Annotated in this window: 40 protein-coding genes, 1 tRNA gene, 2 pseudogenes and 1 riboswitch; of the genes and pseudogenes, 28 read left to right on the plus strand and 15 right to left on the minus strand. The window is 69.4% G+C overall.

Going from position 1 to position 47,618, the window contains the following annotated elements:
- A pseudogene (locus tag JHN45_RS53075) lies at positions 1–232 on the minus strand (hypothetical protein); the annotation flags it as partial.
- 191 nt (positions 233–423) lie between these two features.
- Between JHN45_RS53075 and JHN45_RS21465 the strand changes: the two are divergent.
- A complete protein-coding gene (locus JHN45_RS21465; protein WP_201050086.1) occupies positions 424–852 on the plus strand; it encodes a DUF3592 domain-containing protein in 429 nt (142 codons plus the stop codon).
- Here the strand turns inward: JHN45_RS21465 and JHN45_RS21470 are convergent.
- Positions 839–2,410 (minus strand): MFS transporter, encoded by a 1,572-nt coding sequence (locus JHN45_RS21470; RefSeq protein WP_201050087.1) that lies wholly within the window; start codon positions 2,408–2,410, stop codon positions 839–841. The two genes, JHN45_RS21465 and JHN45_RS21470, sit on opposite strands and share 14 nt — an antisense overlap.
- 401 nt (positions 2,411–2,811) lie before the next feature.
- Here JHN45_RS21470 and JHN45_RS21475 point away from each other — a divergent pair, with 401 nt between their 5' ends.
- From JHN45_RS21475 to mfd, 3 genes are all read left to right on the plus strand, one after another.
- The gene (locus tag JHN45_RS21475; RefSeq protein ID WP_200716925.1) at positions 2,812–3,600 is read left to right on the plus strand and encodes an ABC transporter ATP-binding protein; all 789 of its coding nucleotides are present in this window, start codon (positions 2,812–2,814) and stop codon (positions 3,598–3,600) included.
- The gene (locus JHN45_RS21480; protein WP_201050088.1) at positions 3,597–6,170 is read left to right on the plus strand and encodes an ABC transporter permease; all 2,574 of its coding nucleotides are present in this window, start codon (positions 3,597–3,599) and stop codon (positions 6,168–6,170) included. Before JHN45_RS21475 ends, JHN45_RS21480 begins: the two co-directional genes overlap by 4 nt.
- Positions 6,171–6,443: 273 nt before the next feature.
- Positions 6,444–9,974, plus strand: a complete 3,531-nt coding sequence (gene mfd, locus JHN45_RS21485) for a transcription-repair coupling factor (protein ID WP_200716923.1) — start codon at positions 6,444–6,446, stop codon at positions 9,972–9,974.
- A gap of 213 nt (positions 9,975–10,187) precedes the next feature.
- On the opposite strand, the gene JHN45_RS21490 is transcribed toward mfd, so the two are convergent.
- Entirely contained in the window at positions 10,188–10,772 is a 585-nt protein-coding gene (locus JHN45_RS21490; protein WP_201050089.1) for a TetR/AcrR family transcriptional regulator, read from the minus strand.
- 106 nt (positions 10,773–10,878) lie between these two features.
- Here JHN45_RS21490 and JHN45_RS21495 point away from each other — a divergent pair, with 106 nt between their 5' ends.
- The gene (locus tag JHN45_RS21495; RefSeq protein ID WP_201050090.1) at positions 10,879–11,787 is read left to right on the plus strand and encodes a hypothetical protein; all 909 of its coding nucleotides are present in this window, start codon (positions 10,879–10,881) and stop codon (positions 11,785–11,787) included.
- 205 nt (positions 11,788–11,992) lie between these two features.
- A complete protein-coding gene (locus JHN45_RS21500; protein ID WP_200716867.1) occupies positions 11,993–12,748 on the plus strand; it encodes an HNH endonuclease family protein in 756 nt (251 codons plus the stop codon).
- 618 nt (positions 12,749–13,366) lie between these two features.
- Here JHN45_RS21500 and JHN45_RS21505 read toward each other — a convergent pair.
- From JHN45_RS21505 to JHN45_RS21515, 3 genes are all read right to left on the minus strand, one after another.
- Entirely contained in the window at positions 13,367–14,122 is a 756-nt protein-coding gene (locus tag JHN45_RS21505) for a hypothetical protein (protein WP_200716868.1), read from the minus strand.
- 192 nt (positions 14,123–14,314) lie between these two features.
- Positions 14,315–14,893: a suppressor of fused domain protein gene (locus tag JHN45_RS21510; RefSeq protein ID WP_200716869.1), complete on the minus strand. Its 579-nt coding sequence runs from the start codon at positions 14,891–14,893 to the stop codon at positions 14,315–14,317.
- 190 nt (positions 14,894–15,083) lie between these two features.
- Positions 15,084–15,485 carry a DUF6193 family natural product biosynthesis protein gene (locus JHN45_RS21515; RefSeq protein WP_236583912.1) on the minus strand — a complete coding sequence of 134 codons (402 nt, stop codon included), beginning with the start codon at positions 15,483–15,485 and terminating at the stop codon, positions 15,084–15,086.
- A 215-nt stretch (positions 15,486–15,700) separates the two neighbouring features.
- On the opposite strand from JHN45_RS21515, the gene JHN45_RS21520 reads away from it, so the two are divergent.
- Positions 15,701–16,237, plus strand: a complete 537-nt coding sequence (locus JHN45_RS21520) for an SUKH-4 family immunity protein (protein ID WP_201050091.1) — start codon at positions 15,701–15,703, stop codon at positions 16,235–16,237.
- Between the two features lie 95 nt (positions 16,238–16,332).
- Here the strand turns inward: JHN45_RS21520 and JHN45_RS21525 are convergent, their stop codons facing one another.
- Together JHN45_RS21525 and JHN45_RS21530 are read right to left on the minus strand one after the other, a co-directional pair.
- The gene (locus tag JHN45_RS21525) at positions 16,333–16,776 is read right to left on the minus strand and encodes a hypothetical protein (protein ID WP_201050092.1); all 444 of its coding nucleotides are present in this window, start codon (positions 16,774–16,776) and stop codon (positions 16,333–16,335) included.
- A gap of 269 nt (positions 16,777–17,045) precedes the next feature.
- Positions 17,046–18,290 carry an IS110 family transposase gene (locus JHN45_RS21530; RefSeq protein WP_201050093.1) on the minus strand — a complete coding sequence of 415 codons (1,245 nt, stop codon included), beginning with the start codon at positions 18,288–18,290 and terminating at the stop codon, positions 17,046–17,048.
- 351 nt (positions 18,291–18,641) lie between these two features.
- Here JHN45_RS21530 and JHN45_RS21535 point away from each other — a divergent pair, with 351 nt between their 5' ends.
- Together JHN45_RS21535 and JHN45_RS21540 are read left to right on the plus strand one after the other, a co-directional pair.
- Complete coding sequence (locus JHN45_RS21535) at positions 18,642–19,598, plus strand: hypothetical protein (protein ID WP_200716873.1); 957 nt, start codon at positions 18,642–18,644, stop codon at positions 19,596–19,598.
- The gene (locus JHN45_RS21540; protein ID WP_201050094.1) at positions 19,595–21,358 is read left to right on the plus strand and encodes an insulinase family protein; all 1,764 of its coding nucleotides are present in this window, start codon (positions 19,595–19,597) and stop codon (positions 21,356–21,358) included. Before JHN45_RS21535 ends, JHN45_RS21540 begins: the two co-directional genes overlap by 4 nt.
- Before the next feature lie 36 nt (positions 21,359–21,394).
- On the opposite strand, the gene JHN45_RS21545 is transcribed toward JHN45_RS21540, so the two are convergent.
- Positions 21,395–21,751 (minus strand): hypothetical protein, encoded by a 357-nt coding sequence (locus tag JHN45_RS21545; RefSeq protein WP_234469877.1) that lies wholly within the window; start codon positions 21,749–21,751, stop codon positions 21,395–21,397.
- Between the two features lie 433 nt (positions 21,752–22,184).
- Between JHN45_RS21545 and JHN45_RS21550 the strand changes: the two genes are divergently transcribed.
- Positions 22,185–23,009, plus strand: coding sequence for a glycoside hydrolase domain-containing protein (locus tag JHN45_RS21550; protein WP_201050095.1), 825 nt, complete (start codon positions 22,185–22,187; stop codon positions 23,007–23,009).
- On the opposite strand, the gene JHN45_RS53080 is transcribed toward JHN45_RS21550, so the two are convergent.
- Entirely contained in the window at positions 22,999–23,376 is a 378-nt protein-coding gene (locus JHN45_RS53080) for a hypothetical protein (protein ID WP_236583909.1), read from the minus strand. The genes JHN45_RS21550 and JHN45_RS53080 overlap by 11 nt on opposite strands.
- A 63-nt stretch (positions 23,377–23,439) precedes the next feature.
- On the opposite strand from JHN45_RS53080, the gene JHN45_RS53085 reads away from it, so the two are divergent.
- From JHN45_RS53085 to JHN45_RS21610, 13 genes and pseudogenes are all read left to right on the plus strand, one after another.
- Positions 23,440–23,601 (plus strand): hypothetical protein, encoded by a 162-nt coding sequence (locus JHN45_RS53085; protein WP_236583911.1) that lies wholly within the window; start codon positions 23,440–23,442, stop codon positions 23,599–23,601.
- Positions 23,602–23,746: 145 nt separating this feature from the next.
- Complete coding sequence (locus tag JHN45_RS21560; RefSeq protein WP_201050096.1) at positions 23,747–24,394, plus strand: SurA N-terminal domain-containing protein; 648 nt, start codon at positions 23,747–23,749, stop codon at positions 24,392–24,394.
- An 88-nt stretch (positions 24,395–24,482) separates the two neighbouring features.
- Complete coding sequence (locus tag JHN45_RS21565; RefSeq protein ID WP_201050097.1) at positions 24,483–25,499, plus strand: nucleoside triphosphate pyrophosphohydrolase; 1,017 nt, start codon at positions 24,483–24,485, stop codon at positions 25,497–25,499.
- A gap of 89 nt (positions 25,500–25,588) precedes the next feature.
- Positions 25,589–26,890, plus strand: coding sequence for a cytochrome P450 (locus JHN45_RS21570; RefSeq protein WP_200712253.1), 1,302 nt, complete (start codon positions 25,589–25,591; stop codon positions 26,888–26,890).
- Between the two features lie 189 nt (positions 26,891–27,079).
- Positions 27,080–28,060 (plus strand): transglycosylase family protein, encoded by a 981-nt coding sequence (locus tag JHN45_RS21575; RefSeq protein ID WP_201050098.1) that lies wholly within the window; start codon positions 27,080–27,082, stop codon positions 28,058–28,060.
- 193 nt (positions 28,061–28,253) lie between these two features.
- Positions 28,254–28,427, plus strand: a riboswitch (cyclic di-AMP (ydaO/yuaA leader).
- 9 nt (positions 28,428–28,436) lie between these two features.
- Positions 28,437–29,126, plus strand: a complete 690-nt coding sequence (locus tag JHN45_RS21580) for a transglycosylase family protein (RefSeq protein ID WP_200712251.1) — start codon at positions 28,437–28,439, stop codon at positions 29,124–29,126.
- Positions 29,127–29,451: 325 nt separating this feature from the next.
- A complete protein-coding gene (gene eno, locus JHN45_RS21585) occupies positions 29,452–30,738 on the plus strand; it encodes a phosphopyruvate hydratase (protein ID WP_200712250.1) in 1,287 nt (428 codons plus the stop codon).
- 216 nt (positions 30,739–30,954) lie between these two features.
- Entirely contained in the window at positions 30,955–31,425 is a 471-nt protein-coding gene (locus tag JHN45_RS21590) for a septum formation initiator family protein (RefSeq protein WP_307783156.1), read from the plus strand.
- A gap of 35 nt (positions 31,426–31,460) precedes the next feature.
- Positions 31,461–31,865 (plus strand): annotated as a pseudogene (locus JHN45_RS53090) (DUF501 domain-containing protein); the annotation flags it as partial.
- A gap of 201 nt (positions 31,866–32,066) precedes the next feature.
- Positions 32,067–33,053: a Ppx/GppA phosphatase family protein gene (locus JHN45_RS53095; protein WP_236583915.1), complete on the plus strand. Its 987-nt coding sequence runs from the start codon at positions 32,067–32,069 to the stop codon at positions 33,051–33,053.
- A 173-nt stretch (positions 33,054–33,226) separates the two neighbouring features.
- Positions 33,227–33,502 (plus strand): hypothetical protein, encoded by a 276-nt coding sequence (locus JHN45_RS21600; protein ID WP_201050100.1) that lies wholly within the window; start codon positions 33,227–33,229, stop codon positions 33,500–33,502.
- 457 nt (positions 33,503–33,959) lie between these two features.
- On the plus strand, positions 33,960–35,345 hold the full coding sequence (locus tag JHN45_RS21605) for an NAD(P)/FAD-dependent oxidoreductase (protein ID WP_200712246.1): 1,386 nt from the start codon (positions 33,960–33,962) through the stop codon (positions 35,343–35,345).
- Between the two features lie 243 nt (positions 35,346–35,588).
- Positions 35,589–36,881: a cyclopropane-fatty-acyl-phospholipid synthase family protein gene (locus tag JHN45_RS21610; RefSeq protein ID WP_200712245.1), complete on the plus strand. Its 1,293-nt coding sequence runs from the start codon at positions 35,589–35,591 to the stop codon at positions 36,879–36,881.
- A gap of 66 nt (positions 36,882–36,947) precedes the next feature.
- On the opposite strand, the gene JHN45_RS21615 is transcribed toward JHN45_RS21610, so the two are convergent.
- Positions 36,948–39,476, minus strand: coding sequence for an ABC transporter permease (locus JHN45_RS21615; protein ID WP_201050101.1), 2,529 nt, complete (start codon positions 39,474–39,476; stop codon positions 36,948–36,950).
- 128 nt (positions 39,477–39,604) lie between these two features.
- Positions 39,605–40,375, minus strand: coding sequence for an ABC transporter ATP-binding protein (locus JHN45_RS21620; protein ID WP_200712243.1), 771 nt, complete (start codon positions 40,373–40,375; stop codon positions 39,605–39,607).
- Between the two features lie 403 nt (positions 40,376–40,778).
- On the opposite strand from JHN45_RS21620, the gene JHN45_RS21625 reads away from it, so the two are divergent.
- The 4 genes from JHN45_RS21625 to JHN45_RS21640 all read left to right on the plus strand — a co-directional run bounded on the left by JHN45_RS21625 (position 40,779) and on the right by JHN45_RS21640 (position 44,219).
- Positions 40,779–40,862, plus strand: a tRNA-Leu gene (locus JHN45_RS21625).
- Positions 40,863–40,906: 44 nt separating this feature from the next.
- Entirely contained in the window at positions 40,907–41,830 is a 924-nt protein-coding gene (locus JHN45_RS21630; protein ID WP_201050102.1) for a class I SAM-dependent methyltransferase, read from the plus strand.
- A 127-nt stretch (positions 41,831–41,957) separates the two neighbouring features.
- Positions 41,958–43,160, plus strand: coding sequence for a 4-hydroxybenzoate 3-monooxygenase (locus tag JHN45_RS21635; RefSeq protein ID WP_201050103.1), 1,203 nt, complete (start codon positions 41,958–41,960; stop codon positions 43,158–43,160).
- A 171-nt stretch (positions 43,161–43,331) separates the two neighbouring features.
- The gene (locus tag JHN45_RS21640; RefSeq protein WP_200712240.1) at positions 43,332–44,219 is read left to right on the plus strand and encodes a Bax inhibitor-1/YccA family protein; all 888 of its coding nucleotides are present in this window, start codon (positions 43,332–43,334) and stop codon (positions 44,217–44,219) included.
- 95 nt (positions 44,220–44,314) lie between these two features.
- Here the strand turns inward: JHN45_RS21640 and JHN45_RS21645 are convergent, their stop codons facing one another.
- Complete coding sequence (locus JHN45_RS21645; RefSeq protein ID WP_026151524.1) at positions 44,315–44,545, minus strand: DUF4287 domain-containing protein; 231 nt, start codon at positions 44,543–44,545, stop codon at positions 44,315–44,317.
- Positions 44,546–44,647: 102 nt separating this feature from the next.
- On the opposite strand from JHN45_RS21645, the gene JHN45_RS21650 reads away from it, so the two are divergent.
- Positions 44,648–44,959 (plus strand): hypothetical protein, encoded by a 312-nt coding sequence (locus JHN45_RS21650; protein WP_201050104.1) that lies wholly within the window; start codon positions 44,648–44,650, stop codon positions 44,957–44,959.
- 187 nt (positions 44,960–45,146) lie between these two features.
- On the opposite strand, the gene JHN45_RS21655 is transcribed toward JHN45_RS21650, so the two are convergent.
- Together JHN45_RS21655 and JHN45_RS21660 are read right to left on the minus strand one after the other, a co-directional pair.
- Positions 45,147–45,926 carry a hypothetical protein gene (locus JHN45_RS21655; protein WP_200712255.1) on the minus strand — a complete coding sequence of 260 codons (780 nt, stop codon included), beginning with the start codon at positions 45,924–45,926 and terminating at the stop codon, positions 45,147–45,149.
- Between the two features lie 283 nt (positions 45,927–46,209).
- On the minus strand, positions 46,210–47,430 hold the full coding sequence (locus JHN45_RS21660) for an acetyl-CoA C-acetyltransferase (RefSeq protein WP_201050105.1): 1,221 nt from the start codon (positions 47,428–47,430) through the stop codon (positions 46,210–46,212).
- Between the last annotated feature and the right edge of the window lie 188 nt (positions 47,431–47,618).

Below are 47,618 nucleotides of genomic sequence, written 5' to 3' on the forward strand. Positions count from 1 at the left end.
GGGGTGGCTGCCAGGGGTAGGTCAGGTGAGGCGTGGACGGGGTGTGCGGGGCACGCCGGTCGTACGGGTACGGGGCGTGCGGACCATGCGGCGGGTAGGGGTCGTACGGGGACGGGGTGTGCGAACCGTGCGGGAGGTCAGGGTCGTACGGGTACGGGCCGTGCGAGTCATGCGGGTTGTACGGGTCGTGCGGGGCGGATGAATCATGCGGAGGGTACGGGTCGTAGGACATCCCGTGCTCCTTGCGTGGCTCGGGTCCGTGGCGGCGGACCGCAGGGAGTTGGGCGGAGCGGGTCACGCATGTTACTCGCCGGTTGGGTGGTGTGGGTGCTTTTCGGTGAAGTGGGCGGTTGGTATGCGCTTGCCTCGTCAATGCCTGCTGACCACCGGTGTTACCCGAGTTGACTGGGTAGGCTCCGGTGCATGTGGTGGGAGTGGGGGCTCTGTGGCGTCTTCGTGCTTCTCCTGGTGGCGATCGGCATCGGGGAGGGCCATGACGCGTGGCGGAAGTTCCGGCTGAGCACGCGGGGGGAGTGGATCGAGGCGGACGTCGTCGGGGTGCGGGAGGACGACGACGGGGAGGGCGGGGCGCGCTTCTATCCGGTCGTGGCCTTCACCCCGCCCGGCAGCGACCGGGTCGTCGCCGAGTCACCGCACTACAAGACGTATCCGCCGGGGCCGGGAGCCTTCCCCGACGACAGGGTCAGGGTGCTCTACGACCCCCTCGAGCCCGAGCGGATCGAACTCCACGGGTACCGGGGCGACGGCTTGGTCAAGACAGGCGTCACCGTGCTCCTGCTGTTCGGCTGCGCCGTGTTCGTTCTCGTCGCGAAGGTCTTCACTGCTCCTTGAGCACCGGAAACCGCCGGGGCGCCAGGAACAGCAGCACCAGGAAGGCCACCGCGGCGGCGCACCCCGCGCCGATGTACACCGCGTGCACCGCGTCCGCGATCGCCCGCCGCGTCGCCTCCGGCACCGCACCCCCGTCCAACCCCCGTGTCACCGAGTCCAGATCGCTCGCCCCGCCCAGCCGGGACGCGAGCACTCCGTTGGCGACGGCCCCGAAGACCGACGCCCCGATCGTCTGGCCGGTCTGGCGGCAGAAGAGGACGGACGCGGTCGTCACGCCCCGCTCCTCCCAGCCCACCGTCGACTGCACCCCGACGATCAGCGGGAGTTGGAAGAGGCCGAGGGCCGCGCCGAGGAGCAGCATCAGGAGCATCGGCTGCCAGGCCGCGCCCGGGTACGGCAGGAACGGGAACGCGAACAGGATCAGCGTGGCCGTTCCGATCCCGAGCATCGCCGTGTTGCGGAAACCGATCCGCCGGTACACGTGCTGGCTGAGCGCCGCCGACACCGGCCAGCTCAACGTCCATACGGAGAGCACGAATCCGGCCGCCACCGGGGCCAGGCCGAGCACCGACTGCGCGTACGTCGGCAGGAACACGCTCGGTGCCACCATCAGCAACCCCAGTGCGCCCAAAGCCAAGTTGACGGCCGCGATCGTACGGCGGCGCCACACCCACCCGGGGATGATCGGCTCCGCCGCCCGGCGCTCGATCACCACGACGACTCCGGCCAGCACAAGTCCCGTACCGAACAAGGCGATTGAGGGTGCCGACAGCCAGGGCCAGGCCACTCCGCCCTGCACGAGGGCCGTGATCAGGACGCCTCCGCACGCGAACACGGCCAGTGCGCCCGCCCAGTCGACGCGCGGGCGGGAGTCGCGGGTGCGTCGTGGTTCGTGGAGGTGTCGGACGATCAGCCACAACGCCACTGCTCCGACAGGGAGGTTGACGAGGAAGATCCAGCGCCAGCCGGCGTATGCCGCGAGCAGGCCGCCCACCCCCGGGCCCGCGACCGCCGACACCGCCCACACCGTGGACAACTTCGACTGGATCTTGGGGCGTTCGCTGAGCGGGTACAGGTCGGCGGCCAGCGTCTGGACCGTGCCCTGCAACGCCCCGCCGCCCAGGCCCTGGACGACGCGGAACGCGATCAGCGCGCCCATGCTCCAGGCCACCGAGCACAGCAGCGAACCGGCGAGGAAGACCGCCGCGCCCGTGATCAGCACCGGCTTGCGGCCGAAGGTGTCGGAGAGCTTGCCGTAGACGGGGAGGGTGACCGTCACCGCGAGCAGGTAGCCGGAGAAGAGCCAGGAGAAGACGGAGAAGCCGCCGAGGTCGCCGACGATCTGCGGTACGGCCGTGGAGACGATGGTGGAGTCGAGGGCGGCCAGCGCCATCGCGAGCATGAGGGCCGCTACGACGGCTCCGCGGCGCCGGTCGGGAGGGGTCGGCGCGGGCTGCTCGGCCGCCTCGGTCCGTATCTCGGTGTCGCTGTCGCTGTCGCTGTCTGTGTCTGTGTCTGTGTCGCCGTCGGTCTCGGTGTCCCTGTCCCCCTGGTCCACAGGATTCCTTTCCCCTTGCACCTATCTGCCGCGCACCAGCTTCCCACTTGAGCCTCACGTAGCGGCAGGGTGGAAGCTGAGCGGGCCGGTGGGTGGACCGGACCCCGAGATCGACTCCACCCGGCGGTGGAGAGCCCCTAGGGGTGCCTCCCCACTACGGCCCGGGGACGGTTCGTCCCGGCGGAGGAGGAGATGGACCCGGGGTCGTCCTTAACCTGGCTTTATGCCGCTGGGGGGCGGCAGACCGAACCGCCGGGGGTGGGGTTTTCCCCCGGGAAAGACTGCGCTGAGCACCAGCGCGCCGGACCCCCTCCCGCCGCCAGACTCATCGTCGTAACCACTTGAACCGCATCGACCGGACACCGGCACGCTCGTCTGCCGACCGACTTAGGAGACATACCGTGACATCGGCTGTGACCATTCCCAGGCACGGGGGCACTGGAGGGCGTACGGCCGTTGCCGCGCGAGCGCGGCAGGTCGTCAAGGCGTACGGGGCCGGGGAGACCCGCGTCGTCGCCCTCGACCATGTCGACGTGGACATCGCCCGCGGCCAGTTCACCGCGATCATGGGCCCCTCGGGATCCGGCAAGTCCACGCTCATGCACTGCCTCGCCGGGCTCGACACCGTGACCTCCGGGCAGATCTACCTCGACGAGACCGAGATCACCGGCCTCAAGGACAAGAAGCTCACGCAGCTGCGCCGGGACCGGATCGGGTTCATCTTCCAGGCGTACAACCTGCTGCCGACGCTGAACGCGCTGGAGAACATCACCCTCCCGATGGACATAGCCGGCCGCAAGCCCGACAAGGGGTGGCTGGCGCAGGTCGTGGAGACGGTCGGGCTGGCCGGCCGGCTCAAGCACCGGCCCAACCAGCTCTCCGGCGGTCAGCAGCAACGCGTCGCCGTGGCAAGGGCGTTGGCGGCCCGGCCCGAGATCATCTTCGGTGACGAGCCGACCGGGAACCTCGACTCCCGTGCGGGAGCAGAGGTGTTGGGCTTCCTGCGCCGGTCCGTCGACGACCTCGGCCAGACCATCGTGATCGTCACCCACGACCCGGTGGCCGCGTCGTACTCGGACCGCGTCCTCTATCTCGCGGACGGCCGGATCGTCGACGAGATGTTCAAGCCGACCGCCGACGCCGTCCTCGACCGTATGAAGGACTTCGACGCGCGGGGGCGTACGTCATGACCGTCCTCAAGACCTCGATGCGCAACTTCTTCGCCCACAAAGGGCGGATGGCGCTCTCGGCGATAGCCGTGCTGCTGTCGGTGGCGTTCGTGTGCGGCACGCTGGTGTTCACCGACACGATGAACACGACCTTCGACAAGCTCTTCGCGGCCACCGCCTCCGACGTGACGGTCCTGCCGAAGGCGGCCAAGGCCGACGGCAGCACCCCGCAGAACGGTCTGCCCGAGTCGCTGCCGGCCTCCGTGCTCGCGCAGACGGCGAAGGCCTCGGGCGTCAAGTCCGTCGAGGGCGGCGTCAGTTCGATGAACGTGACCGTCGTCGACAGCGCCAACAAGAACATGGGGTCCTCGACCGGCGCGCCCACCATCGCGGGCAACTGGACGAAGAACGACCTGCGTTCGATGGAGATCACCTCCGGACACGCCCCGCGCGGCCCGACCGAGACCATGGTCGACGCCGACACCGCCGACAAGCACCACCTGAAACTGGGCGACTCGCTGCGCACCATCTCGCAGACCGGTGACTTCACCGCGCGGATCGTCGGCATCGCCACCTTCAAGGTGACCAACCCCGGTGCGGCCGTCGTCTACTTCGACACCGCCACCGCACAGCGCGAACTCCTGGGCGCCACCGGCCGGTTCACCCAGATCGGCGTCACCGCCGCGAGCGGTGTGACCGACGCGCAGCTCAAGCAGAACGTGACGCGGACCCTCGCCGCGACGGGGACGTACAAGATCCAGACGGCCAAGGAGAACGCCGACGAGAACCGTCAGGGCGTCGGCCAGTTCATGAACGTCATCAAGTACGCCATGCTCGGCTTCGCCGGGATCGCGTTCCTGGTGGGCATCTTCCTGATCATCAACACCTTCTCGATGCTGGTCGCCCAACGGACCCGCGAGATCGGCCTGATGAGGGCCATCGGCTCCTCCCGCAAGCAGGTCAACCGCTCGGTGCTGGTCGAGGCGACCCTGCTCGGCATCGTCGGCTCCATCCTCGGTGTCGGCGCCGGTGTCGGCATCGCCGTGGGCCTGATGAAGCTGATGAGCGCGGCGGGCATGGACCTGTCGACACGGGACCTGACCGTCAAGTGGACCACCCCGGTGCTCGGCCTCCTCCTCGGTGTGATCGTCACCATCCTCGCCGCCTACCTCCCGGCCCGCCGCGCCGGCAAGGTCTCCCCGATGGCCGCACTGCGCGACGCCGGTACGCCGGCCGACGGCAAGGCCGGCTGGGTACGGGCACTGATCGGCCTGGTGCTGACGGGTGCCGGCGGTGCCGCCCTGTTCGCGGCGGCCACCGCGAAGAAGGCGACGGACGGCTCGCTGGTGCTCGGCGCGGGTGTCGTGCTCTCGCTGATCGGCTTCGTCATCATCGGCCCGCTGCTGGCCAACGGGGTCGTACGGGTGATCAGCGCGGTCCTGCTGCGGGCCTTCGGGCCGGTGGGGCGCCTGGCCGAGCGCAACGCGCTCCGCAACCCCAGGCGTACGGGTGCTACGGGTGCGGCCCTGATGATCGGCCTCGCACTGGTCGCCTGCCTGTCGGTGGTCGGTTCCTCGATGGTCGCCTCGGCGACGAGCGAGCTGGACAAGTCCGTCGGCGCCGACTTCATCGTCCAGGGCAACCAGCGGATCGTCCCGCAGGCGGAGAAGGCGATGGAACAGGCACCCGACCTCGTCCACGTCACCCGCTACAAGGACATCGACGCCACCCTCACCTCGCCCGACGGCCAGAAGGACACCGACGGCATCACCGCCGCCGACCCGTCCTACGCCCAGGACCTGCGCCGCGCCACCACGGCCGGCGAACTGTCCGCCGCCTACGGCACCAACGCGATGTCGGTCGGCTCCAAGTACGCCAAGAAGCACGGCGTGCACGTCGGCGACACCATCAGCGTCGCCTTCAAGGGCGGCTCGACGGCGAAGCTGAAGGTCGCTGCCATCACGGACGACGACGTCGCCATCGACCAGGGGGCGCGGTACACCAGCATCGCCACGATGCAGAAGTACCTCCCCGCGAACAAGGTCCCGCCGAACGAGATCATGTTCGCCAAGGCCAAGGACGGCCAGGAGAAGCAGGCGTACGCGGCCCTGAAGAAGGCCATGGAGCCCTACCCGCAGTACCAGGTGCGCGACCAGACCGACTACAAGCAGGAACTGAAGGACCAGATCGGCCAGCTCCTGAACATGGTCTACGGCCTGCTCGCCCTCGCGATCATCGTGGCGGTCCTGGGTGTGGTGAACACGCTGGCCCTGTCGGTCGTCGAGCGGACCAGGGAGATCGGTCTGATGCGGGCGATCGGGATGTCCCGCCGCCAGCTCCGCCGGATGATCCGCATGGAGTCGGTCGTGATCGCCCTCTTCGGAGCGCTGCTCGGCCTCGGCCTGGGGATGGGCTGGGGGGCCACGGCTCAGCAGCTGCTCGCCCTCGAGGGGCTGAAGGTCCTGGAGATTCCCTGGGGGACGATCTCCGCGGTCTTCGTGGGGTCGGCGTTCGTCGGTCTGTTCGCGGCCCTCGTCCCGGCGTTCCGGGCGGGGCGGATGAACGTGCTGAACGCGATCGCCACGGATTAGCCACTGTCTACGGGGGAGCCCGGCGCCGAGAAGTCACGGGGGACTTCTCGGCGCCGGGTTGTTTTGTTGTCTGTTGACGGCGACTTTTTGGTTGGCAGTAAACGGGTGGTGGGCGGGCAAAGGCTTTCCGGGGGTTCAGGGGGCGGAGCCCCCTGGTACGCCGGCATCAACCCCGGGTGAGCCACCGCCGACGTACGCTGGAACCCCCCGGCCCCATACCGCGCGCGTCGGGCCCTTCGTGTTGCCCACCCCCCGGACGGAAGCGCCCCCTCCATGAGTCTGCACGGTCTGCTCGACGCCGTAGTCAAGGACCCCGCCCTCGCGGAAGCGACCCGCGCGGCGGCCGACGGCAACCGCATGCACGTCGACCTGGTCGGCCCCCCGGCGACCCGCCCCTTCGCGGTCGCGGCGCTCGCGCGTGAGGCCGGCCGCACCGTCCTCGCGGTGACCGCGACCGGGCGTGAGGCGGAGGATCTGGCGGCGGCTCTGCGCTCGCTGCTCCCGCCGGACGGCGTCGTGGAGTACCCCTCCTGGGAGACCCTCCCGCACGAGCGGCTGAGTCCGCGCAGCGACACCGTGGGCCGTCGCCTCGCCGTGCTGCGCCGCCTGGCCCACCCGAGGGACGACGACCCGGAGACGGGCCCGGTCTCCGTTGTCGTAGCGCCGGTGCGGTCCGTGCTGCAGCCGCAGGTCAAGGGTCTGGGAGACCTGGAGCCGGTCGCCCTGCGGTCCGGCCAGTCCGCCGACCTGAACGCGGTCGTGGACGCGCTCGGCGCCGCCGCCTACGCGCGCGTGGAGCTCGTCGAGCGGCGCGGTGAGTTCGCCGTGCGCGGCGGCATCCTGGACGTGTTCCCGCCCACCGAGGAACACCCGTTGCGCGTCGAGTTCTGGGGCGACGACGTCGAGGAGATCCGCTACTTCAAGGTGGCCGACCAGCGCTCCCTGGAGGTCGCCGACCACGGCCTGTGGGCACCCCCCTGCCGTGAACTTCTGTTGACGGAAGACGTCCGCACGCGCGCGCGTGCCCTTGCCGAGGCCCACCCCGAACTGGGCGAGCTGCTCGGCAAGATCGCCGAGGGCATCGCCGTAGAGGGCATGGAGTCGCTGGCCCCGGTGCTCGTCGACGACATGGAGCTGCTGCTCGACGTGCTGCCCAAGGGCGCGATGGCCGTCGTATGCGATCCGGAACGGGTACGCACGCGTGCGTCCGATCTCGTAGCCACCTCGCAGGAGTTCCTGCAGGCCTCCTGGGCGGCCACCGCGGGCGGCGGCGAGGCGCCCATCGACGTCGACGCGGCCTCCTTGTGGTCCATCGCGGACGTACGGGACCGGGCGCGCGAGCTGGACATGATGTGGTGGTCGGTGTCGCCGTTCGCCGCGGACGAAGAGCTGGACGCGGACACCCTGAAGCTCGGTATGCACGCCCCTGAGACCTACCGCGGTGACACCGCGAAGGCCCTCGCCGACACCAAGGGCTGGCTCGCGGACGGCTGGCGCACGGTGTTCGTCACCGAGGCCCACGGCCCCGCCGCCCGCACGGTCGAGGTTCTCGGCAGCGAGGGCGTCGCGGCCCGCCTGGAGACGGAACTCGGGGAAATCGCCCCCTCCGTAGTGCACGTGGCGACCGGATCGATCGACTACGGGTTCGTCGATACGGCGCTCAAGCTCGCCGTCCTCACCGAGACCGACCTTTCCGGGCAGAAGGCCGCCGGCAAGGACGGCGTCCGGATGCCGGCCCGCCGCCGCAAGACCATCGACCCGCTCACCCTGGAGGCGGGCGACTACATCGTCCACGAGCAGCACGGTGTGGGCCGCTACATCGAGATGGTGCAGCGCACGGTGCAGACCGCCACGCGCGAGTACCTGGTCGTCGAGTACGCACCCGCCAAGCGCGGCCAGCCCGGCGACCGCCTGTACATCCCCACCGACCAGCTGGAGCAGATCACCAAGTACGTCGGCGGCGAGGCCCCGACCATGCACCGGCTGGGCGGCGCCGACTGGACGAAGACCAAGGCGCGCGCCAAGAAGGCCGTCAAGGAGATCGCGGCCGACCTCATCAAGCTGTACTCGGCCCGGATGGCGGCCCCGGGGTACGCGTTCGGCGCGGACACGCCCTGGCAGCGCGAGCTGGAGGACGCCTTCCCGTACGCGGAGACCCCCGACCAGCTGACCACGATCGCCGAGGTCAAGGACGACATGGAGAAGTCGGTCCCCATGGACCGGCTGGTGTGCGGTGACGTCGGCTACGGCAAGACGGAGATCGCGGTACGGGCCGCCTTCAAGGCCGTTCAGGACGGCAAGCAGGTCGCCGTCCTCGTCCCGACGACACTGCTCGTGCAGCAGCACTTCGGGACGTTCACCGAGCGGTACTCGCAGTTCCCGGTCAACGTACGGGCGTTGAGCCGCTTCCAGACCGACACGGAGGCGAAGGCGACCCTGGAGGGCCTGCGCGAGGGCTCCGTAGACCTCGTCATCGGCACCCACCGCCTGTTCTCCTCCGAGACCAAGTTCAAGGACCTCGGCCTGGTCATCGTCGACGAGGAGCAGCGCTTCGGCGTCGAGCACAAGGAGCAGCTGAAGAAGCTGCGCGCCAACGTCGACGTGCTGACGATGTCCGCCACCCCGATCCCCAGAACCCTGGAGATGGCGGTCACCGGCATCCGCGAGATGTCGACGATCACGACGCCCCCGGAGGAGCGTCACCCGGTGTTGACGTTCGTCGGCCCCTACGAGGAGAAGCAGATCGGCGCCGCGATCCGCCGTGAACTCCTGCGCGAGGGCCAGGTCTTCTACATCCACAACCGGGTGGAATCGATCGACCGCGCGGCGGCACGACTGCGCGAGATCGTCCCGGAGGCACGCATCGCCATCGCCCACGGCCAGATGTCGGAACAGGCCCTGGAGCAGGTGGTCGTCGACTTCTGGGAGAAGAAGTTCGACGTCCTGGTGTCGACCACGATCGTCGAGTCCGGCATCGACATCTCCAACGCGAACACGCTGATCGTTGAACGAGGCGACAACTTCGGCCTGTCACAGCTCCACCAGCTCCGCGGCCGGGTCGGCCGAGGCCGCGAGCGCGGTTACGCCTACTTCCTGTACCCCCCGGAGAAGCCCCTCACGGAGACGGCCCACGAGCGCCTCGCGACGATCGCCCAGCACACGGAGATGGGCGCGGGCATGTACGTGGCGATGAAGGACCTGGAGATCCGCGGAGCCGGAAACCTCCTGGGCGGCGAACAGTCCGGCCACATCGCGGGCGTCGGCTTCGACCTGTACGTCCGCATGGTCGGCGAGGCGGTCGCGGACTACCGCGCCTCCCTGGAGGGCGGTGTCGAGGAGGAGCCGCCCCTGGAGGTCAAGATCGAGCTCCCGGTCGACGCGCACGTCCCGCACGACTACGCCCCCGGTGAGCGCCTGCGACTGGCGGCCTACCGGTCCATCGCCTCCGCCAACACGGAGGAGGACATCAAGGCCGTACGCGAGGAACTCGTCGACCGCTACGGCAAGTTGCCCGAGCCGGTGGAGAACCTGCTGCTGGTGGCCGGCCTGCGCATGCTCGCGCGCGCGTGCGGCGTCGGCGACATCGTCCTCCAGGGCACCAACATCCGCTTCGCACCGGTGGAGTTGCGCGAGTCCCAGGAACTCCGCCTCAAGCGCCTCTACCCCGGCACCGTCATCAAACCGGCCGCCCACCAGGTACTCGTACCGCGCCCGAAGACGGCGAGGGTGGGCGGAAAGCCGTTGGTGGGACGGGAGTTGCTGGGCTGGGTGGGGGAGTTCCTGGCGACGATCCTGGGGTCGTAGCGGCGAGGGGGGTGGTGCTACCCCCGGCAAAAGTGTGACGCCCCTTCGGGGAAGCGTCACACTTTTTCAGCTGCAACAGCCGACCGGCCCCGCTGACGGGACGGGCCGACAGCGGGCCGCCCCGGCCTGCCTGCCCCACAGCGCCCAACGGCCTTTCGCGTACGGCGAGTTGCACGGGACGAGCGAGCCTGCCCGGGACAACCGCGCACACCGTCAGCCGGTCGTGCCGCGGAACAACATCCCCGCCAGCAACCGGAACACCTCCTCCGGCTCCCGCTCACCCACCGCCCCGTCCAGATTGTGGCCGAGCAGCAGCGTGGCGAAGCCGTGCGCCAAGGACCACGCGGCGACTCCGGCGAGGCGGGCGTCGGGGCCGCGGCCCTCGGGAGGTACGGCGGAGACGGCGCCGCTCAGCGCGTCGGCCGCGAGCGCGCGGGCCGTGGCGAGTTCGAGGTCGCCCTCGCGCAGCAGCTCGGGCGCGAACATCACCTGGAAGTGCGCCGGATGCTCGCGCGCGAAGCGCACGTACCGCACACCCGCGTCCTTGAGATCGGCCGCCTCCCCGATCGCGGCGGCGAGCAGCCCGAACCCTTCCGCCGCGATGGCCGTCAACAGCCCTGTGCGGTCCTTGAAGTGATGCGCCGGCGCCGCGTGCGAGACGCCGGCGCGGCGGGCGAGATCCCGCAGGCTCAGCCCGGACGGGCCGTCGGCGGCGATGACGTCGAGCGCGGCGGTGAGAACGGCGCGGCGCAGGTCGCCGTGGTGGTACGGGCTCTTGGTGGACCTGGTCGTACTCATGCTCAGCAGCGTACGCCGAATCTAGGCATTGACAAGTTCGGGCGGCTGAGGCAATCTTGTCAGTGTCAAGTTGTGGAGCGACCGGGACGCGACGAGGAGTTGTGCCATGTCCGAAGACGTACGTGGAGTGGAGACCGCGAACTACCCCGCCACCGTGGAGCCGGGCCGGGTGCGCCAGCTCTGGCACCTGCTCGAACCCCTGCACGCGGTGCTGTACTACGCGCCGGAGGTCTTCGAGGAGGCCGCCGCGCTCGGCTACGACATCGAGGAGCGCTGGCCGAGTTACTTCCCGCTGCGCGCCGCCCCCTTGGGCCCGGCCGGCGCCGAGCGGGTGACCTCCGCCTTCTACAGCTTCAGCCCCCGCATGGTCGCCGAACACATCGACCCCGCGTGGCGCATCGCGAGCCCGGACGCCGTACTGAAGGCGAGGCTGCGCGGAATGGACCGGGCCTACCGCGCGATATTCGGCGACCGTATCGACAGCCCCGAACTCGCGGAGGCCGCCGCCCTGGCCCGTCGCGCCGCCGAGGCGGTCACCACGGCCGGCCGTCCCCTCGCCGCGGCCAACGCCGAGTTGCCCTGGCCCGAGGAGCCCCACCTCCAGCTGTGGCAGGCGGCGACGATCCTGCGCGAACACCGCGGTGACGGCCACCTCGCCGCCCTCCTCGTCGCCGGCCTGGACCCGGTCGAGTCCCTGGTCTCCTTCGCCGCGATAGGAGCCGCCTCCGTCGAGCGCTTCGAAAGCCGTGGCTGGAGCCGGGAGGAATGGTCGGCGGCCCGCGAACGCCTGGTCGCCCGGGGCCTGTTGGACGATCTCGGTACGGCGACCAGGGCGGGCCGCGAGCTGCGCCAGGAGGTGGAGCGCCGCACCGACAGGCTGGCCGCCGAGCCCTGGCAGTTCCTCGGCAGGGCGGACACCGACCGACTCGCCGATCTGCTGGGGGAGTTCTGGGTCGCGGTGCTCGGTTCCGGGCTGCTGCCCTCGGAGTCGACGCTGGGCATCGGCAAGGTCTGAGAGGGGTGTGGGGAGAGAGTGTGGGGAGGGAGTGCGAGGTGGGGGCGCCCGCGCCGACTAAGTCGTGCCGATACACCCGAGTTGCACGTCATGCGCCCCCGGGCCCCATATGTTCGCGACATCTCCGCCGCTAACGTGGGCACCAGGTCAATATCCGCCCCCGCAGGGGCGGGGGCCGGGTGAACTAGGGGAGGGGCGCACTGTGATGCGTCTGAGGGGTGGGGCGGCCGTCGCCGTCCTGATCATGTTGTCCGTCGCCGGATGCAAGGACACCACAGGGGCCTCCGGGCCCGAAGCGACGACCGGTGGGGACTCCGGCGGGAACTCTGGAGGGAACTCCGGTGGAGGCACCGGCGGGGGCGCGGCGCTCACCGCCGCCGAGTCCCTGACCGTCAAGGGGCGGGCGCCGAAGACCGGTTACTCCCGCGAGCGGTTCGGCACCGCCTGGGCCGACACGGACTCCAACAGCTGTGACACCAGGGACGACATCCTCAAACGGGACCTGAAGCAGGTGAAGTTCACCGGCGGCACCTGCAAGGTGTCGTACGGCGTCCTCGAATCCGACCCGTACTCCGGCAAGGAGGTGACCTACCGTCGCGGGGCCAGCCTCGTCGACATAGACCACCTCGTCGCGCTCTCCGACGCCTGGCAGAAGGGTGCCAAGTACTGGGACGCCAGCAAGCGGATAGCCCTCGCCAACGACCCCCTCAACCTCCTGACCGTGGGCGCGAGCGCCAACCGCAGCAAGGGCGACGGCGACACGGCGACCTGGGTGCCGCCGTACAAGGCGTACCGCTGCACGTATGTCGCCGCGCAGGTCGCCGTGAAGAAGAAGTACGACCTGTGGGTCACCGCCGCCGAGAAGGCCGCGATGAAGAAGGTCCTCTCCACCTGTCCGGGCCAGAAGCTCCCGTCCGGCGGCAACCCGACGAGCGCGCCGTCGAGGTTCCACGCGAAGTGAGCTGCCGACCCGTGGGCCCGTTGGCCTGTCGGCCCGTTGGAGCAAGCCCTTTTACGTGCAGAGGGTGGTGAGGAATCATGCTGCCTCAGGTCGGCAGCGAAGTAATTGTCTCCTGCGAGCCGGCAAGAGCCCGGGTTGTGTCGGTGAGCGCGCGGTACATCACGGTGGAATGGCCATGGAGTGTGGTCGACAACTCCTCGAATTTCCGCTGGGACGGAACCTTCGCGCTGCCTTACGGAGAATCCAGTCCGGAATGGGTTCCATATCGACTCGAACCGGCCCCGTCCGAGCTTAGTGCCGGAGATGTCTGTACGGTCTCCATCCCGCCGACCCGGCTCCACGTCGGGCACTGCGAGGCGTACGACCCTCCGCGCAGCCTGGGTTGGGCTCCCGCGCCCACCGCCGGAATCTACGTAATGCGACCAGAGGACTCGGACCAGGAGGACGCGGGCTGCATGCTCTACCTGGGCGGCGGCGACCCCATTCGTGTGGACCCGGTCGAGGCTGAACTGTGCCCGAAGCAGGCTGAGTAAGGATTTCCCGCGTGTGGCGCTGACATGCATGGTCGGCCGCACCGGGGCGGGAGGGCACCCGGTGCGGCCCGGATCGGGTTTTGTGTCAGGTCCGGGAGAGGGCCTTCGTGCCCGAGAGGAGGGGGATGAGGGCGAAGTTGCCGTCGCCGGTGCCGCAGGTCGGGGTGGTGTCGGCGGTGTCGGAGACCTTGGTGCCGGTGGCGAAGCGGCCGTCGCGGGTCGTTGGGACCACCGTGGTGAAGTGGTCGTTGAACGGGCTTTGGCCGTAGTAGTAGACGCACTGCTGGAGGTTGACGTAGCGCCCGGCCGTGAGGTCCAGGGCCTTGACGTCGGACAGCAGGGGGACGAGGTGGTACTGGCCTTGTCCCGGGCCGCAACTGGGCGTTGTGTCGGGGGTGTTGGAGACGTTCGAGTGCGCGGCGAACGCGGAGGCCCCGACGTTCGCGACCGTGGTGATGTGGTCGTGCTGGGCGTCGGAGTAGTAGACGCACTGGTGGAGGTTCAGGTAGCGGCCGGCGCTGAGGTCGAGCGACTGGACGCCTGCCCATGGGGACGACGGTTTGAAGTTTCCGTCGCCGGCGCCGCAGGAGCGGCTCGTCTCGGCGGTGTTGGAGGTGTCCGTCCCGGTCGTGAAGCGGCCGTCGCGGCTCGGCACCACGGTGGTGAAGTAGTCGACGGCCGCGGAGGGCAGGTACACGCACTGGTGCAGGTTCAGATAGCGACCGGCCTGCGGGGCGTGGGCGTGGGCGTCGGCATGGGCCGTCGAGGTCGGTGACACGAACAGAGCGGTGGCGGCGGCTGCGGCGGCGAGCCATGTCCTGGCCCGTCCCTTGTGGCGCACAGGTGTCCCCTTTCCGGGGTCCGAGCTGGTGATTGCGCGATCTTGCGCGGGCTCAGCTCAGCACGTGTGCACGGGAGTCGACCGCGTGTCCTCTCTCCAATCCACCTGAAGGTGTGGGTCGCGTTTTCGATCTCTTGACGGCTGGACCTGCTGTTCTTGCGGGGACGCGTGGAGCGTTCGTCGTACGCGAGGTCAGACGACCGATGCCCGGAAAGGATCGGTGGGGATGATCTGCGCCTTGTCGAAGAGTCGTTCCAGTGCCTCGTGTCCGTGGTGCCGGCGGAACTCGACCTCGGCCGTGGTCACCGGCAGGGTCCACAGGATGCGGGCGTGTCCGCCGGGCAGCGGGCAGTGTTCGAGGTCGGGGCCGTGGAGGTAGGGCAGGCTGATCAGCAGGTGGTCGCAGGTCGAACCGGGTACCCACGGTTCGCCGATCGGCATGCTGTGCTCCAGGTCGAGTTGATGCCCTCCGCAGTGGTAGAAGGCGATCATCGCCATGAGTTCGATGAACCGTTCGTCGCGGACGGGCGCGGTCATGACGAACTCAAGGCCGTGACCCTGCGTCTGCATCGAGGCCCAGCATCCGGCGGTCACATAGGCCCAGTTGTCGCTGCGGGGACCGGGCTCTACAACGAGGACTCTTAGGTCGGGCACTTCATCTCGCCGTTCTGGGCCGAGGTCGTAGTCGACGACGTCCACCGTGTGCCCCGTGAAGAACGTCCGGACGTGTGACTCAACGGCGCCTGCGGCCAGCCGCCTCGTATTGCTCACGGCGCGATCATTCCAGACTGCGATCGACCGACACGGATCGTTCGCGCAGGGGTCGGGAGCTTGTGGGTCTTGAGCGTGTCAGGCCCGCAACGGGGTTGCTTTCGGCTCTAGTTGGTCGGGGCGTAGAAGTGTGACATTCGAAGGTGAAGTGTCACGCTTTTGCGGCTCGGTAGGTCTGTCGAGAGCGGCCTTACGTAGAGGCGGTGATGACGGGCTCGGGGTCGGTGGGCAGGAGTTCGAGCACCAGGGCCACAGCCTCTTCGGCGGTTTCGACTTCGCCGATCACGGCGAAAGGACTGCGACGGCGAACCATGAACCGTCCGTTGTGCAAGGGCTCGATCGATCCGGCCTGCACGGTCCAGGGGTAGCTGGTGGAGCTGCTGAAGAGCAGGGCGAAGTGGCTGGTGAACGGATACAGCCGCCGGAGTCGTGGTTGAGCGGCGGCAGCCTCCAGCAGCGGCACGATGCCCGGATACGGGCGCCCGGGCCTGCGGATCCGATGTACTGCGTGCCTCCACTGCCAGCTGAGTCGTAGAGATTGCCAATGAGCCTCGACCACGTCGGCCGGCCCGCGACCGCGTGCTGCAGCCATGTCCGGCAGAACTGGTCTTGGCGGCAGGGCCACGTGCTGATCGGAGGTCTCGCCGTTCGCGTCCACAGTCGTAGTGTCGCGGCCGTTGCCTCCCGGTGCCGCATGGTCCACGAGGTGATCTTGCGAGGCCTCGAACGGCGGCGGACGGCGGGCGATGGCGTTGATCGTCCGGCGCGTAGCGTCATCGCAGTCGCACGCCCGAGAGAAGGGACGTCATGGTCACCCACGCAGACCTTGCCGCCTGGGCCGGTCCGGGCAATGTCCATCGCGCGCCCCGGCGGACCGTCGCCGAGTGGGACATCCCGGCCGAGGCGAAGCACATGCTGACCGGCGTCGGAATCCCGATCACTGAGCAGACCATCACCCACGTCCCCTACCAGAGCGAGCCGTCTCCGCAGCTGGTGGCCTCCGACGGCCGACGGTTCTACAAGCTCACGATCTCCCAGGCGTCGGGCCTGGACTACTGGCAGGCTTTCGGAGTCCAGCCGGTCACGGGCGAGGTCCACCACATCGGGTGGACCGGTGAAGCCCGGTTCACCAACGCTTCGGTCGAGCGATGGCTCCTGTCTCTCCATCACTTCGGGCGTCGCCTCAGCCGGTCCCAGGTCCTCGAAGATCCATTCGAGGACGAAGACGCCGCACTGAATGAGCTGAAGGCTCTGGCCGACGATCTCAAGGAGATCGATCCCGCGGCGTTCGAGGGCTACGAGGCCTTCACCTGGCCCGCGTTCCTCGACCGGTGGCTCTGGTGACGCCGACAGGCGAGGGCAGTCGGCCCAGCCCAGCCCAGCCCAGCCCAGTCCGGCACGGCCTGGCACACACGGCACATACGTCCGGTGCGAACTGCTCAGCGCGTGACCGGCAACGCCCCCACGAACTTCGGCCCGTCGCCCCGGTGTTGCACCGGAAACGTCACCTTCAGCCCCTGCTCCTGCCCCGCCACCGACAGCCTCGTAGTGAACTGCAACCCCAGGAACGCCTTCTTCGAACCGCCCGCCGAGACGTACGGACGCGGCAGGTTCACCATCAACTTGCCCGGCTTTCCACCCCTGTTGCCGTCGAAGAACAGGACTCTCTGGTCGGTCAGGACTATGTAGAACGGGCGTGGAGTGACCGTGGCCATCACCGTGCCCGCGCTCAACACCCCCACCACGGCAGCCGTCAGGGCCTGCTTGCGGACAGACACCGAGCCGATCGCGGCCAGGGAAGTGAACTCGACGCGTTCGCCCTGGAGCAGCAACGGGGCTGCCGCTTCGAGGAGTTGGCGGTTTCGGCGGGCGTTCAGGGACATGACGGGACTCCTGGGAGACGTAAGCACAGACGTAGGCACAGATGTGAGCACAGATGTGAGTGCGGATGTGAGCACAGATATGAATACAGAAAGGTGCGGACGCTATGAGCCTCCGGTGAACGGGAGTTGGACGGAAGGTCCGCCGAAGGTCAAGTCAAACCCACGCTCGTCCCATCTCTGACGCGTAAATAGATCCTGTTCAGGGTGGGTGTGGGCAGGGCTTGTTGCCCGGTGGCGGCGGTGGGCCGCCGGGGGTTGTGGGTCGTAGGTCAGGCCGCGCCTTCCAGCGGGTTGAGGGTGACGGTGTAGCCGAGCTGGTTGAGTGCGCTGATCGCGCGACGGGCGGCGCGTTCGGGGTCACGCTGGGCGAAGTAGGTGCCGCCGAGCTCGTGGTAGGCGACGTTTTCGGTGAGCATGTGCCAGATCGCGGTGATGATCGAGTGCTCGACTGCGACCAGAGCCCTGAGCGGGCCGCGGCGAGCGGTCAGTCGTTTGTAACGGGCCTGCAGGTAGGTGTCCTTGGTCCTCACGGCGCCGAAGGCGGCGAGGCCGAGGGCGCCTTTGAGGTACGGATTGCCGGGGCGGACCTTGGCGCTCTTGGTGCGGCCGGCGGACTCGTGGTGGCCTGGGCAGACCCCGGCCCAGGACGCGAGATGCTTGGCAGAGGCGAACCGGCTCATGTCGCCGCCGGTCTCCGCGATGATCACCTCGGCGACGGGCCGGTTGATCCCGGGGATGGTGTCGAGCAGGTCGAGCGCGGGACGAAAGGGGGTCATCGCCTCCTCGATCCGCTCATCCAGCTGCCCGATGGCGGTGGTGAGCTGGTCGTAGTGGTCCAGGTGCAGTCGGGTCAGGAAGGCGTGGTGGTCACGGAACCGGCCGGTCAGTGCCTCGGTGAGCTCGGGGATCTTGTTGCGGAGCCTGCGCCTGGCCAGTTCCGCAAGGGTCTGCGGGTCACGTTCCCCGCCGGTCAACGCCTGCAGCATGGCCCGGCCAGAGACCCCCATGATGTCGGAGGCGACCGCGGAGAGCTTGATCCCGGTGTCCTCGAGAAGTTTCTCCAGACGCTGGACGATCTGGCCGCGTTCGCGGGTCATCTGGGTGCGGGCGCGAGTCAGGTCACGCAGCTCGCGCACCGGCTGGGGTGGCACGAACGAGGGGCGGACCAGGCCGTGCGCGCCGAGCTGGGCCAGCCAGGCGGCGTCGGAGACGTCCGTCTTGCGGCCGGGCAGGTTCTTGACCTGCCGCGCGTTGACCAGGATCACGTGCAACTCGTCGGCCAGCAGGTAGTAAAAGGGCTTCCAGTAGTCGGAGGTCGCCTCGATGACGACCAGGGTGACGCCGGCGGCGAGCAGGTGCTCTCGCAGGGCGAGCACCGCGTTCGTCGTCGATCCCCAGGTGGTGGTCTCGGTCGTGAACGCCCCCCGCCGCTTGGCGCTTGGGGTGCGCACGCACGCCTTGGCGTCCTTCTTGCTGATGTCCACACCGGCGCAGCGTTCATGCAGCACGTCCATGTCCCGATCCCTCCCTCAACGGCCGAGCAGTACGCCGTTCCGGGAGGACCAGGGTGAATCAGGAATTCTGACGCACGTGCTCGCAGCAACACTCCACGGTTCCCGTGGACGGCCCCCAGCACCACGCTGACCTGCGAGCTCACCGGCATCACAGAGCAATCGGTTTCGGCCGGAACGAACCCCACCAGCGTCCCGCAGCGGTATCGGCCAACGTCAGCGGCAGACGGAAGCACCCCAGCGCGCGCCACAGGATTTACCGCGCCCCCGGCGCGCACCGAAGGTGCGCTGAGCCGCTGACCTGCACTTTCCCCGGCATCCGCGATGTCACAGGCCTCGCCTAGGATCCGCCGCATGTCATCCGCCCCCGGAGCCGATCCCGGCCCCGACTTCGAACTCGCCTCCGCCTTCCCGGAGGTCACCTGGTTGCGTCAGGCCGCCGCCGCGGCCGACTGGGCCGCCGTCCGGCAGTACCACGACAGCCTGCCGCCCGGCACCGACCGGGCCTTCGTCGTGGGCGTGTTGGCCGAGGACGACGGTTTTGAACACACGCTGCGGCAGCAACTGGCCGCCGTACCGTACGACGTTCTCGCGCTCACCGTGCTCGGGCTCCGGCTCATCGATGCCGGGTGGGAGATACGGACCGACGCGCGGGCCAAGGACGTCAGCCGCGAGCAGTTCAAGGCGTTCCACGAACACCTGGGGGAGGCGGAGCAACTCCTCATCCGGGCAACGGCGTTCGACCCTTCCTACGACGCCGCCTGGGCCGCGCGTCTCACCACCGCCCTCGGCCTGTCGCTCGGGCAGAACGAGAGCCGCCGCCGCTACGACCGGCTGGCCCGCTACCACCCGCACCACTTCACCGGACAGGCCCGTCTCCTCCAGAAGCTGTACCCCAAGTGGGGCGGCACCTGGGAGGCGGCCCACGGGTTCGCGCGCGAGTGTCTACTGGCCGCCCCCGCAGGGGCGTTGAACGGCGGGCTCGTCGCCGAGGCGCACTTCGAGCACTGGCTCGACCTCGGCGCCGGCGACAAGCGCACCGAATACCTCAGACAACCCCACGTGCACGCCGAACTCGTCGAGGCCGCCCAACGGTCCGTGTTCCACCCGCAGTTCACGCGGCCGTACGGATGGGTCACCGTCCAGGGGAGTTTCGCCGCGATGTTCTCCCTGATCGGCGACACCGCGCAGGCCGCCGCGCACTTCCGGGCCCTCGGCAATCTCGCCTCCGACTTTCCGTGGAGTTACCTCGGCGAGCGCGCCGAGCAATACGTCCAGCACCGCGACGCCGCCCTGAGAGGCCGAAGATGAACCCCCAGGACCACCAGGCCCCCCAGGACGGTCAGTCCGCCGCCACCACGAACGCCATCCACCTCACCGAAGTCGACGGCATACCCACCCTCTTCGCGTACGCTCCCGGCCCCCTGCGCGCCGGACTCGTCTTCCGCGTCGGCATCGCCGACGAGACCCTCGCCCGCGCCGGTGTCACCCACCTCGTCGAACATCTCGCCCTGTACCGCCAGGGCCTCGCCGACTACCACTTCAACGGCGCGACCAAGGCCGCGTTCACCCACTTCCACGTGGAGGGCGCCGAACACGAGATCGTCGACTACCTCCACGGCGTCTGCGCCTCCCTCGCCGACCTCCCCATGGAGCGCCTGGAGACGGAGAAGGAGATCCTGCGGACGGAGGAGTCCCGCCGTGAGCCAGGCCAACTCCCGCTGTGGCGCTACGGCGCCCAGGGGTACGGCCTGGTCAGCTACCCGGAGTGGGGCGTCAGGGGCCTGCGCCCGGAGGACGTACGGCACTGGACGGAGACCTGGTTCACCGGCGGCAACGCCGTGCTGTGGATCGCCGGCGAGCGCTTCCCCGCCGGACTCGCGCTCAAGCTGCCCCCGGGCACCCGCCGGCCGCTCCCCGCCGTCACCTCCGCGCTCCCCACCACGCCCGCCCACTTCTCCGACGGCCAGGGCGGAGTCCTCCTCGACGCCGTCGTCACCGACACCGCCGCCGCCCGCCTCTACGCCGGTGTCCTGGAACGCGAACTCTCCCGCGCCCTGCGCCAGGAGGACGGCAACTCCTACACCGCCGCCACCGACTGCGCCTCCCGCCGCGACGGTCACGCCCTCCTCACCGCCTTCGCGGACTCCCTGCCCGCCAAACAGGACGCGGTGCTCGGCGGCTTCGTCGACGTCCTCGCCGCGCTCCAGGCCGGCCGTGTCGCGCCGGCCGACCTGGAGGCCGTACGCACGCGGGCCGACGCGGGACTGACGGCGGCCGACGCGGCCGTACGACGGCTGCCCGGGGCGGCGGAGGACCTGCTCGCCGGACGGCCGCCGCGCGGGCTCGACGAACTGCGCCACGAGCTGTGGTCGGTGACGCCCGGTCACCTGCACGCGGTTGCCCTGGAGGCCGCCGGGACCGCGCTGTTGCAGGTGCCCTCGGGGCACAGCGCGAGCTGGGCGGGGTACGCGGCGGCGCCGACGCGCTCGACGTACGCGGTCACCGGGCGGCGCTTCGACGCGGTCGCCAAGGACGGGTCCGCGCTGGTGGTCGGGGACGACGGGGTCAGCGTGACCGTGCGCGGGCGCGACGGCAGCGACCTCGCGGTGACCGTGCCGTACCGTTCCTGCGCCGCCGTGCTCAGCTGGCCCGACGGCGGCCGACGGCTCATCGGCACCGACGGTCTCGCCGTCGCCGTGGAACCGGGGCTGTACGGCGTCGACGCGCACACGATGGCGATGCTCGACGCGGCCGTACCGCCGCACGCGCGTGTGCAGTTGCCGCCGCGGCAGAGCACCCCGCGCGCGGAGGCGCCCGCGTCGGCACCGGCCGCCGGGAGCGGTGGCGCCGCGCCCGTCCGGCGCACCGGCGGACAGACCGCCGCGTTGGTCGTGTTGTTCCTGCTGGGCGGGGTGTTCGCCTTCGTCGCGCTCGCGACGACGGTCTTCGGCCACGACCCCGACAGCGGCACCGGCGAGTGGCTCGGCCTCTCGGGCTTCCTGTGGGCCGTCACCGGGCTGATCGTCTGGCCCGCGGTACGGATCCTGCGGCGCACCCGGCGGATGTGACCCACCGGAGGTACGGGATCTACGGAGGTACGGGATCTACCGCAGGTACGGGTTCCCCTGCTGCGGGGGCACCGGCATGCCCACGTACAGCTGCTGCTTCGGGGGCGGGGTGTCGAACATTCCGAACAGCAGCAGTCCGGCGGCCATCAGCATGGTCAGCACGACCGCGAGACCGAGGAACCCGTCACCGCTCGAACTGCCGTCGGACGCCGCCCACGGCAGGGTCACGCACTCGTAGAGCGCGAAGGACGCGAACGCGCCCCAGTCCGAACCCCGCCCGCGGCGGATCGCCGCGTACAGGAAGGGCACCCATATCAGGAGGCCGCACGACCCCCAGGCGAGGAACACCCAGGCGATCCGTTGTCCCCAGCCGGCTTCCAGCCGTTTTGCCATGTCAACCCCCCAAGGTCGGCCCAAGGTTATGGCACGGGCCGCCGCCCGGGGGACGAACGGCCATGTGAACTGTCCCGCGACCCGGCCGACACCCGCCACGCCCGCGCACTGGTACGGCGTTTGTCCGGTCCGCGTTCCCCGGTACGGGAGTTTTTGCCGTGTCGTGAGGGAATCTTGTGGCGATCGAGAGAATTCGTTTTCCGGACCGAAGGACAGCGTCGATTATCGTGCGATTCGCTGGGGTCCCAAGTCCCGCGCGCGCACGGACAGTTCCGTTCCAGGGCCGTACGACCGTAGTTCTACGGCAGTCCTACGGCAGTCCTACGGCGTCGCCGCGCCGGACCCGCGCAGCTTCCGGGACCCTCAGGGGGCCGACAGTTTTCCGGCGGACGTCGTACCCGTCCGCTTGTCATGAACAGGGGTGGGGTTTTTCGTGTCCGAGCACCGGCAGTCGAAGAAGCGCAGATACATCGCATGGGGCGTCGCGGGTGCCGCGGTCGTCGCCGGGGGCGGTATCGCCGCGCAGACCTCGATGGCCGCCACCTCCTGGCCAGCGCAGAAGACCTACACCGGCCGCGCCTTCGACACCTGCGCCGCCCCCTCCCTCGCCGCGATGAAGGCCTGGCACGGCGGCCTCTACGGCGCCGCCGCCGTCTACATCGGCGGCAAGAACCGCGGCTGCAGCCAGCCCAACCTCACCGCCTCCTGGGTCAAGTCCCTCACCACGGTCGGCTGGAAGTTCATCCCGCTCTACGTCGGCTCCCAGCCGTCCTGCGGCTCGGGCGGCTCGGTGAAGATCAGCGCCAGCACGGCGGCGGCCGTCGGCAAGTCCGAGGCGGACGACGCGGTCGCCAAGTCCGCGGCCCTCGGCTTCAAGGCCGGCAGCCCGGTCTACCTGGACATGGAGTCGTACGACACGACGAACACGGCCTGCAACAACGCCGTGCTGACCTATGTGCGCGCCTTCGACAAGGAGCTGCACGCCAAGATCTACCGCAGCGGCCTCTACGGCTTCAGCAGCTCCAGCGCCAAGGCGATCGCGACCGCGACCGACAGGACGGACCTGCCGGGCAACCTCTGGTACGCCCTGTGGGACAAGGTCAACACCACGACCTCCGACTGGCCCTGGGGCTCCACCCAGTTCACCGGCCACAGCCGCGCCCACCAGTACCTGGTCAACAGCAAGGAGACCCGCGGCGGTTACACGATCACCGTGGACCGCGACGCGTGGGACGCGCCGGTGGCCATCACCGGCTGAGGGCGAAGAGGATGCTGAAGGCGCTCGCGCGCGTGGGGCACGCCGCGGCTGCCGGACTGCGTGCGCTCGGCGTTCGCACCGTCGCCATGATCGCGGCAGCGCTCGCCGTCGTCCTCGCGGTGATCGTGACCGGATTCGTCCTCTCCAGGCACGACAGCCGCCCGCCGGTCCCCGCCGGCGGGGCCCGGCACTCCACCGGCACCGAGGCCTGCCTGCTCACCGACCGGCAGGGCATAAAGGGGAGCCCCGCCGCCACGGTCTGGCGGGGCATGCAGGACGCCTCGCTCAGGACGCACACGCGCGTGAGCCACTCCTCGGTGACCGGCGAACAGAGCACCGCGAACGCGCGCCCCTTCCTCGACGCCATGCTCCGGCGCTCCTGCGAGGTCGTCCTCGCGGTGGGCGGCGTCGAGGTGAAGGGCAGGAGACGGTGGGGCGCCACGCGAACGTCGGCTTCGTGCTCGTGGGCAGCGACAGCGGCAGCGGCAGCGCGGACCGGACCGCCACGAACGTGTCCTGGGTACCCATCGACGACGGTCTCCGCGCGGCGGTCACCGCGGCCGTGGAACGAGTGGTGGACGCCCAGCAGTAGCGCACGCGTGCGTGCCCGTGCGTGCCGGTGCCCGAAGTCCTGGTGAATCGTTGGTCGAATGGGTTGGCCACAGGCGACCCACTGCCTAACATCGATCACCGCAAGACTTTGTGCACCGTCGCACAATCTCCAACGGGAGGTTCCCTTGCACCGCCGCCGTCGCACCGCGCTCGTCCTCACCGCCGTGATCGCCGCCGCGGCCCCCGCCCTGACCGCCTGCGGAAGCGAGGCGCATCCCGGCGCGGCGGCCGTCGTGGGCGGGCAGCGCATCACCGTCGCGCAGTTGCAGAGCCGGGTCAACGAGGTGCGCGTGGCACAGCGGGCGGCCGTCCAGGACCAGGCGCAGTACACGCGGGCCATCGCCACCACCGGCGGCCTCACCCGCGAGACGCTCTACGGCATGGTCTTCGACCAGGTCGTGCACCGCGCCGCACAGGACGCCGACGTCACCGTCACCCGCAAGGACATCCAGGACATGCGGGCCGCCCTCGCCCAGCAGGCGGGCGGCTCCAAGGCCCTGGAAGCGACCTGGCTCGCCCAGTACGGCGTCCCCCCGCAGCGCCTCGACGAGAACCTCCGCCTCCAGGTGGAGGGCCGCAAACTCGCCGCGAAGCTCGGCACCGACACCAGCCAGCCCGCCTTCTGGAAGGCCCTGTCGACCGCCTCCAAGGAACTCCACGTCGACCTCAACCCGCGCTACGGCACCTGGGACGTGGAGAAGAGCAGCCGCGTCGACGCCAAGACACCGTGGGTACGCGAGGTCACGGCGGCACAGACACAGCAGTCGGCGTAACGGTACGGCGCACCCGGCGTCCGCAGGGCTGCCCACCGCCCTGTGGACAACTCGTGGGGCTGTCGGCGGCGTGAGTTACGTTCGGTGGGTGAACGCAACCAGCCCCGGTCCCGAGAGCACGCCCGCCCCCGAGGGCACCCCCGCTCCCGGCCGCATCGTCCTGCTCACCACCAGCCACAGAGTCGCCCCCGGCCTGCTGTCCTGGCCCGCCTGGGAGGCGCTGCGCACCGCCGACCGAGTGCTGTGCGCGGACGGTACGCATCCGCAGCTGCCGTATCTGACCGAGGCCGGCATAACCGTCACCGACGCTTCCCCGACCGCCGAGGAACTGGTCGCCGCCTGCGAGGGCGGCCACACGGTGGTGATCGTGGCCACGGGCGAGGGCGAACCCGCGCTGACCGACGGCCTGGCCCGCCTCGCCGGCTCCGGCCGCGTCCGGATGCCCGAGCTGGAACTCCTCCCCGCCTCCTACGACCTGCCGGGCGCCCGCCTCCTCGACCTCGTCCAGGTCATGGACCGCATCCGGGTCGAGTGCCCGTGGTCCTCCCAGCAGACGCACAAGGGCCTGGCGAAGTACGGCATCGAGGAGGCGTACGAACTCGTCGAGGCGATCGAGGAGGGCGACCGCGACGAACTGCGCGAGGAGTTGGGAGACGTCCTCCTCCAGGTCGTCTTCCACGCCCGCATCGCGGAGGAGGACCCGGACACCCCCTTCTCGATCGACGACGTGGCCGGCGGCATCGTCACCAAGCTGATCCACCGCCACCCGCACGTCTTCGGCGACGAGACGGCGTCAACTCCCGAGGAGGTGAAGGCACATTGGCTGCGCACGAAGGCGGAGGAGAAGCGCCGCACCTCTATCACCGAGGGAGTCCCGATGGGCCAGCCCGGCCTGGCCCTCGCGGCGAAACTCGCATCACGCGTGCGGACGGCGGGACTTGAGGTGCCGTTGCCGGAGGGGGACGACGGCATCGGCTACGAACTGCTCGCGCTGGCGGTGCGCGCGGAGGCGGCCGGGGTGGATCCGGAGGCGGCCTTGCGGGCGGCGGGGCGGGCTTATCGGGATGCGATCAGGGGAGTCGAAGGGGGCGGCGCCGGGGCGTGACGTAACAGGTCGTCCGGAGTCCTCGGCGGACACCCCGCCGCCCGCAAGGCCCTCGCGGAGCGCGCGCCCGTCCCGGATACCGTCAAGGAGTGACAGACCAGCCTGCCCAGCCGCACTCCCACTCCTCCGCCCCCGAACTCTTCACCTGGGAGTTCGCCACCGACCCCTACCCCGCCTATGCCTGGCTCCGTGAGCACGCTCCCGTGCACAGGACGCGGCTGCCCAGTGGGGTGGAGGCCTGGCTGGTCACGCGGTACGCCGATGCCAAGCAGGCGCTCGCCGACCCGCGGCTGTCCAAGAACCCCGCGCATCACGACGAACCGGCGCACGCCAAGGGCAAGACCGGTATCCCGGGTGAGCGCAAGGCCGAGTTGATGACGCATCTGCTCAACATCGATCCGCCGGACCACACCCGGCTCCGACGGCTGGTCAGCAAGGCGTTCACACCCCGCCGGGTGGCCGAATTCGCGCCCAGGGTGCAGGAGTTGACGGACCACCTCATCGACCGGTTCGCGGAGAGCGGCTCCGCCGACCTCATCCACGACTTCGCCTTCCCGCTCCCCATCTACGCCATCTGCGATCTGCTCGGCGTTCCGCGCGAGGACCAGGACGACTTCCGGGACTGGGCGGGCATGATGATCCGGCACGGGGGCGGGCCGAGGGGTGGAGTCGCGCGGTCCGTGAAGAAGATGCGCACCTATCTCGCCGAACTCATCCACCGCAAGCGCGCGGCCCTGTCCGACAGCCCGGATCCTCTCCCCGGCGAAGACCTCATCTCCGCCCTCATCCGCGCCTCCGACCAGGGCGAGCACCTCACCGAGAACGAGGCCGCCGCGATGGCCTTCATCCTGCTGTTCGCCGGTTTCGAGACGACCGTCAACCTCATCGGCAACGGCACCTACGCCCTCCTCACCCACCCCGAGCAGCGCGCCCGCCTGGAGAAGTCCCTCGCCGCGGGCGAACACGGCCTCCTCGAAACCGGCGTCGAGGAACTCCTGCGCTACGACGGCCCGGTGGAGCTGGCGACCTGGCGGTTCGCCACCCGCCCCGTCACGCTCGGCGGGCAGGACATCGCGGCCGGCGATCCCGTACTGGTCGTCCTGGCCGCGGCGGACCGCGATCCGGAGCGGTTCGCCGATCCCGACGTCCTCGACCTCGGACGGCGTGACAATCAACACCTCGGCTACGGCCACGGCATCCACTACTGCCTCGGCGCCCCGCTCGCCCGGCTGGAGGGGCAGACCGCGCTGGCCACCCTCCTCACCCGGCTGCCCGACCTCCAACTCGCGGCGGATCCGGCCGACTTGCGCTGGCGCGGCGGGCTCATCATGCGCGGACTGCGCACCCTGCCGGTGGAGTTCACTCCCGGAGCGACCACACCAAACCCGTAAACCCGGACCGAACAGGCCATCTCGCCGCGCAAACCCGAAGATGACAGTTCCTCAACTCTGTGATCTTCACGTGATCTACGTGGCATTAACTTGTGACAAGTGATCGATTCCGGCTACGTTCACGTACCAGCGCGGCGCCCCGCAGCACCCGTCGCGCGGTCCCCCCGCCGTCACGCGAAAGGCCTCCGCATGCTCTCCGGGAACGGTCGTCACCGTCGCCCCCGTCAGGCTCCGGCAATGCTCGTCGCGGCCGGCGTGACCGGCTCCGCCATCGCCATCCCCCTCCTCGGCGCCGCCGCGGCGAACGCCGCCGACGGCACCACCTGGGACAAGGTGGCCCAGTGCGAGACGGGCGGCTCCTGGAGCGAGAACAGCGGCAACGGCCACTACGGCGGACTGCAGCTGACCCAGGACGACTGGAACAAGTACGGCGGCCAGGACTACGCCCCCACCGCCGACCTCGCCAGCCGCTCCCAGCAGATAGCCGTCGCCGAGAAGATCCTCGACGCCAAGGGCACCTCCGAGTGGGTCACCTGCGCGCTGGTCGCCGGACTCACCACCACCTCGGGCTCGGCGGACGTCGACACAGGGGTCGCGAGCGACTCGCCGTCGACCGGTGCGACAGGTTCTTCGGACTCCTCGGGTTCTTCGGACTCCTCCGGCTCTTCCGATGCCTCCGGATCGTTCGGGTTGTCCAACTCCGGAAACACGGAGCCGACCCCCTCCGATTCGTCCGACTCCTCCGGTGACTCGCAGAGCCCCACTCCCTCCGCGACGGACAACCCCGCCAAGTCCGACAAGTCCACCACCCCTTCGGCCGACGACGGCTCGACCGCCGCCTCCCCGAAACTCGACGAATCGGACAACTCGCAGCAGGCGGTGGGCAAGTGGAGCCTCGTCGACACCGGCGCGCTCGACGACTCGGCCGACCAGGGGGTCCAGCAGCAGAGCACCGGCAAGCACCGCGGAGCGAGCGCCGAGGAGAGCGTGACGCCCAAGACGTACACCGTCCGCGCCGGTGACTCGCTCGCGTCCATCGCCGACTCCCTTGACCTCGACGGCGGATGGCGCGCGCTGTACGCCGAGAACAAAAAGGTGATAGGCGCCGATCCGTCCGCTGTCGTCGCCGGTCAGACCCTGGACGTCAGTGCTGAAACGGGCGGAAAGTAGCAGCAAAACAGCGGGAGTTCACGTCACGCTTCGCGCCGAATGTCCGCTTTGGTGAAAGTGTGGGATGAGTCTCAGAAGCCCTGATCGTCTTTGAAATTCCGCCGATTCCCTGTCTACGGTCAAGGCCGCTCGTCACCACGAGCCCCGGCTGCCGCACACGCCGAGTCCTGCCAGCGGCCTCCGGGAACAGTCGTCGCGTCAAGCGCCGTAGGCAGGAGCGGGGGACCCAAGGTAAGTGCCGGGCCCGGGAGTCGAGAGACGACCGGAACCGGCTTGGGGTTAAGTCGCGCACCGAGAGGTGTGCGGCCGGGCAACTCACACGGCCCGAACCCGACAGCTCACCTCGCAGGCGTCGGTGAGGGGATTGGGATCTTCCATGCTGTTTTCCAGCAAGGGCAAGCACCGCCGTCCGTCCAAGGCCACCCGCGTCGCCACGCTGGCCGGCGTGACCGGTGTCGCCATCGCCGCTCCGCTCATGGCCACCGGCAGCGCCTCCGCCGCCACCGCCTCCGAGTGGGACACGGTCGCCAGCTGCGAGTCCGGCGGCAACTGGTCCATCAACACCGGCAACGGCTACTACGGCGGTCTCCAGTTCTCCGCCTCGACGTGGGCCGCGTACGGCGGCACCGCCTACGCCTCCACCGCGAACCAGGCCTCCAAGTCGCAGCAGATAGCCGTGGCGGAGAAGGTTCTCGCCTCCCAGGGCAAGGGTGCCTGGCCCGTCTGCGGCACCGGCCTGTCGAGTGCCACGTACTCCGGCGGCAGCTCCAGCTCGTCGAGCAGCTCGAACAGCTCCTCCAAGAGCACCACCGAGCGCTCCACGAGCAACACGACCGCCTCCCGCTCCGCCGAGCGCCCGGCGGCCAAGAAGACCGTCTCCACCCCGACCGGCAAGAAGGTCAAGAAGGGTGACGGCGAGTACAAGGTCGTCAAGGGCGACACCCTCAGCTCGATCGCCGAGAAGCACAAGGTGAAGGGCGGCTGGCAGCAGCTGTTCAAGCTGAACAAGAGCATCATCGACGACGCCGACTTCATCTACCCGGGTCAGCAGCTCCACCTTAAGTAGCACTCAGCTGAACCACAGCGCCCTCACATCCGTGGACTGCACTATGGAGACCTCGTGAGGGTCACCCCCGTCCCCCACGGGCTCCCCGCTCCGGTGCGTGTTCCCCCGTACGCACCGGGGCGGGGCTTTTTTGTGCCCCGCTTTTGTCCCCACTTCTCCAAGTCGCGCGCATTTTTGCCGGACTCTTTGTTCCGTTCGGAAACAATTTACTCTCGGTTCTGTCCATCAGGCGGCCGACCGGATGGCCAATCGCCCCGAGCCGGTTAGGCTCGTCTCGCAGAGCCGCTGCGGTGTTGCCGTAGCCGCGTCAGACCCCAAGAAGGAGATGCTCGTGCCGTCCATCGACGTCGTCGTAGCCCGGGAAATCCTGGACTCCCGAGGCAACCCCACGGTCGAGGTCGAGGTCGGCCTCGACGACGGCAGCACGGGTCGTGCCGCCGTTCCGTCCGGCGCCTCCACGGGTGCCTTCGAAGCCATCGAGCTGCGTGACGGCGACCCCAACCGCTACGGCGGCAAGGGTGTCGAGAAGGCCGTCCTCGCCGTCATCGAGCAGATCGGCCCGGAGCTCGTCGGCTACGACGCCACCGAGCAGCGCCTGATCGACCAGGCCATGTTCGACCTGGACGCCACCGACAACAAGGGCTCGCTCGGCGCCAACGCCATCCTCGGCGTCTCCCTCGCCGTCGCGCACGCCGCCTCCGAGGCCAGCGACCTCCCCCTCTTCCGCTACCTCGGCGGTCCGAACGCGCACCTGCTGCCCGTTCCGATGATGAACATCCTGAACGGCGGCTCGCACGCCGACTCGAACGTGGACATCCAGGAGTTCATGATCGCCCCGATCGGCGCGGAGTCCTTCTCCGAGGCGCTGCGCTGGGGCGCCGAGGTCTACCACACCCTCAAGAAGGTGCTGAAGACCAAGGGCCTGTCCACCGGCCTCGGCGACGAGGGCGGCTTCGCCCCGAACCTGGAGTCCAACCGCGCTGCCCTCGACCTCATCCTCGAGGCCATCAAGCAGGCCGGTTACATCCCCGGCGAGCAGATCGCGCTCGCGCTCGACGTCGCCGCGTCCGAGTTCTACAAGGACGGCAAGTACGAGTTCGAGGGCAAGTCCCGCTCGGCCGCCGAGATGACCGAGTACTACGAGGAGCTCGTGGCGGCCTACCCGCTCGTCTCCATCGAGGACCCGCTGTACGAGGACGACTGGGCCGGCTGGAAGGTCATCACCGACCGCCTCGGCGAGAAGGTCCAGATCGTCGGCGACGACCTCTTCGTCACCAACCCCGAGCGCCTCGCCCGCGGCATCGAGGAGGGCACCGCCAACGCCCTGCTCGTCAAGGTGAACCAGATCGGCTCGCTGACCGAGACCCTGGACGCCGTCGAGATGGCCCAGCGCAACGGCTTCAAGTGCATGATGTCCCACCGCTCCGGCGAGACCGAGGACGTCACCATCGCCGACCTCGCCGTCGCGGTGAACTGCGGCCAGATCAAGACCGGCGCCCCGGCCCGCTCGGACCGCGTCGCCAAGTACAACCAGCTGCTGCGCATCGAGGAGATCCTCGACGACGCGGCGGAGTACGCGGGCCGTAGCGCCTTCCCCCGCTTCAAGGGCTGATACCGGTAACGGGCTGACCCATACCGGGCTAAGCCTTAGCCAGTCGTACGTACGTCCCCGCACCCGGTCCCGTACCGTGTGCGGGGACGTACGCACGTGTGAAGGGGAGGCGGGACATGGCCGTGCTGTGCCTGCCCGGGGGACAACCCCCGGGCCCCCGGCAGAAAAGATCAGGGGATCAGTCGTGACCGGCATGGCACAGCGAGGTGGACATCCGTGAGCAACCGGGACCGGTTCTCCACCGCGACCAGGCTCAAGCTGCTCGGCGAGCAGACGGCGGCCCGTGTCTACCGCTCCCAGACCAAACGGCAGGCCCGCCGCTCCCGGCTCACCGGCCGGGCGGCCCTCCTCGCCCTCGTGCTGTGCTCGCTGATCGTGGCGCTGGCGTACCCGATAAGGCAGTACGTCTCCCAGCGCGCCGAGATCTCCGACCTGGAGCGGCAGCAGGCACAGGCCAAACAGCGCGTCGAGCAGCTGCGCGACCTCAAGGCGCGCTGGCAGGACGACTCCTACGCGGAGCAGCAGATCCGCCAGCGGCTGCACTACGTGATGCCCGGGGAGACGGGCTACATCGTGATCGACCCGGACGCGGCCAAGCAGTCGCGCGCCGAGCTGGGGGCCGCCGACCGCCCCTGGTACTCGAACGTCTGGGACGGCGTCGACAAGTCCGACGCCTCCGACCAGTGAGAACTGACCCATAGAAAGACGTCCTGAAGACAGTCATGCAAACGCCCCCGCCGTCCACTCCGCGCACCGAGCCCACCGACGCGGATGTCGAGGCCTTCAAGCAGCAGCTCGGGCGTCCGCCGCGCGGCCTGCGCGCGATCGCGCACCGCTGCCCGTGCGGACAGCCCGACGTGGTGGAGACGGCCCCCCGCCTCCCCGACGGCACGCCCTTCCCGACGACGTACTACCTCACGTGCCCGAAGGCCGCCTCGGCCATCGGCACGCTCGAGGCGAACGGCGTCATGAAGGAGATGACGGCCCGGCTGCAGACGGACCCCGAACTGGCCGCCGCGTACCGTGCCGCGCACGAGGACTACATCGCGCGCCGCGACGCCATCGAGGTCCTGGAGGGCTTCCCGAGCGCGGGCGGCATGCCGGACCGGGTGAAGTGTCTGCACGTCCTCGTGGGCCATTCCCTGGCCGCGGGCCCGGGCGTCAACCCGCTCGGCGACGAGGCGCTCGCGATGCTGCCGGAGTGGTGGGCGAAGGGCGCGTGCGTGCAGCCGCCGGCGGCACCGGACCCGGCCGACGAACTGCCCGCCGAGGCCGCCGAGACCTCCGACCCCACCGCGATCCGCAGCACGTACTTCTCCTACGTCCCGCTGCTTGAGGACGGTTTCAGCCGCGTCGCCGCGGTCGACTGCGGTACGAACTCCATCCGGCTGCTCGTCGCGGACGTGAACCCTGACACGGGTGAACTGCGGGAGCTGGACCGGCGGATGACGATCGTGCGGCTCGGCCAGGGCGTGGACAAGACCGGCGAGCTGGCCCCCGAGGCGCTGGAGCGGACGTTCGCGGCCTGCCGTGAGTACGCGGAGGTGATCCGGGAGAAGGGCGCCGACAAGGTCCGTTTCGTTGCCACGTCCGCCTCCCGTGACGCCTCGAACCGTGACGACTTCGTCCGGGGCGTCGTGGACATCCTGGGCGTCGAGCCGGAGGTGATCACCGGCGACGAGGAGGCGGAACTCTCCTTCACGGGCGCGACCAAGGAACTGACGGGCCGCGACGACCTCGCCAAGCCGTATCTCGTCGTGGACATCGGCGGCGGCTCGACGGAGTTCGTGGTCGGCGACGACCAGGTCCGTGCCGCCCGCTCCGTGGACATCGGCTGCGTCCGCATGACCGAGCGTCATCTCGTCCGCGACGGCAAGGTCACGGACCCGCCGACCGCCGAGCAGGTGGCGGCGATGCGCGCGGACATCGAGGAGGCCCTCGACCTCGCGGCGAAGACGGTCCCGCTGCGCGAGGCCCGCACCTTGGTCGGCCTGGCCGGCTCGGTCACCACGGTCTCGTCGATCGCCCAGAACCTCCCCGAGTACGACACGGAGGCCATCCACCACTCCCGCGTCTCCTACGACCGCGTCCGGGAGATCACGGAGTCCCTCCTCCGTTCCACCCACGCCGAACGCGCCGCGATCCCCTCCATGCACCCGGGCCGCGTCGACGTCATCGGCGCGGGCGCCCTCGTACTCCTCTCGATCATGGAGCGGACGGGCGCCACGGAGGTCGTGGTGAGCGAGCACGACATCTTGGACGGGATCGCGTTCGGCATCGCCGTCAAGGCCGCGGAAGAGGCTGGAGAGGCCTGAGAGGCTGAAGACAACGACCGACCCGCGGTGCCGCCCTCTCGCTGGTCGTAGGGTGCGGCGTCGGCCTAGGGATTCGCCCCCGACGCGCGCCGGCCGTCGGGCATAGTCGGTGAGGGAACTCACCGATTTGTGCTCGTGGTCGGTGAGCGGAACGCGCGGGACGGGGGTCGCGGATGCCGGTCGGCTTTGTGATGGAGATCTTGATCGTCGCCCTGATCGGGTGGCTGGTCTGGACGCTGGTTCGTTCCGGCTCGCGACGTGCCCGGTCGCGCCGTGAGCCAGGGGCGGGACCGGTTGCCCCGCTGCGCAGCGGGCCGGTGTACCGGACCCCGGCCGCGTCTTCGCCGACGGGTGACGAGGGCCGGCGTCCCAGGCTGACGGTGGCCGCCGAGATCGCCGGAATCCTCGGGCTCTTCGTCGCCCTGATCGCCCTCGTCACCAGTCGCTAGGCGCGGGCGGACACCCCGAATTATTACTGGCCGGTAGTAAACTCCTGAGCAGCCCATATAACGTATGAGCGGTTGCAGGGGGCGCTCGCCACCCCCTCCGGAACGTGTCCGTAAGAAAGTTCGTGAAGTTCTTCACAAGGAATTCTGTCCAGTTGGGCGACCGGACTGCCCCGGTTGGCCCGTCCGGGGTCCTGGCGGGCTCCGGAGCGTGCTCGGCGGCCCCGTACGGGAGTGATTCGGGGGAGTTTCGGGAGGGTGTCGCGGAGGTGTGGTCCAGGGGGTCCGGCGGGACAGAGGAGCAGCTCACGCGGCCTTGACAACGGGGCGAACCGCACCGCGGTTCACCTCGTGCGAGGTGACCTGGATCATGCGAGTCGCGGAGGATAACACAGCCCCTGTGGAAGCTTGTGAAGGGGCGCACGAGCGACCCCCCAGGGGCAGGTGGATACTCGATGGCATGAGCACCACGGAGCGTCCCAGGATCCTCGTAGTAGGCGGTGGGTACGTAGGCCTGTACGCAGCTCGGCGCATTCTCAAGAAGATGCGCTACGGCGAGGCGACCGTCACGGTCGTCGACCCCCGGTCGTACATGACCTACCAGCCCTTCCTCCCCGAAGCCGCCGCCGGCAGCATCTCCCCTCGGCACGTCGTCGTCCCGCTGCGACGCGTACTGCCGAAGGCGGAGGTCCTCACCGGCCGGGTCACCACCATCGACCAGGACCGCAAGGTCGCCACGATCGCCCCCCTCGTGGGTGAGGCGTACGAGCTGCCTTTCGACTACCTCGTCATCGCGATGGGCGCGGTCTCCCGCACCTTCCCGATCCCCGGCCTCGCCGAACAGGGCATCGGCATGAAGGGCATCGAGGAGTCCATCGGCCTGCGCAACCACGTCCTCGAGCAGCTCGACAAGGCCGACTCCACCACCGACGAGGAAATCCGCCGCAAGGCGCTCACCTTCGTCTTCGTCGGCGGCGGCTTCGCCGGCGCGGAGACCATCGGTGAGGTCGAGGACATGGCCCGGGACGCGGCCAAGTACTACACCAACGTCTCCCGCGAGGACATGCGTTTCGTCCTCGTCGACGCCGCCGACAAGATCCTCCCGGAGGTCGGCCCCAAGCTCGGCCTGTACGGCAAGGAGCACCTGGAGAGCCGCGGGATCGAGATCTACCTCTCGACCTCGATGGACTCCTGCGTCGGCGGTCACGTCGTGCTGAAGAACGGCCTGGAGGTCGACTCCAACACGATCGTGTGGACGGCCGGCGTCAAGCCGAACCCCGTTCTCTCCCGCTTCGGCCTCCCGCTCGGTCCGCGCGGTCACGTCGACGCCCAGCCGACCCTCCAGGTCACCGGCACCGACTACGTCTGGGCCGCCGGCGACAACGCCCAGGTGCCCGACATCGCCGCCCGCAAGGCCGGCGTCGAGAACGCCTGGTGCCCGCCGAACGCCCAGCACGCGCTGCGTCAGGCGAAGGTCCTCGGCGACAACGTGATCTCCGGTATGCGGGGCTTCCCGCAGAAGGAGTACTCGCACGCCAACAAGGGTGCCGTGGCCGGCCTCGGCCTCCACAAGGGCGTCGCCATGATCGTCATGGGCAAGGTGAAGATCAAGGTCAAGGGCCGTCTCGCCTGGTACATGCACCGTGGCTACCACGGTCTGGCGATGCCGACCTGGAACCGCAAGATCCGCGTCTTCGCCGACTGGACGCTCGCGATGTTCCTCAAGCGCGAGGTCGTCTCGCTCGGCGCCATGGAGAACCCCCGCGAGGAGTTCTACGAGGCCGCCAAGCCGGCGCCGGCTCCGGCCGCCGCCGCGAAGACCGAGGAAAAGGCCAAGGCCTCCTGACCTCAGGTCGCGCCTGACCCGTAGTACCCGCAATACCCGCAGTACGCCCGAAGGGGCCGTCCGCCATCCGTGGTGCGGACGGCCCCTTCGGCGTTCCCGGCGCCCCGCGTCTACATGTCCTTCTACATGTCCTCTACATCTGTTTTGCCTACTCGTAATGCTCAAGCAGGACTGCGATCGGGCCTGGCCGGTGTTTACGTAGTGATGGACAATTCCGGGATCCGCGTCACGGAGGTGTGCGCCATGGCTGATGCCGCGCTGCGGCTCAAATCCCTCTTCGAACAGCTACTGGGAACCCCTGTCCCGGTGCGCATCCGCGCCTGGGACGGTTCCGAGGCCGGGCCGCCCGATGCACCGGCCCTGGTCGTACGCAATCGCCGCGCCCTGCGCCGACTCCTGTGGAAACCCGGAGAACTGGGCATGGCGCGTGCCTGGGTCGCCGGAGACCTGGACATCGAGGGCGACCTGTACGAGGGCCTCGACGCGCTGTCCTCGCTGGTGTGGGAGCGCGGCGACGACGCCCGCAGCCTCGCCCAGGCCCTGCGTGACCCCGAGGTGCGGTCCGCCGTACGCGGACTGGTGAAGCTCGCCGGACTCCCGCTGCCGCCCGCCCCGCCCCCGGAGGAGGTCCGCCGCAGCCGCGCCCACCTCCACACCAAGCGCACCGACAAACGCGCCATCAGCCACCACTACGACGTCGGCAACGACTTCTACGAGATCGTCCTCGGCCCCTCGATGGTCTACTCGTGCGCCTACTGGGAGTCCCCGGACGGCACGTTGGAGGACGCACAGCGCGACAAGCTCGAACTCATCTGCCGCAAGCTGGAGTTGACGCCCGGTCAGCGGCTGCTGGACGTCGGCTGCGGCTGGGGTTCGATGGCGATCCACGCGGCCCGCGAGTACGGCGTGAGCGTGGTCGGCGTGACCCTCTCGCAGGAACAGGCGGCCTACGCCCGTAAGCGCGTCGCCGAGGAGGGGCTCACCGACAAGGTGGAGATCCGCGTCCAGGACTACCGCGATGTCACCGACGGGCCCTACGACGCCATCTCCTCCGTGGGCATGGCCGAACACGTGGGCTCCGCACGGTACTTGGAGTACGCGAGGGTCCTCCACGCGCTGCTCGGACCGGGCGGGCGGCTGCTCAACCACCAGATCGCCCGCCGCCCGTGGCAGGACGAATCGGCGTACGACATCGACGAGTTCATCGACGCGTACGTCTTCCCCGACGGCGAACTCGCCCCGATCGGCGCCACCGTGACCCAGCTGGAGAGCGCCGGGTTCGAGGTGCGGGACGTCGAGGCGATCCGCGAGCACTACGGGCTCACCCTGCGCCGCTGGGTCGCCAACCTGGAGGCCGAGTGGCGGCGCGCGGTCGGGCTGGTCGGCGCCGGCCGGGCCCGGGTGTGGCGGCTCTACATGGCGGCCTCCGCGCTCGGCTTCGAGCGCAACCGCATAGGAGTGAACCAGGTGTTGGCCGTCAGAACCCCCGAACCGGGCGGCTCGGGAATGCCGCTGCGCGCCCGCACCTGGAACTGACCGAGTTTTCAGGGCAACAGGAAGGGCCCCGTTCCGATCCGGAACGGGGCCCCAACTCGTCTACGGCTACTCGGACTTGATGGCCGACAGCATGTTCAGCTTGGCCGCGCGCCGGGCCGGCCACAGGGCCGCCAGGACGCCGACCGTGCCCGCCAGGAGCAGGAAGAGCGCCATCCGGGCCCAGGGGATGACCAGTTCGTACGTCGACATCTTCGCGCCGATCAACTCACCGGCCGCCCAGCCGAAGAAGACGCCCAGGCCGATACCGAGCACCCCGCCGAAGAGCGAGATGACCAGGGACTCAAGACGGACCATCCGCTTGATGCCCTTGCGGTCCAGGCCGATCGCGCGCAGCATCCCGATCTCCTGCGAGCGTTCGAAGACCGACATGGCAAGGGTGTTGATGACTCCGAGGACCGCGACGATCACCGCCATGGCGAGCAGGCCGTAGACCATGTTGAGGATCAGGGTGAAGACCTGCGCGATGCTGTTGGAGAGGTCCTTCTTGTCCTGGACCTTGACGGCCGGGTTGGAGCCGAGGGCCTTCTCCAGCTTGTCCTTGGTCGAACTCGACGCGCCGTCCGCGGTCTTGACGAGGATCTGCATGTCGGCCGGGTCGGTCTGGTGCGGGGAGAGTGTCGCGTTGTCGAGCATGATGCCGCTGATCAGCGCGTTGCCCTCGTACACCGCGGAGACGGTCAGCTGCTGCGCCTTGCCGTCCTCGTAGTGCGTGGTGAAGGTCGAACCGGCCTTCCAGCCATGGGACTTGGCCGTGTCGTCGTCCACGACGACCTGGCTGCCGGCGACCTTGAAGGTGCCGCTGTCGACCTTGAGGTCGGTGAGCTTGCCGATCGCGGAGCCGTTGACCCCGGTGAGGAACTCGGTCGTGCCGTCGATGCGCGAAGGGGCGTTGCGCAGCGGGCTGCTGGCGGTGATGCCGGAGGTGGTGGTGAGCGTCTTGTCGACGTCGGGGGAGAGCTGGTTGCCGTTCGCCATCGACACGATGTAGTCGGCGCTGATCGCGGACGAGGCCATCTTGTCGATCGCCTGCTGGAGGCTGCCCGCCATCACCGTCATGCCGGTGATGAGGGTGAGGCCGATCATCAGCGCGGAGGCGGTGGCGGCCGTACGGCGCGGGTTGCGCACCGAGTTCTGGCGGGCCAGCTTGCCGGAGATCCCGAAGATCCGCAGGGCCGGGGCCGCCGCCGCGATCAGCGGGCGGGACAGCAGCGGGGTCAGGATGAACACGCCGATGATGAGGAGTACGGCGCCGATCCCCATGGGGGCCTGGCCGTCCGAGCCGTTCATCGACGTGGCCGCGATGACGACCGCGACGCCCGCGCCGGAGAACAGCGCGCCGAGGGTGTTGCGCAGCACCAGCGACTTGGTGGTGGCCGTCGCGTGCACGCTGCTCATCGCGGCGACCGGCGGGATCTTCGCGGCCCGGCGGCCGGGCAGCCAGGCGGCGAGCATGGTGATGAGGATGCCGACCGCGAGGGCGCTGAGGACCGTGCCCGAGGTGATGATCAGCGGGCCGTCCGGGACGGTCGCGCCGATCGTGCCCATCAGGGCGCGCAGCCCGGCGCCGATGCCGATACCGGCCACCAGACCGGCCACGGCGGCGACCGCGCCGACCACGAAGGCCTCAAGGAGCACCGACCGCGTGACCTGCCGGCGGGAGGCGCCGACCGCGCGCAGCAGCGCCAGTTCCTTGGTGCGCTGGGCGACCAGCATGGTGAAGGTGTTGGCGATGATGAACGTGCCGACGAAGAGCGCGATGCCCGCGAAGACCAGCAGCCCCGACTTCAGCCCGCTCATCGAGGAGGCGATCGTCTCGGCCTGGTCGTCGGCGAGCTTCTTGGCGGTGGTGGTCTCCGTCTGCCCCTTGGGGAGGGCCTGGTCGAGCGCGGACTTGAGGGCCGCCTGGCTCGTCCCGGCCGCCGCCTTCACGTCGATCTCGTCGTACGTCCCCGCCTTGCCGAACAGCTTCTGCGCGGTGGCCGTGTCGAAGAGGGCGAGGCTGCCGCCGGCGGCGACATTGCCGTCGTCGGTGGTGAAGATGCCGGTGATCCTCGGGGACAGCACCGGCCCGTCGACCGAGATGCGGACGGTGTCGCCGACCTTGTACCCGGCGCGCTCGGCGGTCTCGGAGTCGATCGCGACCTCGCCCGAACCGTGCGGTGCCGTACCGGACTTGAGGGGATAGCGGGCGTCCTTGGACCCCCAGTAGTTGCCGCCCTCGGACTGGAAGCCGCCGCCGATGAGCTTGCCCTTCTTGTCGGCTATGGCGGTGAAGCCGTTCACGACACCGGTCGCGGACGCGGCGCCCGGCACCTTCGCGCTGGTGTCCAGCATGGCCTGGGTCAGCTCGGGCGTCTTGCCGACCGTGTCGCCCTTGTCGTCCTGGGACTTGGCCCGGACGGCGACGTCGACCTGGTCGAAGCCCTTGGCCGAGCTGTTCTGGAAGGCGTTCGAGATGGTGTTAGTGAAGACCAGGGTCCCCGACACGAACGCGACGCCGAGCATCACGGCGAGCACGGTCATGAGGAGCCGGGCCTTGTGCGCGAGTACGTTGCGCAAGGCGGTTCGGAACATGGGTCTACTCAGTCCAGGTGTACGAGAGGTGAGCCGGGGCGGCGAAGTCCGGTGCCGGCGTGACGAGTTGATGAGCCGTCACGCGGCGGCTCGCGCCCGAGTGACGAGGTGATGGATCGTCAGAGGGCTTAGCTGGTCCGGCCCTTGGCGTCGAAGCGCTTCATGCGGTCGAGCACCGAGTCCGCCGTCGGCTCGAAGACCTCGTCGACGATGCGGCCGTCCGCGAGGAACACCACCCGGTCCGCGTAGGCCGCGGCCACCGGGTCGTGGGTCACCATGACCACCGTCTGCCCCAGCTCCCGTACGGAGTTGCGCAGAAAGCCCAGCACCTCCGCGCCGGAGCGCGAGTCGAGGTTTCCGGTCGGCTCGTCGCCGAAGATGATGTCGGGGCGGGAGGCCAACGCCCTTGCCACGGCGACGCGTTGCTGCTGGCCGCCGGAGAGCTGGGAGGGCCGGTGCTTGAGCCGGTCGGCGAGACCGATCATCCGGATCACCGAGTCCAGCCACTCCTTGTCGGGCTTGCGGCCCGCGATGTCCATGGGGAGCGTGATGTTCTCCAGGGCCGTCAGCGTCGGCAGCAGGTTGAACGCCTGGAAGATGAAACCGATCTTGTCCCGGCGCAACTTCGTGAGCTGCTTGTCCTTCAGGGAGCCCAGCTCGGTGTCACCGATCCGGACGGAACCGGACGAGAACGTGTCCAGGCCGGCCACGCAGTGCATGAGGGTGGACTTGCCGGACCCCGAGGGGCCCATGATCGCCGTGAACTCGGCCTGCCGGAACGAGATGGAGACCTGGTCGAGGGCGACCACCTGGGTCTCGCCCTGTCCGTAGATCTTGGAAAGATCCGTGGCGCGCGCGGCCACTGAGGTGGTCCGGTCGGCGATGGGGGTGGTGGTCACGGAAGGCACTCCTGTCGGGACGACGGTGTTGCTGGGGACGTGTCCCATCCTTCCGGCCGTATCCCGCCGTGGAGTCACCCGCTGTTCCGGTTCCGGGGGCAGCCTTCAGTCGGACTGCACCTCGCGCTGTCATACCTGGGGATGAGGACCGCCCCCGAGGCGGGCCCTGAGCCGGGCCCAGGTCAAGAACCGGTGGAGCACCCTCGTTCGGGCGGTGAAATTCCGTCATTCCGCATACAGGCCCCCACACCGCACGCAAGGCTATTGGCAAGTGCTGATGGCTCTTTCCACGGTCTGATGAACCCTCAGACATCAATAAAATAAGACAACATCGGTACGCCCGCCCGCTGTTGGGGAGACGCGCCCCGATAGGCTCGGGACCTCGATGTGGAGCCCACGGCCTGCCCGGATGGTGGAATGCAGACACGGCGAGCTTAAACCTCGCTGCCCCTTCGCGGGCGTGCCGGTTCAAGTCCGGCTCCGGGCACTATCGTGGTCACTGACAGTGACCCACGGGAACGGTGTGTTGCCGTGACGTATCTGAGTCCCCTGGGATATCTGCTGGGCGTCGAGGGTGCCGCGCTCCTCCGGGGCTTCCGGGAGGGCAGCGCGGACCGGGCGTTCGTCGAGGCCCGGATCGCCGAGATCCGCACCCTGCTGGACACCCCCGCCCTCGCGCACGCCGAGGTGGTCACGGCGGAGCCGGGCACGGTCGGCACGGCCGAGGTCTACCAGGACTGGGCACCGCACTACGACGCCCCCGGCAACGGGATGATCGACGTCGAGCAGCCCGTCGTCCGGCGCATCCTGGACGGCCTGCCCGTCGGCACGGCGCTGGACGCCGCCTGCGGCACCGGCCGCCACACCGCCCACCTGCACGGACTCGGCCACAAGGTCATAGGCGTCGACGCCTCGCCGGACATGCTCGCCCGGGCCCGCGAGCGCCTCCCGGACGTCGACTTCCACGAGGCCGACCTGCACCGGCTCCCGCTCCCGGACGACGCGGTCGACACCGTCGTGTGCGCGCTCGCCCTCACCCACGTCCCCGAACTGGCCCCGGTATTACGGGAGTTCGCGCGCGTCCTGCGCCCCGGCGGACACCTCGTCATCTCGGACGCCCACCTGCTGTCGTCCTATCTCCGGCCGACCCTGCCCCGCCGCCCCGGTCCGGACGGCCGCCCCTCCCTCCTCGACGAGTACCACCGCCCGCTCAGCGCCTACCTCGCCGCGGCCCTCCCGCTGGGCTTCCAGGTCCTGCACTGCGAGGAACCCCGCCGCCCGCGCGGCTCCCTCGTCCCCGGCGCCGCCCCGGACCCGCTCCCGGCCCATCCGTCCTGGGACCTGCACCACTGGTGCCCGGAGGCGTCGGCCGCGGCCCTGGAGGACTCCCCGCTCGTGGTCGTCTGGCACTTCCGGCTCGACGCCACGCCGAAGGGCTCGCCCTCCAGCCGTTGACAGCCCGGCCCGGCCGGTCGGAGACTGAGATGGAGGGCCGAGGTGAAGGAAATTTCACCTCGCGAACACAACGCGCACGCAACGCGCAATGAACGTACTGAACGGCCCGTACTCGAAGGGACCCCCGATGCGTACCACCGTCGGCATCATCGGAGCCGGCCCCGCCGGACTCCTCCTCGCCCGGCTGCTGCACAACGCCGGTATCGATTCCGTCGTCCTGGAGAGCCGGGACCGGGAGTACGTCGAGCACCGGCAGCGGGCCGGGATCCTGGAGCAGGGGACCGTGGACGTGCTGCGGGCGGCCGGGGCCGGGGAGCGGATGGACCGGGAGGGACTGCGGCACGACGGGATCGAGCTGCGGTTCGACCGGCGGCGGCACCGGGTGGACTTCCCGGCCCTCACCGGCGGCCGCAGCGTGATGGTCTATGCGCAGACCGAGGTGTGCAAGGACCTGATCGCGCTTCAACTCGCGGGCGGCGGGCCCCTGTTGTTCGAGGCCGAGGCGCTCGCGGTGGAGGGCGCGGACACCGACAGCCCGCGCGTCCGCTTCCGGCACCAGGGCCGCGAGGACGTCCTCGACTGCGACTACGTCGTCGGCTGCGACGGCTTCTGGGGCATCGCCCGCAACGCCGTCCCCGCCGAACTCACCCGCGTCTTCGAACGGTCGTACCCCTACGCCTGGCTCGGCATCCTCGCCGACGTCGCGCCCTCGCACGACGAGCTCGTCTACGCCCGCCACGACCGCGGCTTCGCGCTCCTCTCCATGCGCTCCCCCTCCGTCTCCCGTCTCTACCTCCAGGTGGAGGAGGACACGGACGCCGAGAGCTGGAGCGACGACGCGATCTGGGACGAACTGGAGCGCCGCTTCGAGACCGAGGACGGGTGGACGCTCGACCGCGGACCCATCACCCAGAAGTCGGTCACCCCCATGCGCTCCTACGTCCACGAGCCCATGCGGTACGGCCGCCTCTTCCTCGCCGGCGACGCCGCGCACATCGTGCCGCCCACCGGGGCCAAGGGCCTCAACCTCGCCGTCGGCGACGTCGTCACCTTCGCGCGGGCACTGACGTACAGGAAGAAGACGGGGAGCGACGAGCGGCTCGACGCGTACTCGGCGACCTGTCTGCGGCGGGTGTGGCAGGCCGAGCGGTTCTCCTACGACATGACGAGCCTCCTGCACCCGGCGCCCGGCGCGACACCCTTCGAGGGGCGGCTCCAGCTGGCCCGGCTGGAGCGGATCGCGTCCTCGCGGGCGACCGAGACGGACCTCGCGGAGGCGTACACCGGGTTCCCCCTGGATGAAACGGATGAACCCGGTGAACAGGGATAAGGGGCTTCTAAGGCGGGCGTCACGGGTTGGTACCAGTGTTCACAGGGGGTGCGGTCCACCGCGTACCGTGGCAGGACGAGGGGAAGATCCTCCCCAAGAGGTAGGGTCAAACTTTTGCCTACCTATTACTCTTGAGGCCAAGGCCGCGCGAGGCGGCCATGGAGGAGTGAAATGAGGAGCAGAAACCCGGTCTTCTCGCGACGGGGGTTCAGCCGCGACAACGGCTACGCGGGCTTCAACACCGCGCCGCAGGCCGGGGGCCCCGCCGTAGGAACCCAGGGCAACCCCTACGCGGCGGGCAACCCGTACGCGCAGAACCCCTACGCCCAGCAGGACCTGCAGCAGGGCGCACCGCCCCAGGCCCCGGCCACCACCGGCCGGATGACCATGGACGACGTCGTCCAGCGCACCGGCACCACCCTCGGCACGCTGATCGTCACGGCCGCGCTCGCCTGGGTGCTGCTCCCGGTCGACGACGCCAACATCAACCGTTCCTACGGCATCGGGATCGGCGCCGCGCTGATCGCGATGGTGCTGGCGTTCGTCCAGTCCTTCAAGCGCAAGCCGGTCCCCGCGCTGATCCTGTCGTACGCCGCACTGGAAGGCGTCTTCCTCGGCGTCGTCTCCAGCGTCGTCGACAACCGCATCGCGAGCGGCGCGGCCATGCAGGCCGTGATCGGCACGATGGCCGTCTTCGCCGGCGTGCTCATCGCGTACCGCGCGGGCTGGATCCGCGTCAACCGCCGCTTCTACGGCTTCGTGATGGCCGCCGCGCTCGGCTTCGTGCTGCTGATGGCCGTGAACCTGCTGTTCGCGGTGTTCGGCGGCGGTGACGGCCTCGGCTTCCGCAGCGGCCCGCTCGGCATCTTCTTCGGTGTCGTCGGCATCATCCTCGGTGCGTGCTTCCTCGCCCTCGACTTCAAGCAGGTCGAGGACGGGATCGCCTACGGCGCGCCCAAGGAAGAGGCCTGGCTCGCCGCCTTCGGGCTCACGCTGACGCTGGTGTGGATCTACATGGAGTTCCTGAGGATCATCTCGATCCTCAACAGCAACAACTAGCCGTCGGCAGGCTGATCGCGAAAGGGCCCCGGGTTCGTTCCCGGGGCCCTTCGTCATGTCCGTCTGTCCGTGGTGGGTCGGTCTGTGGTGCGCGCCTAGAGCAGTTTGCGCGCGGCCCTCCTCAGGTCGTACTCGTGAATGATCGCCTTGGCGTGGCCGTATGCGAGGTCGTGCTCGGCGCGGAGCCAGCTGACCTTCTCCTCGAAGCGGAAGAGGGCGGGGCCTTCGTCGACGGTGCGCAGCCAGTCGGACACTTCACGACCGGTGCAATGGGGGATGCGGGCGAGCATGTTGCGGTGGGTCTCCTGGGAGAACACTTGGGACATCGGCGCCTCCGGACGCATGGGGTGTAAGCCGGTCCTTCAGGTCACCGTGCCTGAGCGTTCGCCCGTTGGCAACAGTCCGGGTGCGGCGCGTAGTCTCGCGGCGTGGTGGATACGACGCGGTTGACTCAAGCGGTGGATCACTTCGCGGACCGGTTGCGGGCTGCTCCGCAGAGCCGTTTGCAACGGGGCGCTGCGGCTGAGGCTTTGGGGCTGGCCAGGGAGTTCGCCCTGTGGGCGCAGCGGGTCGAGGATCCCTCGGGGGCGCCTCGGGAGATGCCGGACGCGGGGATGTTTGCCGCGGCGGATCAAATCACCGTGGCTGTGCATGACTTGGCGGTCGTGCTGGTGAATGACGCCGAAGTCGATGAGGCGCTCGGGTTGGTTGCGGAGGCGCAGAAGAGGGCGGGGGTCTGAGGTGCGTCGGCGGGTGCGGGTGAGTGGGGGCTGGCCGCGCCCACGCGGCGGAGCCGCAAATCGATACAGCCCCGCGCCCCTGAAAGAGAACTCAGGGTGCCGTGAGTCTTGTCTTTAGGGGCGCGGGGAACTGCGCGGCCGGCCCCCACCGGCCCGCACTCGAAAACGCACCCGCACCCCCGAAAAATCAGAGTGACGCTATGACCCTGTCCGCCAGGATGTACACGTTCTCCTCGCCGCACGCGAACGTGAGTGTGTACGCGCCCGAGACTCCCGAGCCGCCCAGCAGGAACGGGGTCTCGCCGGCCCGGAGCGCTGCCGCGAGGCGTTCCGCGGTTTCGCGGTGGCCCGGGGTCATGCAGAGGGTCGTACCGTCGACGAAGACGTAGACGTCGAGCGTGCCGAGCGGCCCGGGACGGACATCCGCGAGTTCTACGGCGGACTCGGCCAGTTCCTCCAGCGTCGCCACCGTGCGTTCGTGGTCGTTCGCGATGGGTGACTGCGCCGGGACGAAGTCCGGGTGGGACGGGTGGCGGCGGCGGGCCGCGGCCAGTTCGGGGGAGTCCCCGGCGAATTCCTCGGGCTCCGTGAACGGCTCGGTCACCGGCTCCAGCGGCTCCAGGCCCACGAAGTCGCTCTGGCGGGGCATGAACAGCTCGCTGTCGGGCAGACCCAGCAGGGTCGGCACCTCGGTGTCGCGGGCTTCCTGGGCGGCCCAGAAGGCGCGCGCCTCGGCCAGTTCCCGCTCCCGCTCCTCGGCCAGTGCCTCGGCCACGGCGGCGCGTATCTCATCCGCGTCGGCATGACTGCGGGCGGCGGGGACAAGGGCGCGCACGGCGGCGGCCCGGCCCTCGGCGAGCTCAATGTGCAGGGCTGCTACCTGGCGACGGAGCACCAAGAGGGTGCGCAGGACGGCGACGCCCACGGCGCCTGTGGCGGCCGTGGTGAGCAGCAAAGCGATCGGCATGGCGCTCACTGACGTACTCCCGGTTCAAAGTCGACCCCCGACTTCCTACATCAGCTTGAAGGGCGGACTATCCAGCTGTCAGTGCGTAACGTCACGAATCGGGCAGGACTTTGGGCCCGATGTTTGGTGGTGAAACGGTCCTGACCTGGGAAAATCCCTCTCCGAAGGGAGATAGGTCACATCCTGGGGGAGATTGGATCACAAATCGGCCCAGAACCCAGGTGGTTGCTGGGTTCCGGGCCTGAGGGTGACGCAAAGTTCCCGTACGGCTACGGGGAGTTGGTCAGCTGAGACGCTCGATGACCATCGCCATGCCCTGGCCGCCGCCGACGCACATCGTCTCCAGGCCGAACTGCTTGTCGTGGAACTGGAGGGAGTTGATCAGCGTGCCGGTGATGCGGGCGCCGGTCATGCCGAAGGGGTGGCCGACGGCGATCGCGCCGCCGTTCACGTTCAGCTTCTCCAGCGGGATGTTCAGGTCGCGGTAGGACGGGATCACCTGGGCGGCGAACGCCTCGTTGATCTCGAACAGGTCGATGTCGTCGACGGTCAGGCCCGCGCGGCCCAGCGCCTGCTTCGACGCCTCGACCGGGCCGAGGCCCATGATCTCGGGGGAGAGGCCGGAGACACCGGTGGACACGATCCGGGCGAGCGGGGTCAGGCCCAGCTCGCGGGCCTTGGTGTCGCTCATGATGACGACCGCGGCGGCGCCGTCGTTCAGCGGGCAGCAGTTGCCGGCGGTGACGAGCCCGTCCGGGCGGAAGACCGGCTTCAGGCCGGAGACGCCCTCCAGGGTGACGCCGGCGCGCGGGCCGTCGTCCTTGCTGACGACCGTGCCGTCCGGCAGCGTCACCGGGGTGATCTCGCGCTCCCAGAAGCCGTTCTTGATGGCTTCCTCGGCGAGGTTCTGCGAGCGGACGCCGAACTCGTCCATGTCCTGGCGGGTGACGCCCTTGATCCGTGCCAGGTTCTCCGCGGTCTGCCCCATCGCGATGTACGGGTCGGGGAGCAGGCCGTCCTCGCGCGGGTCGTGCCAGGTGGAGCCCTCGGACGCGGCGGTGGCGGCGGTGCGCGCCTGCGCCTCGTCGAACAGGGGGTTCGTGGTGCCCGGGAGACCGTCCGAGCTGCCCTTGGCGTAACGGGAGACCATCTCGACACCGGCCGAGATGAAGACGTCGCCCTCGCCGGCCTTGATGGCGTGCAGGGCCATACGGCTGGTCTGCAGGGACGAGGAACAGTAGCGGGTGATCGTGCAGCCCGGCAGGTGGTCCATGCCCATCTGTACGGCGACGATCCGACCGAGGTTGTAACCCTGCTCGCCGCCGGGGAGGCCGCAGCCGAGCATCAGGTCCTCGATGAGCGCGGGGTCCAGCTCGGGGATCTTCGCGAGGGCGGCCTGGATGATCGTGGCGGTGAGGTCGTCGGGGCGCAGGTCCTTGAGGGAGCCCTTGACGGCGCGGCCGATGGGGGAGCGGGCGGTCGAGACGATGACGGCTTCGGGCATCACGGCTCCATTGGCGTTACGGGGGGACTGGCACGGCTCCTTGGGAAGTTACCCGTACGTATGGCACAGGTCACGGGGATCGCTGTGTGACCCTGACCGCAGTTTTCTAAGCGCTTGCTTGGCTCGCCTGGCCGTCCCGGGGGGCTCCGCCCCCTGGCCCCCCGACTTATGCCCACCCACCACCCGAC

Origin of the sequence: Streptomyces sp. MBT53 (genome assembly GCF_016654115.1) — a bacterium.
Lineage (GTDB): Bacteria > Actinomycetota > Actinomycetes > Streptomycetales > Streptomycetaceae > Streptomyces.

What these genes read in the sequence shown, in the direction of transcription:
- JHN45_RS21465 (WP_201050086.1), top strand. Translation starts at nt 424, where the DNA reads ATGTGGTGGGAGTGGGGGCTCTGTGGCGTCTTCGTGCTTCTCCTGGTG.
- JHN45_RS21480 (WP_201050088.1), top strand. Translation starts at nt 3,597, where the DNA reads ATGACCGTCCTCAAGACCTCGATGCGCAACTTCTTCGCCCACAAAGGG.
- mfd (WP_200716923.1), top strand. Translation starts at nt 6,444, where the DNA reads ATGAGTCTGCACGGTCTGCTCGACGCCGTAGTCAAGGACCCCGCCCTC.
- JHN45_RS21490 (WP_201050089.1), bottom strand. Translation starts at nt 10,772, where the DNA reads ATGAGTACGACCAGGTCCACCAAGAGCCCGTACCACCACGGCGACCTG.
- JHN45_RS21495 (WP_201050090.1), top strand. Translation starts at nt 10,879, where the DNA reads ATGTCCGAAGACGTACGTGGAGTGGAGACCGCGAACTACCCCGCCACC.
- JHN45_RS21500 (WP_200716867.1), top strand. Translation starts at nt 11,993, where the DNA reads ATGCGTCTGAGGGGTGGGGCGGCCGTCGCCGTCCTGATCATGTTGTCC.
- JHN45_RS21515 (WP_236583912.1), bottom strand. Translation starts at nt 15,485, where the DNA reads ATGGCTGCAGCACGCGGTCGCGGGCCGGCCGACGTGGTCGAGGCTCAT.
- JHN45_RS21520 (WP_201050091.1), top strand. Translation starts at nt 15,701, where the DNA reads ATGGTCACCCACGCAGACCTTGCCGCCTGGGCCGGTCCGGGCAATGTC.
- JHN45_RS21525 (WP_201050092.1), bottom strand. Translation starts at nt 16,776, where the DNA reads ATGTCCCTGAACGCCCGCCGAAACCGCCAACTCCTCGAAGCGGCAGCC.
- JHN45_RS21530 (WP_201050093.1), bottom strand. Translation starts at nt 18,290, where the DNA reads ATGGACGTGCTGCATGAACGCTGCGCCGGTGTGGACATCAGCAAGAAG.
- JHN45_RS21535 (WP_200716873.1), top strand. Translation starts at nt 18,642, where the DNA reads ATGTCATCCGCCCCCGGAGCCGATCCCGGCCCCGACTTCGAACTCGCC.
- JHN45_RS21540 (WP_201050094.1), top strand. Translation starts at nt 19,595, where the DNA reads ATGAACCCCCAGGACCACCAGGCCCCCCAGGACGGTCAGTCCGCCGCC.
- JHN45_RS21545 (WP_234469877.1), bottom strand. Translation starts at nt 21,751, where the DNA reads ATGGCAAAACGGCTGGAAGCCGGCTGGGGACAACGGATCGCCTGGGTG.
- JHN45_RS53080 (WP_236583909.1), bottom strand. Translation starts at nt 23,376, where the DNA reads ATGGCGTCGAGGAAGGGGCGCGCGTTCGCGGTGCTCTGTTCGCCGGTC.
- JHN45_RS21575 (WP_201050098.1), top strand. Translation starts at nt 27,080, where the DNA reads ATGCTCTCCGGGAACGGTCGTCACCGTCGCCCCCGTCAGGCTCCGGCA.
- JHN45_RS21580 (WP_200712251.1), top strand. Translation starts at nt 28,437, where the DNA reads ATGCTGTTTTCCAGCAAGGGCAAGCACCGCCGTCCGTCCAAGGCCACC.
- eno (WP_200712250.1), top strand. Translation starts at nt 29,452, where the DNA reads ATGCTCGTGCCGTCCATCGACGTCGTCGTAGCCCGGGAAATCCTGGAC.
- JHN45_RS21600 (WP_201050100.1), top strand. Translation starts at nt 33,227, where the DNA reads ATGCCGGTCGGCTTTGTGATGGAGATCTTGATCGTCGCCCTGATCGGG.
- JHN45_RS21605 (WP_200712246.1), top strand. Translation starts at nt 33,960, where the DNA reads ATGAGCACCACGGAGCGTCCCAGGATCCTCGTAGTAGGCGGTGGGTAC.
- JHN45_RS21610 (WP_200712245.1), top strand. Translation starts at nt 35,589, where the DNA reads ATGGCTGATGCCGCGCTGCGGCTCAAATCCCTCTTCGAACAGCTACTG.
- JHN45_RS21615 (WP_201050101.1), bottom strand. Translation starts at nt 39,476, where the DNA reads ATGTTCCGAACCGCCTTGCGCAACGTACTCGCGCACAAGGCCCGGCTC.
- JHN45_RS21635 (WP_201050103.1), top strand. Translation starts at nt 41,958, where the DNA reads ATGCGTACCACCGTCGGCATCATCGGAGCCGGCCCCGCCGGACTCCTC.
- JHN45_RS21640 (WP_200712240.1), top strand. Translation starts at nt 43,332, where the DNA reads ATGAGGAGCAGAAACCCGGTCTTCTCGCGACGGGGGTTCAGCCGCGAC.
- JHN45_RS21645 (WP_026151524.1), bottom strand. Translation starts at nt 44,545, where the DNA reads ATGTCCCAAGTGTTCTCCCAGGAGACCCACCGCAACATGCTCGCCCGC.
- JHN45_RS21655 (WP_200712255.1), bottom strand. Translation starts at nt 45,926, where the DNA reads ATGCCGATCGCTTTGCTGCTCACCACGGCCGCCACAGGCGCCGTGGGC.
- JHN45_RS21660 (WP_201050105.1), bottom strand. Translation starts at nt 47,430, where the DNA reads ATGCCCGAAGCCGTCATCGTCTCGACCGCCCGCTCCCCCATCGGCCGC.